Below are 56,449 nucleotides of genomic sequence, written 5' to 3' on the forward strand. Positions count from 1 at the left end.
CGAGCCGGTGCTGGCCCCGGGCGACCCGCGTCTGTACGGCACCAACCCGGGCGTCGCCGGCGGCATTGCCACCAAGGTCAAGAGCAAGCTCACCTGAGGTCGCCGCGCCGGGCCGTCCCCGCAGGGACGGCCCGGCGGCACCCGTACGCGCAGGAGGTGCGCTGTGACCGAACTCGTCGTGCGTCCGTTGGCGGACGCCTTCATGCAGGTGGGTGTGTACGTCGCCGTCATGGTGGCGCTATTCGGCTGGCTGCGCTGGCGGTACGGGGACCGGATCACCGACGGGCTGACCCACCGCCCCCGGCTCGGCCCGCTGGTCGGCGCGCTGCTCGGGGTCAGCCCCGGCTGCGGCGGCGCGATCGTGCTGATGCCGCTCTACGCCCGGGGCAAGGTCTCCTTCGGCACGGTGGTGGCCGCGCTGGCCGCCACCATGGGGGACTCGTCCTGGGTGGTGCTGGCCTGGAATCCACTCTTCGCCTTCAAGATCCACATGTTGCTCTTCGCGGTGGGGCTGGTCACCGGGTACGTCGTCGACGCGCTCGGCATCGACCCGGCCCGCCGGCGCGCCCGCCCCGGCATCCCGGCCGTGGTCGCGGCCGTCGGGACGCCGGCCACCGGCGCCGTCCCCGCCGTGGTCGGCCGCGCCGTGCCGGCCGCGGCCACCAGCGCCGCCGTGGCCGCCCCGGTCGGTTCGGCCCTGGCCGGGCCGGTCGACGCGGTTCCGGCCCAGTCGGTGGGCCCGGGCGGCTCCGCCGGTCCGCGATCCCGCGGCACGGTCGCCGGGCGGGCCGGGCTGCTCGACGGGCGGCGCCGGCCCGACCCGGCCACGGCGTTCTGGGGGCTGACCACGCCGGCGTTCGCGGTGTCGGTGCCGGTGGTGTTCCAGATGGTCGACCCCACCGTGCTGACCCGGGCGCTCGGCGGGGTCGACCCGTACCTGGCGCTGGGGGTGCTCGGCACGCTGGTCGCGGTGCTGATCTTCACCGCCGGCCGGGGGCGGCTGGCCGACGACAGCCTGGAGACGGCGTACCCGCAGTCGCTGCGCGAGACGTTGCGGCACAGCGCGCACGAGGCGTCCTTCGTCACCGTCTGGGTTGCCGTGGCGTATCTCGGCTGGCAGGTGGTCACCACCGTCACCGGGTTCGACGGCTCGCAACTGGCGCTGACCGGCCTGCTCGGCGTGCTCGTCGGCGCGGCCATCGGACTGATCCCCGGGTGTGCCGTCCAGATCGTCTTCACCGGGCTCTACGTCAGCGGCGGGCTGCCGCTGCCGACCCTGGTGGCGAACGCCATCAGCCAGGACGGGGACGCGCTGATCCCGCTCGCCGCGCTGCGCCGGCACTCGGCCGCGTTGGCCACCGTGACCACCACCATCCCCGCGGCGGCGGTCGGTGCCGCCCTGCTCGTCCTGCTCTGACCCGGTCGAGGCGGGCGCCGACCCGCCCCGACCAGCCGTACGAAGGAGGCAACCGTGTCACCCCGCTCCGTCCGCACGGCCCGGCGCAAGCTCGCCGTCCTCCTCGCCCTGACCGCCGTCGCGCTGCTGTCCGGCCTGCCCGCCCCGACCGTCGCCGCACTGGCGCTGACCGGCCTCGCCGTCCCGGTGGCCGTCGCCCTCGCCGGTGGGCGACCCCGCGACCTGCTCCCGTCCCGCCCCGCCCGGCGGGGTGGCCTGGGTCACACCCAGGAACAAGGGGAACGCTTTGTGACTTGAGCCTGACACGCTCAACTCAACGCGATAGCAGGTGTTCGATGGCAACTCTTCCGGTACTTCCGCTGACCGACGCCGTCCTGCTGCCCGGCATGGTCATCCCGGTGACCCTCGACCCGACCACCCAGGCCGCGGTCGACGCGGCCCGCGCCACCGGCGACAAGCAGCTTCTCGCTGTGCCCCGCATCGACGGCGAGTACGGCTCCGTCGGCACGATCGCCACCATCGAGAAGGTGGGCCGGCTGCCCGACGGCGAGCCCGCCGCCGTGATCCGCGGCCTCGCCCGGGCCCGGATCGGATCCGGCGTGCCCGGACCCGGCGCCGCCCTCTGGGTCGAGGCGACCGAACTCGACGAACCCGCCCCGGCCGGCCGGGCCCGGGAACTCGCCCGCGAGTACCGCGCGCTGATGACCTCGGTCCTCCAGCAGCGCGGCGCCTGGCAGGTCATCGATGCCATGGAGCGGATGACCGACGTCTCCGAGCTGGCCGACGCGGCCGGCTACGCGCCCTGGCTCACCCTGGCGCAGAAGACCGAACTGCTCGCCGCCCCGGACGTCGTCGCCCGGCTGGAACTGCTCGTCGGCTGGGTGAAGGACCACCTCGCCGAGCAGGAGGTCACCGAGCGGATCAACAGCGACGTCCGCGAGGGGCTGGAGAAGTCCCAGCGGGAGTTCCTGCTCCGCCAGCAGCTCGCCGCCATCCGCAAGGAGCTGGGCGAGGACGAGCCCGACGGCTCCGCCGACTACCGGGCCCGGGTCGAGACCGCCGAGCTGCCCGAGAAGGTACGCGAGGCGGCGCTGCGCGAGGTCGGCAAGCTGGAACGGGCCAGTGACGCCTCCCCGGAGGCGGGCTGGATCCGTACCTGGCTGGACACGGTGCTGGAGATGCCGTGGACCACGCGTACCCAGGACAACACCGACCTGGCCGCGGCCCGCGCCGTGCTCGACGCCGACCACGCCGGCCTGGCCGACGTGAAGGACCGCATCCTGGAATACCTGGCGGTGCGCAACCGGCGGGCCGAGCGCAACCTCGGCGTGGTCGGCGGTCGCGGCTCCGGCGCGGTCCTCGCCCTCGCCGGCCCGCCCGGCGTCGGCAAGACCAGCCTCGGCGAGTCGATCGCCCGGGCGCTCGGGCGCAACTTCGTCCGGGTGTCGCTCGGCGGCGTCCGCGACGAGGCCGAGATCCGCGGTCACCGGCGCACCTACGTCGGCGCGCTGCCCGGCCGGATCGTCCGCGCGCTGCGGGAGGCCGGCTCGATGAACCCGGTCGTGCTCCTCGACGAGGTCGACAAGCTGGCCGCCGGCTACGCGGGCGACCCCGCCGCCGCGCTGCTGGAGGTGCTCGACCCGGCGCAGAACCACACCTTCCGGGACCACTACCTGGAGGTCGACCTCGACCTGTCCGACGTGCTCTTCCTGGCCACCGCCAACGTGGTGGAGACCATCCCCGGCCCGCTGCTGGACCGGATGGAGCTGGTCACCCTGGACGGCTACACCGAGGACGAGAAGGTGGCCATCGCCCGGGACCACCTGCTGCCCCGGCAGCGGGAGCGGGCCGGCCTGACCGCCGACGAGGTCACCGTGGCCGACGAGGCCCTCGCCCGGATCGCCGGGGAGCACACCCGCGAGGCCGGCGTGCGGCAGCTCGAACGCGCGCTGGCGAAGATCCTGCGCAAGGTCGCCGTCGAGCTGGCAGGCGACCCGGCCCCGGTCCGGGTGGACACCGGCAACCTGGCCCGCTACCTGGGCCGGCCGAAGTTCACCCCGGAGTCGGCCGAGCGCACGGCGGTGCCCGGCGTGGCCACCGGCCTGGCGGTCACCGGCGCCGGCGGGGACGTGCTCTTCATCGAGGCGACCAGCATGGAGGGCGAGCCGGGGCTGACCCTCACCGGCCAGCTCGGCGACGTGATGAAGGAATCCGCGCACATCGCCTGGTCGTACCTGCGCTCCAATGGGCGCCGGTACGGGCTGGACCCGAACGCCCTCGCCGGGCGGCGGATCCACCTGCACGTGCCGGCGGGCGCGGTGCCCAAGGACGGCCCCAGCGCCGGCATCACCATGGTCACCGCGCTGGCGTCCCTGGTGACCGGCCGGCCGGTGCGGCCCGAGTTCGGGATGACCGGCGAGGTGACCCTCTCCGGCCGGGTGCTGCCCATCGGCGGCGTGAAGCAGAAGCTGCTCGCCGCCCACCGGGCCGGCCTGACCGAGGTGATCATCCCGGCCCGCAACGAGCCGGACCTGGACGACCTGCCCACCGAGGTCCGCGAGGCGCTGACCGTGCACACCCTCGCTGACGTCGCCGACGTGCTCGCCCTGGCGCTGCGCCCGGCCGACGCCGACACCCTCACCGGTCCGGCGCTCGCCGCCGCCTGACCGGCGCCGCCCGAGGCGGCGGAACACGACGAGGCCCCCGGTCCGACCGACCGGGGGCCTCGGCGTACCTCAGGGCCGGTCGCGGCGGCGCTCGCCGCCGAAGTCCCGGTCGCGGCGCTCGCCGCCGAAGTCCCGGCGCTCGCGCCGGTCACCGCCGTCGAAGCGGCGCTCGCCGCCGCCCTCGCCGCCGTCCCGATCCCGCCGTACGGTGGCCTTGCGGCCCTTGATGGTGCTGCCGCGCAGGCCCGCGATCACGTCGTCGGCGACGCCGACCGGGATCTCCACCAGCGAGAACCGGTCCGCGATCTCGATCGAACCGATGTCCCGACCGTTCAGCCCGGTCTCCCCGGTGATCGCCCCCACCAGGTCCTGCGGCCGGACGCCGGCGCGCCGGCCCAGCCCGATGAAGACCTGCGTGGTGCCGCCGGTGCGCGGCCGGGCGCCGCCACGCCGCTCACCCCGGCCCCCGGTCTCCGGCCGGCCCTCCCGCGGGGCCCGGACCGCGACCTGCGGGATCTCCTCCTCGTCCTCGCTGGTCGGCCCGGCCGCCTCGTGGGCCAGCTTCACCGCCGCCAGCGCGACCTCCATCAGGTCGAACTCGTCGCTGAGCGTCTCGACGATCACCCGGAACGGGTCCAGGTCGTCCTCGAGCAGCGACTCGCGCAGCGCGGCCTGGGTCAGCTCCAGCCGGCGGGTGCGCAGGTCGGCCACCGTCGGGATCTTGTCGATGGTGATCCGCTGCCCGGTGACCCGCTCGATGGTCTTGAGCATCCGGTGCTCGCGCGGCTCGGCGAGGGTGATCGCCACGCCCTCCCGCCCGGCCCGGCCCACCCGGCCGATCCGGTGCACGTACGACTCCGGCGCCGACGGCACGTCGTAGTTGACCACGTGGGTGAGCTGCTCCACGTCCAGGCCGCGGGCGGCCACGTCGGTGGCGACCAGCAGGTCGGCGGTGCTCGACCGCAGTCGACCCATCACCCGGTCGCGCTGCTCCTGGCTCATCCCGCCGTGCAGCGCCTCGGCCCGGTAGCCCCGGCCGTTCATCGTCTCGGTGAGCCGGTCCACCTCCTCGCGGCTGCGGCAGAAGACGATCGCCGCGGTGGGGGACTCCACGTCGAGCACCCGGCCCAGCGCGGCCGGCTTGTGCCCCCGGGCGACGATGTACGCGCTCTGCCGCACCCGGGGCGCCTCGCCGGCGACCGGCTTCTCCCTTCCGATCTGGATGCGTACCGGGTCGGTCAGGTGCTGGCGGGCCATCCCGTCGATCCGGGACGGCATGGTGGCTGAGAAGAGCACCGTCTGCCGCTGCGCCGGGGCGTGCTCCAGGATCGCCTCGATGTCCTCGGCGAAGCCCATGTCGAGCATCTCGTCTGCCTCGTCCAGCACCACCGTGGCCAGCTCACCCAGGCGCAGGGTGCCCCGGGCGATGTGGTCCAGGGCCCGACCCGGGGTGGCCACCACCACGTCCACGCCGGCGTCCAGCGCCCGCAGCTGCCGGCCGATCGGCTGGCCGCCGTAGATCGGCAGCACCCGGGTGCCCAGGTCCTTGCCGTAGCGGTGGAACGCCTCCGACACCTGCACCGCCAGCTCCCGGGTGGGCACCAGCACCAGCGACACCGGGTCGCCGCCGCCGCGCCCGTCCGGCATCCGCTGCAGCAGCGGCAGCGCGAACGCGGCCGTCTTGCCCGTGCCGGTCGCCGCCTGACCGAGCAGGTCCTGACCGGCCAGCAGCGGCGGGATCGCCTCCCGCTGGATCGGGGTCGGCTCCTCGTAGCCGAGGGCCGAGAGCGCGCCGAGCAGTTCGGCGCGCAGCCCGAGATCCGCGAAGGCGGTCGCCTCGTCGGTGCTGTCAGGGTTGGTCGGGTCGGTCGGTGCGGGTGCGGAACTCATGGGCAAAGCTTTTCATCACCGGCCCCGGTCCGCTCCGGCGACCGGCACAACCGTCGTGCGGGCCACTCAAAGGATGGTCAGCACCACGGTGACCCCGACGACCGTGTCGAGGACGGCGCACCATTCGGCGTACCCGCGCGGCACCACCCGCCCGGCCCGGTGGTGCGCGACGTCCCAGGCGGCGTGCCCGAGCCAGCCGGCGGCCACCAGCCAGCGCGCCGGGCCGTCATCCGCGACCGCCGCGAGCCCGGCCAGCGCGGTCCAGCCGGCCAGGCCGGCCAGCTGCACCGGCAGCAGGCCCGGGGTGCGCCACTGCCGGCGGGCGGTGCCGATCAGCAGGTAACCGGCCGGCAGCACGAGCAGCAGCACCGGCGGCGGCACCGTGGGGGAGACCCAGTTGTCGACCGTCATCAGCAGCGCCAGCCAGGTCGGCCAGCGGCGCGCCAGCGCCGCGGCCACCGGGTGCCGGGGCCCCGGCGCCGGGTGCTCGTGCCGGTGCCGCACCGCCACCAGCGCCATCGCCGGGACCATGAGCAGGTGCCCGCCGAGCATCAGCGCGTCCGCGCCGACCAGCCCGGCGGCGAAGGGCACGAGGAGCAGCAGGAACGGCAGGTACATGGCGGCGACCATCTCGGCGGTGGCGCGCGCCGGGTGGCCCCGGTGCCACATCCACGCGGCCATTCCGATCGACATGTCGGTCGCCATCACCAGGGCGGCGACCTCGGGCCGGGCCAGCGTGCCGGCGAGGCCCAGCGCCGCGCCGGCCGTCCGCCAGAGCGGACCGAGCAGCAGCATCCCGAGCACCATGGCGACGGTCATCTCGGCCAGGTGCCGCAGCAGGCGGCGGCCGGGGCGGTCCGCGGGGGTCGGCGGGGACGAGGGTACGGCGAGTGTCTCGGACATGCCTCGACCCTGCCGCCGATTGGCGCTCGGGCGACAGGCGCGACCGGCACGGAAAACCCGTGCGGGGCGCACGGCCCGACCGTGACGTTCCGCAGGGGTGGCCGGGGCCGGCGACGCCCCAGGGCCTGTCTCCTGGATCTTCGCCGGCCTGTGACGGACCCAGGCGACGCCCGGCGGCGTTGGCGGTTCGTCCGGGTACGACACCGGTATCCGAACGAACCGCCGCCTTGCCGGATCGCCGCCTGGGCCTCGTCTCGGCTCGACGAGATCCGGGAGACACGCCCTAGGATCGGCGGACATGACGGTCGGCGCGGCGGTGACGGACCGGCGGCTGCGCCGGGCCCGCGTCGTGACCCTCGGGTCGCTGGCCACCAGCCTCTGGACCAGTCTGCTGCTGCCCGGGATCGGCCTGGCCCGCGAGCCCGACCCGGTCCGGCTGGCGTGCGGCGCGGTGGGCGTGGTCGCGTTCGCCCTCGCGCAGGGCGCGGTGCTGCACGCGGCGGTCACCCCCTGGCTGCACCAGCGGCGGCGCCGCCGGTCCGAGGTCGCGTTCGCCGTCGTCGCGGCGCTCAGCGTGCCGCTGGTCGGCCCGGTGGCGGCCGGCGCCTGGCCGACCTGGGCCTGGCTCGGCGCCTCGCTGATCGGCATGACGCCGCTGCTGCTGCGGCCGGCCGCCGCGCTGGCCGCCGCCGCGGCCACCGTGGCGGTCGCGATCGGCGTGGCCGCCTGGACCGGCGGCGCGCTCGGCACCGCGCTGCTCGTCACCGGCCTGGTCGGCGGCGGGACCGCCGCCGTCAACCGGGTGCAGGTCTGGTTCTGGGACCTGCTCGTCGAAGCCCGGCAGGGGCAGGCGGCCCGGGCCCGGCTCGCCGCCGCCGAGGAGCGGCTGCGCTTCGCCCGGGACGTGCACGACCTGCTCGGGCACGACCTGACGGTCATCGCGCTCAAGGCCGAACTGGCCGCCCGACTCGCCCCGGTCGACGCCGGCCGGGCCGGCCGGGAGGCCGCCGAGGTGCAGCGGCTCGCCGGCACGGCGCTGCACCGGGTCCGCGCGGCGGTGCACGGCTACCGAACGGTCGACCTCGCCGAACAGCTCGCCGCGGTGGCCGAGGTGCTGCGCTCCTGCGGGGTGCGGTGCGACGTCGTGCCGCCGCCGGCCGACCTGCCGGCGGGCGCCGCCGCCGAGCTGGCCGCGGTGCTGCGCGAGGCGGGCACCAACGTGCTGCGGCACAGCCGGGCCGGTTGGTGCCGGATCGAGATCACCCGGGAGGGCGACGTGGCCACGATGACGGTGCGCAACGACGGAATCGGCGCGGACGCCGGGCCGGACCGGCACAGCCACGGGCTGCGCGGCCTGACCGAGCGGCTGGCGGCGGTCGGCGGCGGGCTGCGTACCGACCGGGCGGGCGGCGTCTTCACCCTCCGGGCGACCGTGCCGGTGACCGCGTGATCCGGGTCCTGCTCGCCGACGACGAGGAGCTGATCCGGCAGGCCCTCGCCGCCCTGCTCGGCCTGGAGGACGACCTCGAGGTGGTGGCGCAGGCCGCCGACGGGCGGAGCGCGCTCGACGCGGCGCGGGCGCACCGGCCGGACGTCGCCGTGGTCGACCTGGAGATGCCGGCGCCGGGCGGGATCGAGCTGGCGGCGGAACTGGGCCGCGCCCTGCCCTCGTGCGCGGTGGTGATCCTCACCGGCCACGGCCGCCCCGGCCACCTGCGGCAGGCGCTCACCGCCGGGGCCCGCGGCTTCCTGCCCAAGGGCGCCCCGGGCGGCGCGCTCGCCGACGTGATCCGCCGGGTCCACGCCGGCTCCCGGTACGTCGACCCGGCGCTGGCCGCCGACGCGCTCACCCTGCCGCCCTGCCCGCTGACCCCACGGGAGCTGGAGACGCTGCGGCTGGCCGAGTACGGCGCCCCGGTCGCGGTGATCGCCCGGCGTACCGGGCTGGCCGCCGGGACGGTCCGCAACCACCTGTCCGCGAGCGTGCAGAAGCTCGGCGCGGCGGACCGGGCCGAGGCGGTGCGGATCGCCCGCGAAGCCGGCTGGCTCTAGGCCGCGACCGCCGCCCGCGCCTCGTCGAACAGCGCCGGCCCGGCGTACGCCACCGGCGGCGCCGCCTCCGCCGGTCGCAGCCCGGCCAGCTGCTCGGCGCTGAGCGCGTAGACCACCCGGCCCAGCCCGGAGCGTTCGATGGCGGTGGCGCACATCCCGCACGGCTGGCAGCTGGTGTACATCGTGGCGGGGCCCGCCTCGTCGGCGGCCAGCCGCCGGGCCGCCCAGCGGGCCAGCTTCAGCTCCGGGTGCGCGGTGATGTCGTCGTCGGTCCGCTCGGTGTTGACCTCCTCGGCCAGCACCCGCCCGTCGGCGGCGACCAGTAGCGACCCGAACGGGCCGTCCCCGGCCGCCCGGGCCGTGCCGGCCAGCTCGATCGCGCGGCGCAGGTGTCGTTCGTCGGTCTCCGTCAGCACGCCCACCCCACCCCGTTTCCCCGGCCGCGGGTGATCACACACCCACTAGCCTGGCGGGCGTGCGTACGGTCGAACTGCTCTGCTCCCCACCGCTGGAGGGTACGGTGCGTGCCGCCTGGGACCGGCTCGCCGCCGCCGGACTGCCCAGCCTGGCCCGCAACACCCACCACACCAACCGGCCGCACCTGACCATCGCCTCGGTGGACGCGTTCCCGCCCGGCGCCGCCGAACGCCTCGCCGACCTCTTCGACGCCGCGCTGCCCCTGCCGGTCCGGCTCGACCGGGTCGAGGTGCTCGACGGCAGCGCCCCGCTGGTCTGGCTGGTCCGCCCCACCCGCGAGCTGACCGCCCTGCACGCCGCCGTCTGGGACGTGCTCGTCGGCGCCGACGGGCAGCACCCGTGGCACGCCCCGGGGCGGTGGATCCCCCACCTGAGTCTCGCGCTGCGCTTCCGCGACAACGACCGGCGGCTGGCCCGGGCCCTGGCCTGCGTCGACCGGCCGGCGGGGGAGTTCGTGGCCGCTCGCAGCTACGACGGCGACAGCCGGACGGTCAGCCCGCTGGGAAGGGTCTCTCCGGCGAACTGACGCCGGTCGGTGGTTGCCCCCGGCGCTCCCGCCGGCCTGGACCCGTCGGCGGCGCCCGCTGCCACCCGTTCGACAACCCCACCGACCCGGCCGGCTTCGCCGTGGCCGGACGGCCCGCACGGTGCGCTGAGCCGACATCGGGCGACCGCCCGCCGACCGGCGGGCGGCCCCTCGGCCGGTGCGCGTACCCCTTCGGCGACGGCGCGGACGGCGGGCCGGGCCCGCAGTCGCCGATGACCGAGCGTGGTGATCGACGTCACCCGCCGTGCGGTCCGCGAGGGTCCGGCCCGATCGACCCGACGGGGGAGGATCACCACAGGGACGGGCTGAAGGGCCCGCGACGGTGCAGGAAGGATCAGCATGAACGACCGCGGAACCGTGGACATGTGGTTCGACCCGGTCTGCCCCTGGGCATGGGTGACCTCCCGCTGGCTGCTGGAGGTGGAGCGGGTCCGCCCGGTCGACGTCCGGTTCAACGTGATGAGCCTCGCGGTGCTCAACGAGGGCAACGACGACGTGCCCGAGCCGTACCGGGACCGACCCGACGAGTACTTCGAACTGCGCCGTCGCTCCTGGGGGCCGGTGCGGATCTGCGTCGCCGCCGCCCAGGCCCACGGACAGGGCGTGCTCCGCGACCTCTACACCGCCTTCGGCACCCGGATCCACCCGGGCGGGCAGCCGCTCGGCGACGCGCTCAACCGGGCGGCGCTGGCCGACGCCGGCCTCGACCCGGCCCTCGCCGCCGCGGCGGAGAGCACCACGCACGACGACGCGGTCCGGGCCAGCCACGACGCGGGGATGAAGCCGGTCGGCACGGACGTCGGCACCCCGGTCATCCACGCCCCGGGCCCGGTGGCCGGGGAGACCGTGGCGTTCTTCGGCCCGGTGGTCACGCCGGCGCCGCGCGGCGAGGCGGCCGGTCGCCTCTGGGACGGGGTGCTCCTCGTCGCCGGCACGTCCGGCTTCTACGAGCTCAAGCGCAGCCGCGACCTCGGCCCGTCCTTCGACTGACCGACCGGGTGGGGCGCCGGGCCATCGCCGCCCGGCGCCCCGACCCCCATCGATCTTCAAGCCGGCCTCAAGTACGCCCCCGCACGCTGTCCCTCGTCATCGCGGCTGAACACGGACGCGGTAGTAGTCGACCGGCAGTGAGGGACGTACTGCGATGTTGAGTTCGAGGGCCTGCACGTGCCCGGACGGTGTCCGGTGACGCGGCGCGTCGTCATCACCGGGATAGGCGTACGCGCCCCCGGTGGCAACGGCACCAAGGAATTCTGGGACCTGTTGACCGCGGGCCGGACGGCGACCCGGCGGATCTCCTTCTTCGACCCGTCGCCGTACCGGTCCCAGGTCGCCGGGGAGGCCGACTTCGACCCGGCCCGGGAGGGGCTGACGCCCCGTGAGGTCCGGCGGATGGACCGGGCGTCGCAGTTTGCCGTGGTCTGCGCCCGGGAGGCGGTCGCCGACAGCGGCCTGGACTTCGGCGCGCTGGACCCGCACCGGGTCGGGGTGAGCCTGGGCAGCGCGGTCGCCGCGGCCACCAGCCTGGAGCGGGAGTACCTGGTGCTCTCCGACAGCGGACGGCGGTGGGAGGTCGACGCCGACTACGTCTCGCCGCACATGTTCGACTACCTGATTCCCAGTGTCATGCCGGCGGAGGTGGCCTGGACGGTGGCGGCCGAGGGGCCGGTGGCGATGATCTCCAACGGCTGCACCTCCGGCCTGGACTCGGTGGGCCACGCCGTCCAGCTGATCCGGGAGGGCAGCGCGGACGTGATGCTGGCCGGCGCCTCGGACGCGCCGGTCACGCCGATCGTCGCGGCCTGCTTCGACGCCATCAAGGCCACCACCTCCCGCAACGACGACCCGGAGCACGCGTCCCGGCCCTTCGACGGCTCTCGCAACGGGTTCGTCCTCGCTGAGGGGTCGGCGATGTTCGTGCTCGAGGAGTACGCGAGCGCCCGCCGCCGCGGCGCGCACGTCTACGCCGAGGTCTCCGGGTACGCCACCCGGTGCAACGCGTACCACATGACGGGGCTCAAGGCCGACGGCCGGGAGATGGCCGAGGCGATCCGGGTGGCGCTGGACGAGTCGCGGCTGGACCCCACCGCGATCGACTACGTCAACGCGCACGGCTCGGGCACCCGGCAGAACGACCGGCACGAGACGGCCGCCTACAAGCGCAGCCTCGGCCAGCACGCGTACGAGGTGCCGGTCAGCTCGATCAAGTCGATGGTCGGGCACTCGCTCGGCGCCATCGGTTCCGTCGAGATCGCCGCCTCGCTCCTGGCGATCGAGCACGGTGTCGTACCGCCCACGGCCAACCTGCACGAGGCCGACCCGGAGTGCGACCTCGACTACGTGCCGCTGGTCGCCCGGGAACAGGACGTCGACACCGTGCTGACGGTCGGCAGCGGTTTCGGCGGTTTCCAGAGTGCGATGGTGCTGCGACGGCCGGAGGTGCGGGCATGACGGGCACGGTGGTGGTCACCGGCATGAGCGTGGCGACCCCGGTCGGGCTGGGGCTCGAACGATTCTGGGCCAACGTCCTCGCCGGCCGGAACGGGATCAGCCGGATCACCCGCTTCGACGTCGCCGCGTATCCGGCCGCGCTGGCCGGGCAGATCCTCGACTTCCGGCCGGAGGAGCACCTGCCGAGCCGGCTGCTGCCGCAGACCGACGTCTCCACCCGGCTCGCCCTGGCCACCGCCGACTGGGCGATCGCGGACGCGAAGGTCGACCCGGCCACGCTGACCGACTACGACATGGGCGTGGTCACCTCGAACGCCTCCGGCGGCTTCGAGTTCACCCACCGCGAGTTCCACAAGCTCTGGTCGCAGGGACCGCAGGCGGTCAGCGTCTACGAGTCGTTCGCCTGGTTCTACGCGGTGAACACCGGTCAGATCTCCATCCGCAACAGGATGCGCGGCCCGAGCAGCGCCCTGGTGGCCGAGCAGGCCGGTGGCCTCGACGCGGTGGGGCACGCGCGGCGGACCGTACGCCGCGGCACCTCGCTCGTGGTCACCGGCGGGGTGGATTCGGCGCTCGACCCGTGGGGCTGGACGTCTCAGGTGTCCAGCGGCCGGGTCAGCGCCGCCACCGAACCGGACCGGGCCTACCTGCCCTTCGACGGGCGGGCCGCCGGTTACGTTCCCGGCGAGGGCGGCGCGATCATGGTGCTGGAGGACCTCGCGGCGGCGCGCGAACGCGGCGTGCCGCAGCGGTACGGGGAGATCGCCGGCTACGCCTCCACCTTCGACCCGCCCCCCGGGTCGCCGCGCCCGCCCGCCCTGCGCCGAGCCGCCGAGCTCGCCCTCGCCGACGCGGGGATCGCCCCGGACGCCGTCGACGTGGTGTTCGCCGACGCCGCGGGCGTGCCCGAGCTGGACCGGGTGGAGGCCGAGGCGATCAGCGGTCTGTTCGGCCCGCGCGGCGTGCCGGTGACCGCGCCCAAGGCGATGTTCGGCCGGCTCTACGCCGGGGGTGGCCCCACCGACCTGGTCGCCGCCCTGCTCGCCATCCGTGACGGGGTGATCCCGCCGACCACCGGCACCACCCAGGTGCCCGAGCGGTACGCCCTCGACCTGGTCCTGGACCAGCCCCGACCGGCCCCGGTCTCCACCGCCCTCGTGCTCGCCCGGGGCCGGTGGGGGTTCAACTCCGCCGTCGTCGTCCGCGCCGCCGGATGACCGGCCCGCTTTCGCACACCCCGACCACAAAGGAGCCATCCATGAGCACGATGACCATCGACGACGTGCGCCGCATCCTCGTCGCCTGCGCCGGCGAGACGGACGCGGCGGCCTTCGACGGCGACATCGACGGCGTCGAATTCGAGGAGCTGGGGTACGACTCGCTGGCGCTGATGGAGACCGCCGCGCGGATCGAGCAGGAGTACGGGGTGCGCATCCCCGACGAGCGGATCGCCGACCTGCGTACCCCCCGCGAGCTGGTCGACCTCGTCAACGGCGCCGCGGCCGGGACGTCATGACCCCGGCCGTCGGAGAGCCGATGAGCCCGTCCCGGCCGCACCGGACCGTCCACACCCACGTCGTGGCCGCGCCCCCGGAGGTGGTTTACGAGCTGGTCGCCGACGTACGCCGGTGGCCCGTGATCTTCGAGCCGACCGTGCACGTACGGCACCTGGAGCGCACCCCGGGTGTCGAACGGTTCGAGCTCTGGGCGCAGGTCAACGGCCGGGTGAACACCTGGGCGTCCCGGCGCGACCTCGATCCGGCCGGCCTGCGGGTCACCTTCCGGCAGGAGCGCAGCCAGGCGCTGTTGACCTCGATGGGCGGCGACTGGACGTTCCGGCCGGTAGGCGGCGGGCGGACCGAGGTCGTGCTGACCCACCGGTTCACCGTCGACGGCGGCGAGGAGCAGCTGGCGTGGATGAACCAGGCACTGGACACCAACAGCGCCCGGGAACTGGCCGCGCTGGCCCGCGTCGCCGAACTCGGGCACCCGGTGGACGACCTGGTCTTCTCCTTCACCGACCGGGTCGTGCTGCCCGGTGTCAGCGCCGCCGACGTGTACGCCTTCGTGCGGCGCAGCGACCTGTGGCCGCAGCGGCTGCCGCACGTCGGCCGGGTGTCGCTGAGCGAACCGCAGCCGGACGTGCAGGACATGGAGATGGACACGGTGACCGCCGAGGGCCGGTCACACACCACCCGCTCGATCCGGCTCTGCCTGCCCGGTCAGATCGTCTACAAGCAGGTCGTCCCGCCGGGAATGCTCCTCGGGCACGCCGGGTCGTGGGAGTTCGCCGACGGTCCGGGCGGCGCGGAGGTCCACGCCCGACACAGCGTGGCGGTCGACCCGGCGGCGATCGACGCCGTCCTCGGCGCCGGCAGCACCCCGGCGGACGCCCGCCGCCACCTGCGGGACGTGCTCGGCCGCAACAGCCGGGCCACGCTCGAGCACGCCGGCCGGTACGCGCGGGAGCAGCCGGCCCCGCACACCGGGGCGGGTGTGTCCCGGTGAGCGTTCCCTCGGTGGTCCCCGCTGCGGCGACCGGTGACGTGGACGGCGCGCTGACCGAGGTGGCCGACGGCGTCTTCGCGTACACCCAGCTGCCCGGCGGCTGGTGCGTCAGCAACGCCGGCGTCGTCGTCGGGTCCGACGGTGTCCTGGTGATCGACACCCTGGCCACCGAGCGACGCGCCCGGCGCCTGCGGGCGGCCGTCGACGGGATCGGTGGGGGACCCGGACGCCTGGTGGTCAACACCCACCACCACGGCGACCACAACTTCGGCAACCACGTCTTCGGCCCGGGCGCCACCGTCGTCGCGCACGAACTGGCCCGTACCGAGATGGCCGACACCGGGCTCGCCCTGACCGGCCTCTGGCCCGACGTCGACTGGGGCGACGTGCGGGTCACCCTGCCCGCGGTGACGTTCGCCGACCGGCTCACCGTGCACGTCGGTGACCGGCGCGCCGAGCTGGTCCACGTCGGGCCGGCGCACACCACCAACGACGTGGTGGTGTGGCTGCCCGACGAGCGCGTCCTGTTCGCCGGGGACGTGGTCCTTTCCGGGGCCGCCCCGTTCAACCTCATGGGCTCGGTCTCCGGGGCGCTCACCGCACTCGAACGGCTCCGAAAGCTGGAGCCACGCACCGTGGTCTGCGGACACGGGCCCGTGACGGGGCCGCAGGCCATCGAGGACAACATCGCCTACCTGCGCTGGGTCCGGGACCTGGCCGCGACGGCGCACGCGGAGGGCCTCACCCCGTTGGCGGCCGCGCGGTCGGCGGACCTCGCGCCGTTCGACCACCTGCTCGACGGCGAGCGCATCGTGGGCAACCTGCACCGCGCGTACGCCGAGATCGCCGGTGGCCCGCCGGGCCGGCCGCTGGACGTCGTCGCGATCTTCGGCGAGATGGTCGCCTACAACGACGGCCGGTTGCCGACCTGCCGGGCCTGACCCGGCGCCCACGCCACCCCGCACCCCTCACGTTAGGAACGGTCGCTGTGTCCATGACAACCGCGCCGCGCGCCCGCCGGGTGTTCGCGGCAGCCGTAGCCGTCGCCGGTCTGCTCACCCTCGCCGCCCAACTGCCGGACGGCGGATCGTCCCCCGCCCCCGCGGCGGCGCCCGCCCGCGCCGACCACCACCACGCCGTCGGGGAGCCGGCCCGGACGACGGTCGCGCCGCCGCCACTGGACCCCCGGACCGTGCCGGTCGCGTTCGTCGCCGGCCCGCAGCGGTCCGGCGCGAAGGGGGACACTCCGCTGGACGTCTGCCTGGTCCTCGGCCGGGAGAAGGAGCGGACGGTGAAGCTGCCGCCCGCCGCGGCCGAGCGGCTCTACCGCGCCACCCGCTCGTACCCCGGCCCGTGCGCCGACTACGGCCCGCCGAAGCGGCTCGGCGACGGGACGGTGCGGATCTACTCCCAGCTCGCCGGTGACCGGCCGGTGAGCCTCGGCTTCGTCCTCGACCGTCGGGCGCTCGGCGGCCTGCCGACCGAGCCGACCGACGGCGCGCACTGCTACGACGTCGACGGCGACGGTACGACCGACCCGGCCACCGAGTGCGTCCACGAGCACGAGTACCTGCTCGACCTGCCGCAGCGCTTCCGGGACGTGGTCGGCGGCCCGTTCCAGTGGGCCATGCTGAACTGGGACCCGCGCGGGCACGCCCCGGCCGAGATCTACGGCACCCCCCACTTCGACCTGCATTTCTACCTTCAGGACCGGGCGGAGACGGCGGCCATCGGCACCGGGCCGTGCGGTGGCGGGAACCTCGTCGACTGCGCGGACTACGCCGAGGCGCGGCTGCCCGTGCCGGCCCGCTACCTGCCCGCCGACTACCTCGACATCGACGCCGTGGTGCCGGGCATGGGCAACCACCTCGGTGACCCGACGGCCCCCGAGTTCAACGGCCAGCCGTTCACCCACACCTTCATGTACGGCGCCTACGGCGGTGACATCACCTTCTACGAGCCGATGATCACAAGGGCCTGGCTGGCGGACCTCGCCGCCGGGCGGGTGGAGCCGACCTGCCGGCCGCTCAAGCTCCCCGCGGCCTGGAAGGAGGCCGGTTGGTACCCGACCAGCTACTGCATGTCGTACCGGGCCAACCGGCAGGAGATCACCGTCTCGCTGACCGACTTCGTGTCGCGGCCCGCCTCCTGACCCCTCCATTCTGCGGACGACCGGGAGATTCCGATGCGCTCAACTGATTCCACCATCAGCGACAACGGAGTCCGCCCGGTCGATCCGGCGGCCTACCGGGAGGCGATGGCCCGCTTCCCGACCGGGGTGACGATCGTGACCACGCACGACGAGGACGGCACCCCGTACGGCTTCACGGCGAGCTCGTTCTGCTCGGTGTCCCTCGACCCGCCCCTGGTGCTGGTCTGCCTGGACCGGTCGGCCAACTCGTTCCCCGTCTTCCAGCGCAGCCGCCACTTCGCGGTGAGCTTCCTGCGTGCCCACCACGTGGACCTGGCCAAGCGGTTCGCCAGCAAGAGCCCGGACAAGTTCGGCGCCGGCGGCTTCGTCCGCACCGACGGCGGGGCGACCGTGCTGCGCGAGGCGCTCGCCGCCGTCGAGTGCGTCATCGACAGCCGCCACGTGGCCGGGGACCACGTGATCCTGGTCGGCGGTGTCCAGCGGGTCCTCCTCCCCGGCGAGGGGTCGCCGGTCGTCTACTTCGACCGCGGCTTCCGCGCGCTCTGCGGCGGCGACTGCCCGCACCCGGCGGAGCCCGGCGCCGGCCGTCCGGCCGACGGGGCGAGCCGGCCCTGACCTCATCCGCACCGAACTTTCTTCCGGAAGGCGCCTGCCATGACGTTCACCTCGGCGATCAAACCCGTCACCGTCGACGACGAGACGTTGCGGGCCCACCTGCGCGACGGGGAGGCGCCCGCGCTGCTGATGACCGTGGCCCACCTGACCGGCGACCTGTCCGTGCTCCGCGACGACCTGCGCCCCAACGGCTGGCTCTTCCTGCCGCAGGGCGGGTTCTCCGCCGAGCAGCAGGCGCATGCCCGGGAGCTGGCGTTCGCGGCGTTGCGCCGCCTGCGCGACGGCGCCCCCGTGCCGCCGCTCGACCCGGCGGCCCTGCGGCACATCACCAGCTGGGCGATGGGCCGGGACACCAGCGACCTGCTACCCCTGCTCGCCCAGGAGGTCGTCCTGCCCGGGGAGGACCCGAAGGCGCCGCAGTGGCACGGCGACGAGCTGTCACCCGGGCACGACGTCGAGGTCGCCATCGTCGGCGCCGGCATGAGCGGCCTGCTCGCCGCGTACCGGCTCAGCCAGGTCGGTGTGCCGGTCACCATCTACGAGAAGAACAGCGACGTCGGCGGCACCTGGTTCGAGAACCACTACCCCGGTTGCCGGGTCGACGTGCCGAGCCATCTCTACAGCTACTCCTTCGCGCCCCGGCTCGACTGGACGGACCACTTCGCCACCCACGAGGCGGTGCTGGACTACTTCCGGGACTTCGCGAAGCAGACCGGGGTGCACGAGCGCATCCGGTTCGACACCGAGGTGCGCGGCGCCGAGTGGGACGAGGCGACCGGCCGCTGGCGGCTCCACCTCGACACCCCCGACGGTCCGCGTACCACCGAATGCGCCGTGCTGGTCACCGCAGTGGGGCAACTGAACAGGCCGAACGTGCCCGACCTTCCGGGGCGGACCGACTTCACCGGCCCGGCCTTCCACTCCGCGCGCTGGGACCACTCGGTGGACCTCACCGGTCAGCGGGTCGCGGTGATCGGCACCGGCGCCAGCGCCTTCCAGTTCATCCCCGAGGTGGCCGCGCAGGCCCGGGAACTGGTCGTCTTCCAGCGCAACGCGCCATGGTTGCGGCCCACGCCGCACTACCACCACGCGGTGCCCGAAGGCGCCCGCTGGCTCTACGAGCACCTGCCGTACTACGCCGCCTGGCAACGGTTCTGGCTGCTGGCGCCGGGGTTGCACGGGGTGCTGGAGGGTTGGGTCGTCGACCCGGACTACCCGCCCACCGAGCGGGCGATCTCCGCGGTCAACGAGGAGTTGCGGGCCACCCTGGCGACGTACCTGGAGGGCCAGCTCGCCGACCGACCGGACCTGCGCGACCGGGTCATCCCCCGCTACCCCGTCGGCGCGAAGCGGGTGCTGCGGGACAACGGCGCCTGGCTGTCGACGCTCAAGCAGGACCACGTGCGCCTGGTCACCGACCCGATCGAGCGGCTGACGCCGCGGGGCGTCCGCACGGCGGACGGCACGGAGCACTCCGTCGACGTCCTCATCTACGGCACCGGCTTCCAGGCGTCGCAGTTCCTCGCCCCGATGCGGGTCACCGGCCGGGACGGTCGGGACCTGCACGAGACGTGGAACGGCGACGCCCGGGCCTACCTCGGTCTGACCGTGCCCGGGTTTCCCAACCTGTTCAGCCTCTACGGACCGAACACCAACCTGTCGGGGCAGGGCGGCAGCATCATCTACTTCTCCGAGTGCGGCGTGACCTACCTGGTCGACGCGGTCCGTCAGCTGCTCGCCGGCGGACACCGCGCCGTGGAGGTCCGGCCGGAGGTCTTCGAGCGGCACAACGCCTGGGTCGACGAAGCCAACGCGCTGCGGGCCTGGGGCTGGTCGAAGGTGAGCAGCTGGTTCGTCAACCGGGCCGGGCGCTCCGCCCAGAACTGGCCCTTCCCGGCCCAGGAGTACTGGCGTCGCACCCGCCGGTTCGACCCGTCGGAGTACCTGATCCGCTGACCGCCCCGGCGCGGCGGCGGCCGGTCGGCCGCCGCCGCGGGGTCAGCGGTGACCGACCGGCGGGCGGGACGGGTAACGCTCGCCGGCGGCTGCGCCGGGCGGGGCCGACGCGTCGATCGCGGCGAGGTCGGCGGGGGAGAGCCGGACGCCCAGGGCGGCGACGTTCTCCTCCAGGTACCGGCGGCGCTTGGTGCCCGGGATCGGCACGACGTCCGGCCCCTGCGCCAGCACCCAGGCCAGCGCGAGCTGACCCGGGGTCACCTCCCGCTCGGCGGCCAGCTTTCGCACCCGGCCCACCAGGGCGAGGTTGTGGTCGAGGTTGTCGCCCTGGAAGCGCGGGGTCCCGCGCCGGTAGTCGTCCTGCTCGAGCTGGTCGAGGCTCGCGATCGACCCGGTCAGCATGCCCCGGCCCAGCGGGCTGTACGCGACCAGACCGATGTTCAACTTTCGCAGCGTCGGCAGCAGGTCCGCCTCCGGCTCCCGGCTGAACAGCGAGTACTCGTACTGGCCCGCGGTGACGGGGTGCACGGCGTGGGCGCGGCGCACCACGTCGGCCGGCGCCTCCGAGATTCCGAGGTGCCGCACCTTGCCCGCCGCCACCAGCTCGGCCAGCGCCCCCCAGGTCTCCTCGACCGGCACCGTCGGGTCCACCCGGTGCTGGTAGTACAGGTCGATGTGGTCGACCCCCAGCCGGCGCAGCGACGCGTCGCAGGCCCGCCGCACGTACTCGGGGCGGCTGTTCAGCCCGAAGTAGCCGTCGTCCGGGCGGCGCTCCACCCCGAACTTGGTGGCCACCACCACCTCGTCCCGCCGCCCGGCGATGGCCTTCCCGAGCAGCTCCTCGTTGGTGAACGGTCCGTACATGTCGGAGGTGTCCAGCATGGTCACGCCGAGGTCCAGGGCCCGGCGGATGGTGGCGACCGACTCGGCGTCGTCGCGGCCGCCGTAGAACTCGCTCATGCCCATGCAGCCGAGGCCGAGCGCGGAGGTGACGAGGCGCTCGCCGAGCGTCCTGCTCTGCATCAGGGTCTTCCCTTCGGTTCCGGTGACCGTCACGGTCGTGACGGCTGGCTGGAGATCACGTAGCGGCGCAGCCGCAGTTCGGCGCCCTGGCCGAACAGCCGGCTGCCGGGCAGGCTGCGCCCGTCGACGAACGCCTGCGGACGCGGCGCGCCGGCGACCGGGTCGAAGTAGTGGGCGTCCGCGGTGGTGAGTCGGACCAGTCCGCTGGCGCTGCGACCCGGGAGCGCGCCGTCGAGGATGGTGAACATGCCCATCCCTCCGGCGAGCTGCCGGGGGGCGACGGTTGTCGGTTCGCCGCCGTGGTCGAGCATCAGGTGCTCGCGGGACGGCAGGGGATGGCCGATGCGGTCCACGGAGAAGACCTCCGCCCCGTCGAGGAACCAGCGCACCGTGCCGGCCGCCCGGTCGTAGGAGATCACCGCGTGGTGCTCGTCGTCGACGGTCCGGTCGGCCACCGGCACGGTGTGCAGGAAGGCGGCGTAGTCGCCGAGCTGACCGCGCGCGTGCGGCAGGCGCTCGTAGAACACGTACACCCGCTTGTTGGTGAGGAAGAAGTCGAAGACCATCGCGGTCTCGTGGTCGAGGACCGGCATCGCGACGGAGGCCAGCCGCAGGTCGTCCTCGGGGTCCCTGACCTGGTCACCAAAGGGGTGGCCGGACGTGCCGTAGGTGCGCCCCGAGAGCCACGTCTCGAACGACAGCACCCGCCCCGGTGCGGCGTCGAAGCCCGGCACGCCCGTACCGGCCAGGTGCTGCGGGTAGGCCAGCCACTTGACATGGTCCAGCGCGCCGGGCACCACCGGCCCGTGCTGCGCCTCCTGCCCGAGGGTGCGGACGAAGGCCGGCTCCGCGGTGGTCGGGTGCACGCCGGAGGAAACCGCCCGCAGGCCGTCGGCGGAGGTGGTGACCTCCGCGTCGTCGCCGACGTGCGGGCCGAAACCGTAGAGGCTCCACCGGGCGTCCGGCCCGGTGCAGTGGAACCCGTCCCGGAAGTCGTCCCAGACGATCCGGTACGGCTCCTCGCCGACAATCTGGACGCCGGCGTTGGACACGGTGGTCACGGATGTGCTCCTAACCCCGGTCGGCGCGCGACCGGTGGGACCGAGGGAGGGGTGGAAGCCCGGACGACCGACCGGGCGTCGCGGTCAGGCGGCCAGGCCCGCACGGAGGGCGGCCACCTGGTCGGCGAGGATCCGCCGGGAGACGGCCGCCTCGGCGACCGCGATCGAGGCGTGGAAGGTGCCGGGGTAGTAACGAAGCTCCGTGCGGACCCCCGCCTGGATGAGCCGGTGCGCGTAGTCGATCGCCTCGTCGCGCAGCGGGTCGAACTCGCAGGCCACCACGAAGGCCGGGGGAAGTTCGGACAGGTCGGTGGCTCGGGCGGGCGCGGCCAGCGCCGGCACGTCGGCCGCGCCGGCCCGCCCGCGCAGGTAGTGACCCCAGCTCACGAGGGCGTTGGCCCGGTCCCACATCGGGGTGTCGGTGAAGGCCCGCGCCGACACGGTGTCGAGCCGGTCGTCCAGGGCGGGGAAGAGCAGGCACTGGTGCCGCAGGGCCGGGCCGCCACGGTCGCGTACGGCCAGGCAGAGCGCGGCGGCGAGGCCGCCGCCGGCGCTCTCCCCGCCGACGCCGATCCGGTCGGCGTCGACACCCAGCTCGGTGGCCTCCTTGGCCACCCACTCCAGTACCGCGTGACAGTCGTCCAGTGCGGCCGGGAACGGGTGTTCCGGGGCCAGCCGGTAGTCGACCGAGACGACGAGCGCCCCCACCTGGTCGGCGATCCGGACACAGGTGTGGTGCACGCCGTCCACGCCACCGATGACGAAGCCGCCCCAGTGCAGGTAGAGCAGCGCCGGGACCGGCCCGGCGACGGCGGGGCGGTAGAGCCGTACGGGCACGTCGGGGGCGCCCGGGGGACCGGGCGCCCGGGTGTCCGTGACCCGCACCGGCGCCGCCGGCAGGTACGGCTGCTGGTGGGCCGCGATGGCGCGGGCGGCCGCCCGCGCCGTCCCGAGGTCGGCGTAGTCGACTCTCGGCAACCGGCTGGCCGGCTCGGCCAGCTCGGGATCGAAGGCGTACACGTCCTACCGCCTCTCGGGTCGGTTCCGGAAGTGCCGTCCACCGGCACCCGGGTGGGGCCGGTGGACGGCGTGGGGTGCGTGGTCGCTCAGAAGGTGACGACGACCTTGCCCCGGGTGTGCTTGCCGACGAAGTCGGCCACCGCCTGCTGCGCCTCGGTGAACGGGTAGGTCGCGCCGACCTCCACCGCGAGCCCGCCGTCGGCCGCCCGGCCGACGAGGCGCTGCAGCAGCCCCTCGCTCGCCTCGATGTGCGCGTAGACGGCCGTGACGTCCCGCTCGAAGGCGGGCGGGCCGCCGGCCGGCGACACCAGGCGCCCACCCGGCCGGGCCGCCGCCGCCGTGGCGGCGAGCCCCGGCCCGGCGTTGATCAGGTCGACCACGACGTCCACCCCGCCGGGCTGCGCCCGGAGGGTCTCCTCCACGGTGTCCGCGGCGGTGTAGTCGATCGCCTCCGCGGCGCCGAGACCGCGGACGTAGTCGACCTCGTCCGGCCGGGCGGTGGCCAGCACCCGGACGCCGGCCTGCGCGGCGAGCTGCACGACGAACGAACCCACCCCGCCGGTGGCGCCGACGACGAGCATCGTGGAATCCGGTGCCGGATCGGCCAGTTCGAGGATGTTCGCCGCGGTCATCGCGGCGACCGGCAGCGCCGCGGCGGCGACCGGGCTGAGCGCCTGCGGTCGGGCCACCACCTCGGGCCCGTCCAGCGCCAGCGCGTACTCCGCGACGGCGCCGCCGACCGGGTGGGTGAAGGCGACCACCTCGTCGCCGGGGCGGAAACGGGTCACCCCGTCGCCGACCGCCTCGACGGTTCCGGCCGCGTCCAGGCCGAGCACGAACGGGTGCTGGACCGGCATGAATTCCTTCATGGCGCCGGTGGCGAGCTTGACGTCGAGCGGGTTGAGCGCCGCCGCCCGCAACCGGATCAGGATCTGGCCCGGTGCGGGGTCGGGCTTCGGCAGCTCGGCGACCACGAGCTGGTCGACGGGTCCGTAGGACTGTGCGATGAGGGCCTTCATGTCGATCGGCTTCCTTCCGAGGTGCCGGTGGCACCGGTGGTTGTCGCCCGCACCGGCGGGGCGGGCGGGTGCGGCGGCGCGGCGCGCCGCCAGGTGAGTACGCGTCGCTGCGCGCGTCCCGAGATCAGCGACGTGCCGTGCAGGACGAGCAGTTCGCCCTCCAGGGCCGCCTCGCGGACGAGCTCGGTGCCGACCATGTGCGGGTGGGCGCTGACCAGGACGGTGTGGCGGATCTCGCCGCCCACCAGCCGCCAGCTGCCGGCGTACCCCATGAACGTCTCGTCCCGCCCGGCCACCGCGGACGGGGGACCGGCGGGGCGACGGTCGGTGCGCATCATGCTGACCGACATGTGCCCGTCAGCGGTGTAGACGAGGACACCGGCCGGCGCCGCGCCCAGCGGGCCCGGCGACCGGCGTCCCTCGTCGTCCAGGTCGAAGTAGGAGACGAGATGCCACACGCCCGCCAACCTCCCCACCGGGACCGGCGTCGCGGGCCGGGAGGCGGTGTCGGCCCCGGTCATCGAGCCGGACCGCGCTGCACCGTGTAACGACGGACCGACAGCTCCGCCCCCTGACCGAAGAGCCGACTGCCCGGGCGGCTCGCCTCGTCGACGAAGCGCTGGGGGGTCGGCTCGCCGGCCACCGGATCGACGTAGAAGCCGGGGTCACCCACCAGCCGGACCAGGCCGACGGGGGAGCGCCCGGGCAGGGCGCCGTCGAGCAGGGTGAGCATCCCCATGCCGAAGTTCAGCTGACGGGGCACGACCAGGGCCTCGGTGCCGCCGTGGTCGAGCATCAGGTGCTCCCGGCCGGGCAGGTGGTGACCGATCCGGTCGACCCGGAACACCTCCCGCCCGTCGAGGAGCCAGCGGGCGACGCCCGCGTCCCGGTCGTACGAGAGGACGAGCTCGTGCTCGTCCTCCGGTGACCGGTCGGCCACCGGCACGCCGTACGAGAACGCCGCGTAGCGGCCCAGCTCGGCGCGGGCGAACGGGAGGCGTTCGTAGAAGGCGTACACCCGCCGGTTGGTCAGCAGGAAGTCGAAGATGACGTACGTCTCCGGATCGACGGCGTTGATCCCGGTCGAGGCGAGCCGGAGGTCGTCCTCCGGGTCGGTGACCTGGTCACCGAAGGGGTGCCCGGTGGTGCCGTGGGTGCGTCCGGACACCACGGCCGTGCCGGTGAGGACCTGTCCGGCCGGTACCTCGAAGCCCGGGGTGCCGTCCGCCGTCCGGTGGGTCGTGTAGACGAGCCACTTGACGTGGTCGAGGACGCCGGGGACCGCGCCCGGCGTGGTGTCCTGGGCGACGGTGCGGGTGAAGACCGGGCGCCCGTCGGGCCCTCCGGAGACCACCCGCAGCCCCTCGGCCGAGGTGTGCACCGTGCCGTCGTCGGCGACGTGCGGGCCGGCGGTGGTGTGGAACCACCGCGCGTCCGGCCCGGTGGTGCGGAATCCGTCGTGAAACTCGTCGTGGAAGAGGCGGCCAGGCGGAACCTCCGCGATGGACCGGGCCGGTGCCACGTCTGTCATGGGTGCTCCCTCATGCCGGGGGGTCCGTCGACGGTGATCCGTGCGACGTGCGGGCGGCGGGGTCAGACGGCGGAGCCGAGCAGCCGGGCGCCGACCGTGGCCAGCCGGTGCCCCTGGTAGTTGGCGGCGGCGAGCACCTGCTCGCCCGGCAGGCCGCCGCCGCCGGCGTGGCCCGTGCCGTACGGGTTGCCGTGGGCGGCGTAGACGCTCGGGTCGGTGTAGCCGGGCGGGACGATCAGGCAGCCCCAGTGGTACATCGTGTTGTAGAGCGCGAGCAGGGTCGACTCGTTGCCGCCCTGCATGTTGCCCGCGCTGGTGAAGGCCGTCGCGGCCTTCCCGGACAGTTCACCGGCGGCCCAGAGCTGACCGGTGCCGTCGAGGAACTGCTTGAGCTGCGCGGAGACGTTGCCGTAACGGGTCGGGGTGCCGAAGGCGTAGGCGTCCGCCCAGCGCAGGTCGTCGTGGGTGGCGACCTCGACGTCGGCGGTGGCGGTGAGGTGTGCCCGCCACGCCGGGTTGCTGTCGATCGCGGCGTCCGGGGCCAGCTCCGGCACCCGACGGAGGCGTACCTCCGCACCGGCCTTGACGGCGCCCTCGGCGAGGGCCTGCGCGAGGGCGTGCACGTTGCCGGTGGAGGAGTAGTAGATGACGGCGACCTTCGTGGTCATGGGCGTCCTTCCGCTGTCGACGCGAGGGGAGAGGACGGCGGGGAGCACGCGAAGCTAAGCGGAACCCCCTCCGTTTGTGCCGAGAGTAACCGTCGTGGCGCGTGCGTGCAACGACCCTCGTCCTGTCGTCCGGTCCGTCGCCCGATCGGACGTCCTCCGATCGGCCGTGGTCGGGTCCTGCGGGTGGTTTCCCCCCCAGCACCGGCACAATGGAGCAACCCGCGCCCCGGGTGGCACCGGTCGGCGCCGACCGAGGGAGGGGGCCAAGGTGGCCGAGCAACCTCCGGCCGAGCGGACACCCGTGGCGCTCAGCCTGCCGATCGCCGGTCGACCGGTCGAGCGCGCCGACGCCGCGCGGAACCGGCGCAAGATCCTGACGGCGGCGGCGGGGATCGTGTCCCGGGCCGGCATCCCCGCCCTGTCGCTCGACGAGGTGGCCCGGGTGGCCGGGGTGGGCGTGGGCACGGTCTACCGCCGGTTCGGTGACCGGGCCGGGCTGATCTTCGCCCTGCTGGACGAGGAGGAGCGGCAGTTCCAGTCCGCCTTCATGCAGGGCCCGCCGCCGCTGGGCCCCGGCGGCCCGCCCGCCGAGCGCGTCCGCGCGTTCCTGCACGCGCTCGTCGACCGGGTCGAGGCACAGCGGGAACTGCTGGTCGCCGCCGAGACCAGCTCGCCGACGGCCCGGTTCACCAGTGGCCCGTACACCATCTACCACATCCACCTGGTCACGCTGCTCGGCCTCGCCCGGCCCGGGGTGGACGCCCACTTCGTGGCCGCGGCGCTGCTGGCCCCCCTCTCCGCCACGTTCCTGACCTTCCAGCGGCGGGAGCGCGGGTTCGCGGTCGACGCGATAAAGGCCGGCCTCGACGACCTTCTGGGGCTGGGCCTGTAGTCGGTGCTCCAGCCGGGGTCGAGTCGTCTTCGACCGGCCCCGGCGATGGTCACCAGCGGGACACGGCACGGCGGCGGGACCAACCGCCCCCGCCGACCGCGCCGTCGGATGTCCCGCCCGGACCGAGGAGGCATCCACCATGCGCGAGCAGAGTTCACCGGCCACGCGTCTCACGCCCACCGCGGTGGCGGACCTCGCCGCGGTGGCGGCGCGCTGCGCCGCCGCGTCCGAGGCCGACCGCCGGCTCGACCCGGACGTCGTGCACGCCCTGATCGACGCCGGCTTCGCGCGTCACTTCGCGCCGACCCGACACGGCGGCAACGCCGGCACCTTCACCGACCTGACCCGCGCCGTCGTCCGGATCGGCGAGGCCTGCACGGCGACGGCCTGGTGCGCCTCCCTGGTGGCGAACCTGGGCCGGATGGCCGGGCTGCTCCCGGCCGAGGGCCAGGCGGAGTTGTGGGCGGACGGTCCCGACGCGGTGGTGGTGGGGTCGCTGAGCCCGACCGGCCGTGCCGAGCCGGTCTCCGGTGGTTGGCGGCTCTCCGGGCGGTGGGCCTACATCAGTGCCGTGGGTTTCGCGGACTGGGCGCTGCTCTGCGGCCAGGTCCCCTCCGACGGCCCGCCGGCGGCGCGGGTGTTCGCCGTGCCGCGCGCCGCCTACGAAGTCACCGACACCTGGTTCAACGTGGGGATGGCCGCGACCGGGAGCAACACCGTCGTCGTGCGGGACGTCCTCGTCCCGGACGCCAGGTCCTTCGACCGCGCGCACCTGTTCACCGGCGCCGCGGCCGCCTCCACCGAGCCCTGTCACGTGGTGCCGCTGCCGGCGGTCAACGGGCTGTCGTTCGTCGCCCCCGTGCTCGGCGCGGCGCGCGGGATGGAACGGGCCTGGACCGGACACGTCGCCGAGAAGATCCGCTCCGCCGCCGCCGGGCCCGCCCCGGCGCCGCCCCGGCGCGTCGAGCAGGACGTCACCCTCGCCCGGACCGCCGGCGAGATCGACGCCGCGGAACTGCTGCTGGAACGGGCGGCCGCCGCCGCCGACCAGGGCGCCGGCATCACCCCGCTGGAGACCAGCCGCAACCTGCGGGACTGCTCGCTCGCCATGGACCTGCTCGTCGAGGCGGTCAACCGGCTGTTCCGGGCGGCCGGCACGTCCGGGCACGCGACCAGCAGCCCGATGCAGCGCGCCTGGCGTGACGTCAACACCGCCAGCAGTCACGTGGCGCTGCAGTTTCCGCCCGCCGCCAGCGCCTACGCGGACCAGGTGTTCAAGATCTGAGCCCTGCGCCCGCCGATCGGCTTCCGTCGCGAGGAGAACCCATGTCCCGCACCACAGCTGTTTCCACCGACACCGACTGGCTGCTGTGCCGGGGTTGCCGTACCCCGGTCTACGGCAAGCGCCTGATCCGCAACCACCGGGTCTGCCCCGAATGCGGCCTGCACCTGCCGCTCACCGCCGAGCAGCGGCTCGGGATGCTGGCCGACGAGGGGCGCTACGAGCCGCTGGCCGTCACGGTGACCAGCAGTGACCCGCTGCGCTTCGTCGACCGGGTGCCCTACGCCGACCGGCTCGCCGACGCCCGCGCCCGTACCGGACTGAACGAGGCGGTGCTCTGCGCCCGGGCCACGGTGCAGGGTGTCCCGGCGATCATGGCGGTGATGGACTTCCGCTTCCTCGGCGGCAGCCTCGGCAGCGCCGTCGGCGAGCTGATCACCATCGCCGCCGAGACGGCGCTGGCCGAGCACACGCCGCTGATCATCGTGACGGCCTCGGGCGGCGCGCGGATGCAGGAGGGGGCGCTGTCGCTCATGCAGATGGCCAAGACCAGCGCCGCGCTGGGCGCCCTGGACCGGGCCGGTGTGCTGACCGTCTCGGTGATCACCGACCCGACGTACGGCGGGGTGGCCGCCTCCTTCGCGACGCTCGCCGACGTGATCGTCGCCGAGCCGGGGGCCCGGCTGGGCTTCGCCGGTCGCCGGGTCATCGAGCAGACCATCCGCCAGGTCCTGCCCGAGGGGTTCCAGACGGCCGAGTTCCTGCTGGCCCGCGGGATGATCGACATGATCGTCGAGCGGGGGCGACTGCGCCAGGAACTGGGCCGGCTGCTGCGCGCGGCCACCTTCACCGGCGTACGCTCCGGCGGCCCCGCGCCGGCGGACCCGGTCGTCCGTGACCACCGTGCGCTGCCCGAGCCGGACCCGTGGCGGCACGTCTCCCAGGCGCGGGACCTCAGCCGGCCGACGACGCTGGACTACCTGTCCCTCGCCTTCACCGACTTCCAGGAGCTGCACGGGGACCGGATCTCCGGCGACTGTCCAGCGGTGGTGGGTGGAACCGCGTGGCTGGACGGCCGGCCGGTGCTGGTGCTCGGCCAGCAGAAGGGGCACGACCCGGCCGAGCTGATGCGCCGCAACTTCGGCATGCCGGTGCCGGCCGGCTACCGGAAGGCGGCCCGGCTGATGCGTCTGGCCGAGAAGCTGGACCTGCCGATCGTCACGCTCGTGGACACCCCCGGCGCCTATCCGGGAGTGGACGCCGAGGAGCAGGGCCAGGCGGTGGCGATCGCCGAGAACCTGCGCCTGATGGCCTTCCTGTCGGTGCCGGTGGTGACGGTGATCATCGGGGAGGGTGGCAGCGGTGGCGCGCTCGGCCTCGCGGTGGCCAACCGGGTGCTGATGTTCTCGAGCAGCGTCTACTCGGTGATCAGCCCGGAGGGCTGCGCCGCGATCGTCTGGAAGGACCCCGCCGCGGCCCCGCGTGCCGCCGCGGCGCTCGGGCTGGACGCCCGGGAGCTGCTGCGCCTCGGTGTGGTCGACGGCGTACTGGTCGAGCCGGAGGGCGGCACGGGGGCGGACCCGCTGCGTGCGGCCGAGCTGCTCGGCGCAGCCCTGCGGGCGAGCCTGCACGAGCTGGGCGCGCTCGCCCCCGACCAGCTCGGCGCCGATCGGCGGGCCCGCTTCCGCCAGTTCGGTTCGGCCGTGACCGTGGAGGCGGAGCTGTTGACGATCAGCGGAGAGGTGCATTGAGCATGTTCAAGAAGATCCTGATCGCCAACCGGGGCGAGATCGCCCTGCGGATCGCCCGTTGCTGCCGGGAGCTCGGGATCCCGACGGTCGCCGTGCACTCCACCCGGGACCGTGACTCGGCCGTCGTCCAGCTCGCCGACCAGGCGGTGCAGATCGGTCCGGCGCCGCCCACCCGCAGCTACCTGAACGCGGCCGCCGTGCTCCAGGCCGCCGAGCAGTCTGGCGCCGACGCCATCCATCCCGGGTACGGGTTCCTCTCCGAGTCACCGGACTTCGCCGACGCGTGCGAATCGCTCGGCGTCACTCTGATCGGTCCGCCCGCCTCCGTGATGGCGGAGCTAGGCGACAAGACCTCGGCCCGGGCCCTGATGACCCGCGCCGGCCTGCCGCTGCTGCCGGGGAGCGTCCACCCGCTGAGCCCCGAGGCGGCCGAGGAACTGGCGGCGACGATCGGATTCCCCGTCATCGTCAAGGCCGCCGCGGGCGGTGGCGGCCGCGGCATGCAGGTCGTCCACGACCGGGACAGCTTCCTCGACGAGTACCGCAGGACCCAGGCCACGGCTCAGATGCTCTTCGGCGACGGCCGGGTGTATGTCGAGAAGTACCTCCGCGACGCCCGGCACGTGGAGATCCAGGTGCTCTGCGACCGGTACGGTCACGCCGTGCACCTGGGGGAGCGGGACTGCACCGTGCAGCGACGCCACCAGAAACTGGTGGAGGAGACGCCGGCGCCGGAGCTGCCCGTCGACCTCACCGAGCGGATGGGAAGGTCCGCCGTCGACGGCGCGCTCGCGGCCGGTTACGTCGGCGCCGGCACCTTCGAGTTCCTGGTCGACCCCGACGGCAGCTACTACTTCATGGAGGTCAACTGCCGCATCCAGGTGGAGCACCCGGTGACGGAGATGGTGACCGGCATCGACCTGGTGCGGGAGCAGATCAAGATCGCCGCGGGTGAGCCGCTCGCGTTCACGCAGGACGACGTCCGGCCCCGCGGGGTGGCGATCGAGTGCCGGATCAACGCGGAGGACCCGGCGCGGGACTTCGCCCCGGCGCCCGGCCTGGTGACGGAGTTCGTGCCACCCGGCGGCCCGTTCGTCCGGGTCGATTCCCATGTGCACGCCGGCTACGAGGTGCCGCCGAACTACGACTCGCTCCTGGCCAAGCTGGTGGTCTGGGCACCCCGCCGCGACGAGGCCATCGCGCGCATGCTGCGGTCCCTGGCCGAGTTCCGCATCTCCGGGCCCCGCGTGCACACCACGGTGGACTTCCTGCGTCAGGTGCTCGACGATCCCCGGTTCCGGACCGCCACGCACACCACGGCCCTTGTCGACCAGCTGACGGACCGACGGTAACGGCGGCGCCGGACCCGGTCCGGCGCCGCCGTCTCGTGGCGCGGCTCTCGGCGCCGGCCCCGCTCGGGGCCGGCGCCGATCGCGTCAGGGCAGCGTGATCGACTGCGAGTGCCGGAAGAAGTTCGTCGGATCCCAGCGGGCCTTCACCTGCTGCAACCGGGGGTAGTTCTCCTTGTAGTAGAGGGTCGACCACGGTACGCCGGAGCGGTTGATCTCGGGGTCGCGGATGTCCATGTCCGGCGAGTTGATGTAGCAACCGTCGGTCTGGTCGTTCGGCACCGGGTAACCGCCGGTGGCGGCGAACGTCTGGCCGTAGATGTCGCGGAGCCAGCCCACGTGCTGGGCGTCCTCCGCCGGGTTGATCCAGAAGTTCTCGTAGAGGGCCAGGAACGCCGAGTTGCGGTGCGGGTACGCGGTGGCGGTGGTGGGCACCGTGTTGACCTTGCCGCCGGCGACCCCGGTGAGCTGGAGGGTCGCGTTGGGGTTCGCGTAGTCCTGGCGGGTCAGGTTCCGCCAGAGGGCCGCGATCTGGGTGTCGGTGAAGCTGCGGCGCAGGTACGCCGACTTCACCGCGCTGCGCATCGTCGGGTCCAGCATGGTGGCCGGGTTGCTGGTGCCGATGAGCCGGGTGGCCGCCAGCCACCGCAGCCGCCGGGGCGGGTACGGGGCGGTGATGCCGGTGTCCCGGGTGACGGCGGCGAGGTAGTCGGCGAGCAGCTTCTCGGCGTCGGGCACGGCCGCGTCGATCTGGGTCAGCAGCCCCATGCCCCCGGCGGACCGGTGCGGGATGAACGCCACCCCGGACAGCGCGGTGTACGGGGAGGTGGCGCCGCTGTTCTGCGCGTACCAGGTGCCGAAGTTGCGCACGAGGGTGGTGAACCTGGCCTGGTCGAGGGCCACCCAGGGCACCGGCACGTTGCTGACGAGCACCTCGCGCGGCGGACGGGGCAGCTGCTGACCGGGGATGGTGCCGGAGGCGTTCGGCGAGCGGAACCAGTAGCGGGTGATGATGCCGAAGTTGCCGCCTCCGCCGCCCGCGCACGCCCACCACAGGTCCCGGTTCGGGTCGGTGGAGGCGCGGGAGGCGACCACGAGCCGGGCGATGCGGTTCGCGTCGACGACGACCATCTCGACCGCCTCGATGTGGTCGGCGACCACCCCGTGGCTGCGGGAGAGCAGTCCGTAGCCGCCGCCGGTGGCGTGGCCGCCGATGCCCACGGTCGGGCAGACGCCGGCGGGCAGGGTGACGTTCCAGCCCTTCTGCAGCGTCTCGTACACGGCGATGAGCAGGGCCCCGGGCTCCACCGCGAAGGCCTGGCGGTTCTGGTCGTAGGAGATCCGGTTCATCGCCGACATGTCGATGACGACCTTGCTGGCGGAGTGGTAGACGAAGTCCGCGTAGCAGTGCCCGCCGCTGCGCACGGAGACCCGCTTGCCGGCGTCGACCGCCTCCTGCACCGCCTGCAGCACCTGGGCCGACGAGGTGACCAGCCGTACGGCGTCGGGCGTCGCGACCCACCGCTGGTTGTTGCCGACGACGAGGTCGGGGTAGCGCGGGTCGCCCGGGGTGACCGTCAGCGCGGGCGTCGTGGTGGTCGTGGCGGCCTGCGCGGGTGCTCCCGTGGCCATACCCGCCACGGCGGTACCCGCGACCGCGGCGGTCCCGCTGAGCAGGCTTCTCCTGCTGATGTGTGCCATGCCGTTCCTTCCCATTCGCATTCTCGGGTGCGCGGACGTGTCCGGCGGGACCGGAAGATCGCGACGGGCGGACCGTTCGGGAAGAGGCGCTGAGTTCGCGCGTGATTTCGGCCCGTCGACCCGGATCGGGTCGAGAACGAGTGCCGAATTCCACCCCCGTGGATGCTCGCCCGGTCCCGTGTGCATCGGGTGCTGTCGGAACACTGAGCCGCAATCAATACGGTATTCGCGACGTCAATTCCGAAACAGCGTCGGAAGGTTCAATGTGATCACCCGAATGGGGGAGTCCTGTTGGCTTTCCGTCACCACTTCGTTGATCTGGTGAATAGCTGACGATGAAAGCGAATTCCGGTGTCCGAATCCTCCCCTTCTTTACGTATGTCGGGACGCGATATCTGATGGATACAGACATCGATGTGACAGTGCGCTTCGTCACAGTTAGGCAATCACCCCGCCCGGGGCCGAGAAATCGCGCCTCTTCCTGCGGAAACAGTCCCCTGCCGGGCCCTCGGTGATCGGGAAACAGATGGTCCTGAGGAGTGGCGAGCATGTGTAAACTGGCGCCCAGTAGCGGGAAGTGGAGGGACCTCCACTTTGCTGGTCCGAGGGGGTGGCCATGGCCGTGACAAGGGGGATCGGCCGCACGTCCCGACTTCTCACCGGCGTGGGGGCGGTGCGGATCAGACCGCTTTCCGGCTGTTCTTCCGGTCTATCGAGAGCGACGGCAGAAGCACCGTGAGCGACGGGGGAGTACCTATGAGGTTCAACGTTCTGGGCCCACTGGAAATCATCACGGATGACGACAGGTCGATCGATGTGAGCCCGTCGAAGACCGGGCAGGTGCTGGCGTTGCTGATCGCCCGGTGCCCCGATGCGGTGGCGGTCGACACCCTCATTAGGGAATTGTGGGGCGAGAAGCCGCCGCGCAGCGCGGTCACCACCCTTCAGACGTACATCTACCACGGCCGGCGGATGTTGGCGCGCGAGTTGTCACCGCTCGGTCAGGACCTGGTGTCGACCAGGGCGCCCGGTTATGCCATGCGGATCGCGGCGCAGGACGTGGACGTGAATGTCTTCGAACGACTCGTGCAACGGGCGCGTGAATTGTTGGTTGACGACGAGCCGGAGGCGGCGCTGCGTGAACTCCGCACGGCACTCGACCTCTGGCGGGGTCCGGCGTTCGCCGGTCTGGCGGTCGGGGAGGTGCTGGCCGCGCACATCGCCCACCTCGACGAGCTGCGACTCCAGGCGACCCACCTGCGGATCACCGCGGAGCGCCGGCTCGGCCGCCATCTGGAGCTCGTGGCGGAACTGCGTGCCCTCGTCGCCGCCCATCCGCTCAACGAGTCCTTCCACGCTCAGTTGATCGAAGTGCTCTACGAGTCGGGCCGCCGGGCGGAGGCGTTGCAGGCATATCAGAACCTGCGCGGCATCCTTGCCCGTGAGCTCGGGGTCGAGCCGACCGTCCAGGTGCAACGCTTGCAGCTGACCGTCCTGCAGGGGGAGGACAGCCGGCTCGCCGGACTGGCCTCCCGGTGACCAGCCGGCCCCGCCCGGTCGTCCGCGATGGCGACGACCGGGCGGAGCGGGCCGGTCAGGAGCCCTCGGTGACGTTGATGAGGAAGAGCGGGTCGTCGTACTCCACCGGCTCGCCGTTGTCGTGCAGCACCGCGCTGACTGTGCCGTGCACCGTGGACTCGACCGGGATCATCAGCTTCATCACCTCCACGATCGCCAGCTGCTGGCCCGGGGCCACCGTGTCGCCCACCGAGACGAACGGCGGGGCGCCGGGTGACGGCGCGTGGAACAGGATCCCGACCGCCGGTGAGCGGACCTGGTGGCCGTCCGGCTCGACGGCGAGGGGTGTGGAGCCACTGCCAGCCGCCACCGCCACGGCCACGGGAGCGTTGGTGGCGGCGTGGGCGGTCGCCGGTTCCACCGGCCATTCGGCCTCGACCGTCACGCCGCCGGCTCGCACGCGCAGGGCGCTCGGGGTACGGCCGAAACCCGTCAGCAGTTCCAGTGTGCTGCTGCGGACCAGTTCCAGCGCGGCCTGGATGTCCCGCATCGCCCGGGGGTCGTGGTCGTCGGGCGTCTCTTCCGGTGGCCGGTGCGGCGCCCGGGTGGTGTCACTCGTCATGACGGTGCCTCTCCTCGAAACCGTGCCGGGTCCGGCTGCTCGATCCGTGTCCGGCCGGTGTCCCGTGACCTGTCAGTAGTTGCCGAGCCCGCCGCAGACGTTCATCGCCTGCGCGGTCACCGCGGCGGCGCCGTCGCTCATCAGGTACGACACCATTGCGGCGACCTCCTCCACCTCGACGTAGCGGCCGATCGGGACCCGTCCGGTGATCCGGGCGTGGGTCTCGGCCTCGTCGACGCCCCAGATGTCCGCGTAGTGCTCCCGCACCCGTTCGGCCATGGGGGTCTCCACGAACCCGGGGCACACCGCGTTCACGGTGATGCCGGTCTTCGCCAGCTCCAGGCCGAGGGCCTTGCTGAAACCCACCACGCCGTGCTTCGAGGCCGAGTAGGGGGCGGCGTGGACCACACCCTGCTTGCCGCCGGTGGAGGCGATGTTGATGACGCGACCCCGGCCCCGCGCCAACATGCCGCCGGTGGTGAGGACCTGCTTGGTCATCAGGAACACGCTGTTGAGGTTGGTGTTGATGACGTCGAACCAGAGCTCGTCGTCGATCTCGGCAGTGGCGCCGCCGCCCGGGCGTCCGGCGTTGTTGACCAGGACGTCGATCGGCCCGTACCGCTCCACCGCCGCGCCCACGAACCGCGTGACGTCCTCCGCGGACCGCACGTCGCAGCTACGGCCGTCGACGTCGAGCCCCTCCGACTGGAGGCTCTTGACGGTGTCCGCGACCGCCGACTCACGGCGGGAACAGATGTAGACGTGTGCCCCGCTGCGAGCGATCGACCGGGCGACCGCCAGCCCAATTCCGCTGGTGGCCCCAGACACGATCGCCACTCGCTGGCTCTGCTCCGACATTGGCTTCCCTTCACCGCACGGCCGACTGTGACGCCGCCGAGGATCACCGTCCGTCCTCGAACACCGGTCGAGGGTGCCTGGAGAGCCGGGTGTCGCGGCCGGGCCGGGGACTGCGCGTCCGGCCTTCGAGCCGGATTCGAGTCCGGACGGTCATCGTGGTGCCGCCGGGGCCCGCCCTCCGGTGCCCCCGTCCAGGCCAGCCATCCCGGAGGTCACCCATGCCGACGTCCACCTCGTTCACCGAGCTGTACACGGAGGTCCAGCAGTTCTACGCGCGGCAGATGCGCCAGCTCGACGAACGCAAGTTGGAGGCCTACGCCGAGACGTTCACCGAGGACGCGGAGTTCGGTCACACGCCCGGACGAGAACCCGCCCGGACCCGGGCCGGCATCGCCGCCGACCTGCACGAGTTCCACAAGCGGTTCGAGAACGACCCGGTGCAGCGCCGGCACTGGTTCAACATGATCGACCTCGAACCGCAGGACGACGGGAGCATCAGCTCGACCTGCTACGCGCTGGTGATCACGACGCGCCCGGGTGGTAAGCCGGACATCGCGCCGAGCTGCGTCGTCCGGGACGTGATCGTGCGCGGCGAGGACGGCGGTCTGCTGCTGCGCTCCCGCAAGGTCGAGCACGACCAGCTCTTCTGAGCCGGCCACGTGCCGGTCGCCCGTCGACGCACTCAGCCCGGGCGGGGCGGCCGTGCCGCCCGGGCGACGGCGCCGTACGTGCCGTCGCCCAGGCGGCCTGACCGGTCAGGCCCCGGCGGGCTGGGGGATGAGCACGACCTGCGATGCGGTCGACATCCACGTGGGTCGGATCTCGAGGCGGGAGAACCGCCAGCCGTCGGCGGTGCGGACGAAGCCGAAGCGGTAGTCGCCGGCGAGGACCCGGACGGCGGGCGGGTCGTTCTCGACGAAGACGGCGGTCAGGTTCGCCTGCCCCGACGCCCGGTCGCCGTCCTGCTCGACGAGCAGGTGCGCCATCGAGTGCTGGAGTCGGTGGTAGTGGGCGTGGTGCTGCTGCGCCTGCTCGACCAGACGGGTACGGCCCTCGTCGGTGCCGCCCGGCGTCACGGCGACCGCTTCCGGCGTGAACAGCGCGTCCGCGTCGCCGAGGCAGCGGCCGTCCAGCCACCTGCCGAGCCGGGCCACCAGTTCGGAGATCTCGCGGTGGTCGGTGAGTGCCCGGAGCTCACGCCGGAGCGCGACGAGTTCCTCGTCGGGCGTCGGTGCCGTCCGGATCGTGCCGGTGGAGTCCTGCGTCATGTTCACCTCGAGAGTCCTGGATGTCGAGCCGTCGCGGCGGCCGGGTCGGATGCGTCGGCGCGCCCCGGATCACGGCACCGGTCGACGCCTGCCGCGGGCGCGGATGGCCGGGCCCACGGGCCGGTGGACATCTTCCGTTCTAGCCGAGTCGGGACCGGCTGTGGCGCGATGCAGGATTCCAGACCGGACTCGAATCCGACTCGAAGCGCGCCCGCCTCCGGGCAGGGCCGGCCGGGCGGGTGCGGCGCGACGTCGGCGCGCACCCGCCCGGGGACTCATCCGTGGAAGCGGACGTAGTCGAAGACGGCGGTCACCGGGGGCTCCGCGCCGCCGTGCGCGACCAGGCCGATCCGTGGAGTCGCGTCCGCCGGGAACGTCCACACCCCGCCCCACGTCCAGCTCGTCCCGTCCCGGCTGGAGCCGGCCCGGAACTCGTGCTCGCCGGTGGCCGGGTCGACCCGGTGGGCCAGCCGCAGCCAGGTGGTGGTGGCCGGGGTGCCGACGATGTTCCCGCCGTAGACGGGCTGGCCGGCGAAGGGCAGCTCGTAGCCGTACTCGACCTGGCGGGTGTTCCAGATCGCCACCTGGGCCAGCCGGGCGAACCGGTCGTCGTCGACGTACGCGACCAGGCCGGCCTGCTGGTAGTTGCGGACCGTCTCCTCGCCCAGGTCGAGGGTCACCTTCGTCTCGACCACGTAGTCGCCGGTCGGCGCGTCGCGCAGCAGCACCCCGGCGGTGTTGCCGGTGCCGGTCAGGTCCGCCGACTGCACCGGCCAACGCAGCGCGCCACCGGAGACGGTCGCCGCCGGATCCTCGCGGACCCACCGCCAGGCCGGGTCGAGGCCGTCGGCGAACTCGTCGGAGTACGCCGGCAGCACCCCGCCGACGCGGGGCTCCGGCACCGCCCGTGGGGCGGGCCGGTGCAGCCTGGCGACGCTGACGTTGTCGAACTCCGCCGCGCCGCCGGTCGCGGTGACGGTGAGCCGGCCGACCGTCGGCCGGGTCAGCCGCAGCGACACCACGGCGAGCTGGTCACCGAGCCGGGCCGGGCTCAGCTCGGCGACGAGCTGCCGGCCGCGCACCTCGACGGCGAGGTTGTGCGGGTCGGCGGGGTCGAGAGCGGCGGGCAGGGGCACGCTCGCCGTCGCGCCGCCCGCCTCCCGGGCGACGAGCCGACCGGCGGCGGCGTCGAGGCGTACCTCGACCCGGCCGACGGTCAGTCCGGCCGCCGCCGCGCCGGTGAGCCGCAGGTCGGCCTCCGCGCGCAGGTCGCCGCCGGTCACCGTGCGGCTGGTCAGCGCGCCGGTGCCGGTGAGGTGGCCGTCGGTGACCCGCCACGCGCCGCTGCCGGTCCAGCCGCTCAGAGCCGGGGAGTCGAAGCGGGCGTCGAGTCGGGCGGTGGTCACCGGCGCCCGGCGGTCGCCGTCGGACGGGCCGGCGCCGGCGTTGACCTGCGGCCAGCCGTCGATCCAGTCGAGGCGGTCGATCAGCATCGGCCGCTCGTTGATGCCGAACGGCTCGTCCAGGTACGGGTCGGCCCGGTCGATGGCGTGGTAGACGATCCAGTCCTGCCCGGACAGGTCGGTGAGGAACCCGTTGTGCCCGGTGCCGATCCAGCGGTTGCCGTTCTGGGTGAGCACCGGCGTGCCGCCGGCCCGGGAGGCGGTCAGCGGGATGCCGTCGCGGTCGACGAACGGCCCGCGCGGGCTCGTCGCGCGGCCCACCTGGACGGAGTAGCCGGTGGCCGGGCCGGCGCAGCAGTTGGCGGTGGAGGCGAAGAGGTAGTACCAGCCGTCGTGGCGCAGCACGTAGCTGCCCTCGAACTTGTTGTCGATGGCGACCAGGGTGGGCGCGCCGACCGCGCGCAGCCCGTCGGCGGAGAGCTCGGTGACCGAGATGCCGCCGTAGTAGCTGCCGTAGTAGAGGTAGTGCTTCCCGTCGACGTCGGTGAACTGCGACGGGTCGATGGTCCAGAGCCAGCCACCGCCGCCGCCGGGACGGGGCGCCACCACGGGCTGGTCGGCGAAGGTCCAGGGGCCGGTCGGGGTGGGGGCGGTCGCCGCGCCGACGGCGAAGTCGCCGCCGTCGGGGGAGACGGTGGTGTCGGTGACGGTCACGTACATGACCCACCGGTCGCCGACGCGGCGCACGTCGGGGGCCCAGAAGCCGGCGCCGGCCGTGGCGTACGGCGGGCGTTGGTCGGGGCCGAAGGCGTCGCCGAGGTAGGTCCAGTCGACCAGGTCGGCGGAGCGAACGGTGGGCACCCGGTGGAACCGCTTCTCGCCCTCGCGCAGCGGGTCGGTGGTGCCGTAGGCGTACCAGAAGCCGTCGTCGCCGCGGACGACGACGGGGTCGGCGAAGGTGTCGGCGAACCCGGCGGAGAGCGGGTTGCGGTAGCGGTCGGGGGTGTCGGCTCCGGCGGTGGCGGGCGCGGAGGCGACCGCCAGGAGCAGACCGAGTACGGCGGCGAGCGCGCCGCCGCGGCGGAGTTGACCCATCAGACCTGCCTCGGTTGGGGTGAATGGTGGTCGGTGCGTCATTCCGTCCAGTTCTACAACGATGAATACAACGATGTAAAGGTGTCGGCACGGGTCGGTGCCCACCGAACCGTCGCCGTGGCACCATCGGCGGATGACCGCTGCGCCCACCGACGGCCGCCGCCTCGCCGACCTGGCCGCCCTGCTCGCCGACGACACCCGGGCAAGCATCTGCCTGGCACTGCTCGACGGGCGGGCGTGGACGGCCGGCGAGCTGGCGCGCGGTGCCGGGGTGGCCCCCTCGACCGCCAGCGAACACCTCACCCGGCTGGTCCGGGGCGGCCTGTTGGTGGAGGAGCGCCAGGGGCGGCACCGCTACCTGCGGCTGGCGGGCCCGGCCGTGGCCCAGCTGATCGAGGACCTGGCCGGGCACGGGTCGCCGGCGCCGCGCCCGGCCGGATCGCTGCGTGTGGCCACCGCCGACGCCGCCCTGGCCCACGCCCGGACCTGCTACGACCACCTCGCCGGACGGCTCGGCGTCCGGCTGCGCGACGCCCTGCTGACCCGCGGTCTGCTCGACGGCGCGGACGGTCTCGCGGTCACCCCGACCGGCCGGGACTGGCTGGCCGACCTCGGCGTCGCGCCGCTGCGCGGCGGCCGGCGGCCCCTGGTGCGGGACTGCCTGGACTGGACGGAACGCCGTCCCCACCTGGCCGGCGCGCTCGGCGCCGCGCTGTGCCGCCGCTTCGCGGAACTGGGCTGGACGACGCGCGGCACCGGGCGCAGCGTGCGGGTGACCCCGGCCGGCGTCGCGGCGCTGCCCGAGGTGCTGGGGATCGACGCCGGCGAGCTGGTGCCGCCCCGCCGCGACGGTGGCGGCGGACGCGCCTGACCAGCGCAGCCGGCCCGAGCCGCGCGGTCGCCGCGCCCAACCCGGCGCAGCCGGCCCGACCCGCGCGGTCGTCGCACGCGAACCGGGGCAGCCCCGACGCGCCTGACCCGGACGAGGCCGGCATCACCGCCCCCGCAGCGCGGTGCAGACCGACGCCTCGATCAACCCGGGCAACGCGGGAGGGCCGCTGGGGGAGTGCGCCGAGGCCGGCAGAGTTCGGTCGGCGCCGAAGCGATCCGCCCCTAGCGTCGGGCGGATGAGCGACCCGATACCCCTGATCCCGCCCGGACCCGACACCCCGGCCTGCGGCCCGCCGACCCTCGACGGCGGCGTCTGGTCGGTGACCCGCCACGCGGACGTGCGTGGTGTGCTCACCGATCCGGACTTCCGGGTGCCAGAGGCGGCGCCGGGACCGCCCGGCAGCCTCGCCTGGCTGCGCGGCACCGTCGCCCGGTTCAGCGGGCCGGACCGGCATCCCGCCCGGCGGGCCGCCGCCGTCGCCGCGCTCGCCGACTGCGCGCCGGACGGGCTGCGGCGTGACGCCGCCCGGCTGACCGCCGAGGAACTCGACCGCGACCCGCTCACCGGGCCGGCGCGGCTGGCCCGGGGCGTACCGCTGCGGGTGCTGGCGGCCCGGCTCGGCCTGGCCGATCCGGCGGCGGCGGTGCCGGCGGTGACCGTGGTGGCCGCCGCCTACCAGCCCGGCGCCGGGCCGGCCGCGGTGCGCCGCGCGGACCGCGCGGTGGCGGCGCTGGTGGCGATGTCCCCGGCGGGGCCGCCCGAGGCGCTGGCCAACCGGATCGGGCTGCTCGTGCAGGCATGCGACGCCACCGCCGCATTGATCGGCGCCGCCGCCCGGTACGCCCCGGCGTTGCCCCCGTCGGTGCCCACCGCGGCGCTGCTGGCCGAGGTGCTGCGCCTCGACCCACCGGTACGCGCCACCCGCCGGATCGCCGCCCGCCCGGCCCGGGTGGGTGGGCAGCCGGTCCCGTCCGGCGCGGAGCTGGTGCTGCGCTTCGACGCGGCGAACCGGGACCCGGCGGTGGTCACCGCGCCGGACCGGTTCGCGCCGGGCCGGTCGGTGCTGACCTTCGGCGCCGGCCCGCACGGCTGCCCGGGTGAACGGCACGCGCTGGCCCTGGCCACCGGGGTGGTGGACGTGCTGCGCGAACGCCGGGCCGGCCCGGCGCCCCGACCGGAGCACGCACCCCGCGTCCCGCGCACCCGCCCGGCGGTGCCCCGGTGAGCGACCGCCACGCCGCCTTCCGCGCCCTGCACCGCCCCGGCCGGCCGCTGGTGCTGCCCAACGCCTGGGATCACGCCTCCGGCGCCGCCCTGGCCGCCGCCGGCCATCCGGCGGTGGGCACCACCAGCCTCGGCGTGGCCGTGGCCGCCGGCCGGCCGGACGGGCTGGCGGCCACCGCCGAGGAGACCCTCCGCCTCGCCGAGCTGCTGGTCCGGTTGCCGGTGCCGGTGACCGTGGACGTCGAGGCCGGCTTCAGCGACGACCCGTCGGCCGTCGCCGGGTACGCCGCCGAGCTGGCGGCCCTCGGCGTGGTCGGGATCAACCTGGAGGACGGGCGGCCCGACGGCAGCCTCGCCGATCCGGCCCTGGTGGTGGCGAAGATCGAGGCGGTCCGCGCGCGGGTGCCCGGGCTCTTCGTCAACGCCCGCACCGACGCCTGGTGGCTCGGCCGGCCCGACCCGCTGGAGCAGGCGCTGCCGCGGGCGCGAGCCTACCGGCGGGCCGGGGCGGACGGCGTCTTCGTCCCGGGAGTCGGCGACCCGGACGTCGTCCGGCGGCTGGCGGACGCGGTCGACGCGCCGCTGAACGTCCTGGCCCAGCCGGGCGGGCCGTCGCCGGCGGCGCTCGGCCGCCTCGGGGTGGCCCGGGTCAGCACCGGCTCGCTGCTGTTCCGGGCGGCGCTGGCCGCCGTGGTCCGCACCGCCGACGCCGTCCGGACGGGGATGGTGGAGCCGGATCCGGCGCTGCCGTCGTACGCGGACGTGCAGCGGATGACAGCGACCGGTCGTCGCCCTTAGGGGTGGATGGGAGGATTGCTCGCACTTTCCCTGTTCCGGGTGCTTACGGTGTGTTTCAGGTTCATCCGCACCGTGTCGTACCGGGAGAGGACCCGACCATGCGCGTGCCCAGCCGAAGTTCCGGCCCCCAACCCGGCCCGTCCGTCTCCTCGCCCGCCCCGGCGCGCCGGTCGCCCGCGCTGGGCCGAGCCCGCGCGGTGCCGACCGCCCCGCCGGACCTCGACGCATACCGCGAGGCCGTGGCGGAGCTGCTGGTGGAGGTGGGGGCGCTCGCCGACGCGACGTCCAGCGCGGCCCGCCAGGTGCTCCTCGACCAGCGGTTGCGGGAGCCGGCGATCGCCGCGGTGCTCGACGCGACCCCGCAGGGGTTCATCGGCGCCCGCGAGACACTGCTGCTGGAGATCGCCCGGTACCAGCCCAACGAGCGGACGTCGGCGAGCGACCTCACCGCGCTGGTCCGGATCTACCTGCTCTCCCGCATCGACGTGATGTGGTGGCGCGACACCACCACCTTCCTCACCGACGACCAGGTCGACACCCATCCGGACCTGGTCGACCTGGAGTGGCTGCGCCGGCGTGGGCTGCTCGCCTTCCGTTACCAGGAGCAGCCGGCCACCGTGCTCGGCCGGGGCGTACGGGCGGTGCGCCGCAAGCTCCGCCCGGACGCCACCCCGCGCACCGCCGGGGTGAAGTTCCGGCGCACCCGGCGCGAGGTGGTGGCGCTCCTCAACGACCTGGCCCGCGAGCTGGCCCGGGCCACCCCGCCGGCCACCCCGCCGCTCTGGGTGACCAGCCTGGTGCGCAGCGCCGAGCACCAGTACCAGCTGCGCCGTCTCGGGTACGCCGCGATGGTGCCCAGCGGGCACTGCCTCGGCTGGGCGGTGGACGTGGAGATGGCCTGGTTCACGCGCTTCGGCGTCCGGGACACCCTCGCTGAGATCCTGCTCGCCCGGCAGGCCGCCGGTGAGATCAACGTGGTCGACGAGGGGCAGGCCTGGCACGTGTGCCTGGCACCGGGCGCCCGCGCCCGGCTGCGCTCGGCCTACGAGGCGGAGATGGGGGCCTGAGGCGATGTGCGGCATCGCGCTCAGCGCCGGCCCCGAGGCCGACCCGGCGATCTTCCGCCGGATGCTCGCCGTCCTCAGCCCCCGGGGCGAGGTCACCGAGACCCGGCAGGAGGCCGGCCTGCTCGCCGGCGTACGGCGGCTGCGCATCGTCGACCGGGACCGGGCCGTGCAGCCGTTCACCTCCGCCGACGGCCGGTACGTCCTCTGCTACAACGGCGAGGTCTTCAACCACCACGAGCTGCGCGCCGAGCTGACCCGGGCCGGACACCCGTTCCGCACCACGAGCGACACCGAGGTGGTGCTCGCCGCGTTCCTGCGCTGGGGTGAGCGGGCGGTGCACCGGCTGCGCGGCGAGTGGGCCTTCGCCGTCGCCGAACGCGCCACCGGCCGGGTCTACCTGGCCCGGGACCCGCTCGGCGTCAAGCCGCTCTACTGGGCCCGCACGCCCGGCTGCCTGCACGTCGCCTCGGAGGTCAAGGCGCTGGTCGGGCTGCGCGCCCCGGTCGACGAGGTGCCGCCCGGGCACCACGGCTGGGCCGACCCGGACGGGCGGGTGGAGCTGGCGGCGTACCTCGACCTGCTCGCCCTCGGCGCGGGACTGCCCGAGGTGGACGACCCGGACGAGGCCGCCCTGCTCGTCCGGGCCGCGATCAGCGACAGCATCCGGATGCGGGTGGACACCGACCTCACCGTCGGGGTGGTGCTCTCCGGCGGCCTGGACAGCTCGCTGGCGCTGCTGCACGTCCGCGAGCTGCACCCGGACTGCGTGGCGGTGACCGTCGGGGTGCCGGACAGCCCCGACGTGGCGTACGCGCGGCGGCTCGCCGCCGACCTCGGTGTGCCGCACGAGGTGGTCCAGCTGCGCCCGCGCGACATCCGGCTGGCCGACGTCCGGGAGGCGATCCGGATCTCCGAGCTGACCGAGTACGGCGACATCATCAACGCGGTGGTCACCGTGCCGATCTTCCGGCGACTGCACGAGATGGGGATCAAGGTGGTGCTCACCGGCGACGGCTCCGACGAGCTGTTCGGCGGCTACCCGATGTACCACCAGGTCGGCCCCGACCGGGCCCGCCGGCTCTTCCTCCACAAGATCCGCAACCTCTGCCGTACGGAGTTGCAGCGGGTCGACCGGGCCAGCATGGGCCACGGGGTGGAGGCCCGGGTGCCCTTCCTCGACCTCAGCGTGGTGGAGCTGGCGATGCGGTTGCCGCTGGCGGTCAAGATGCGCGACGGGCAGGAGAAGTGGATCGTCCGGCGGGCGTTCGCCGACGTGCTGCCCGACTACATCCGGCGGCGGCCGAAGAACCCGATGTCGTACTCCTCGGGTCTGCACGAGCGGGCCCGGCTCTACAAGCCGTTCTTCTCCCGGCTGCACCGCCGGTTCGGCTACGACCTGCTGGAGCCGGTCCGCCGCGACTTCGACAGCGTGCTCACCCGCTGCGGCAACGACCTGGACCGGGCCATCGCCGACGGGCTGGCCCGACCCGACTACACCGTGCTGGAGCACGCCCGGGACCTGGTCGGGGCGGCGAGGTGGAACGCCGCCCCGCTGGTCCGCCGGCTGGTCGGGCCGCGTCCCACCCGCGGGGCGCCGGTCGGCTGAGACCCGGCCGAGCGTGCCCGTGATCGTCTCCGTTTGCGGCGTGTCGCGGTGTCGGAGAACGGCGATACCGCGACACGCCGCAAACGGAGTGGATCAGGCGTCTCGCGGTATCCGAACTCGCAGCGGTCGTCGCGCCGCGGGCGGGCAGCCGACGGCGGCCTACCGGAACCGCCTGTGACCCAGGTGATTCCGGCAGGCCGCCGGAGGGAGCGCGCCGGTCAGCCGGCGGGCGGGAAGGGATCGTCCTTGTAGGTGTACTCGGTCTCGATCTTCCCGTCGGCGGTGTGCACGACGAGCTGGCTGGGCTCGTTGGCGTGCGCCACCTTGCGGCCCTCCTCGACCGCGCGGTGCTTGGTGTCGTACGAGCCGAGGCTCCGGCTGCCCTGCTCCACCTTCCAGGAGCCGTCGTTCGGCACCACGTGGTATTCGTTGCGCTTCATGGGCGCTCTCCTCTCGTCCGTCCGGATCCAGGTACCCGGATGCCCGAAACGGAAAACCGGTGTCGCCTTCGGTCGGTGGACAACCCCCGGGGTCTCCCATAGCGTTCCGGAGATATGCGGAGGACTCTCCTGGGCGCCGGGCTCGCCCTGTTGCTCGCCACCACCGGCTGCGCCGGCACCGACGACACGCCGCCCGCGCCGGCCGGCGACCGGGTGCCGGCCGCTTCCCGGCAGGACGCCGACGAGGTCGGGCGCACCCTGGCCAGCCTGCGCCGGGTCGACAAACTGCCGTTGTACGAGATGACCTACGTCGGCCGGTACGACGCGACGGTCGGCACCGACGCGGAGCCCGAGGCGAGCCCCTTCGGCTGCTCGCTCTTCGCCGCCAGCGGCGACCCGGCCCGGCCGCTGTTCGCCCGCAACTTCGACTGGGCGGCCAACCCGGCGATGGTGCTGCGTACCGACCCGCCGGACGGCTACGCCTCGGTGTCCCTGGTGGACCTGTCGTACCTCGGGATCGGCGCCGATCCGACCGGCGACCGGCGGCTGCTGGACGCGCCGCTGCTGCCCTTCGACGGCATGAACGAGCGCGGGCTCGCGGTCGGCCTGGCCGCCGACGACCACGCGACGGTCACGCCGGTGCCGGGCCGCCCCACGGTCGGCTCGGTGCGCATCCTGCGACTGGTGCTCGACCGGGCCGCCACGGTCGACGAGGCGGTGGCCGTCTTCGGCCGGTACAACCTGGACTTCGACGGCGGGCCGCCGCTGCACTACCTGCTCGCCGACGCGACCGGCCGCTCGGCCGTGGTCGAGTTCGTGGACGGGACGATGCGGGTCCAGCGCGGCGAGGGCCGCTGGCAGGCGCTGACCAACGTGCCGGTGGTCGGGGTGTCCGAGAAGGAGCGGCGCGCCGACCGCCGGTACGGGGCCATCGCGGCCGCGTTGGAGAGCTCCGGCGCCCGGGTGGACGCCCCGGCGGCGCTGCGGATCCTCGACCAGGTGCGGCAGGGCCACACCCGCTGGTCGGTGACGTACGGGCTGCGCAGCGGCGACGTGCACCTGGTCACCGCGACGGGCAAGGAGCGGCGCTACCAGCTGCCGATGGACTGAACCCGCCGTACGCGCAAGGGCCCGGCCCCCGACGGGGACCGGGCCCTTCCGACGTGGCCCTACCAGCTCAGGTAGCCGGCCTGGGTCTGCACGTTCAGCTCGCGGAACCGGACCAGGTTCGCCGTCCACGTCCGCCAGTCGTTCAGCTCCAGCACGTCCAGGCCCTTCTGGATGTCGCTGGAGTAGATGTGCCCGTTGTAGTAGTACGTCGACCAGGCGCCACCGGTGGTGAGCTGGGTGGCCGAGAGCGGACCGCGCTCCCAGAACCCGATCTCCTTCGGCTTGGTCGAGTCGGTGAAGTCCCAGACCGAGATGCCGCCCTGGTACCACGCCTGGACCATGATGTCGCGGCCGAACACCGGGATCAGCGAGCCGTTGTGCGCCACGCAGTTCTCGGTGTCCGCGTTGGCCCGCGGGATCTTGTAGTAGCTGCGGAAGACCATCGTCCGGGCGTCGCCGCGACCGGTGATGTCGTAGATGGCGTCCGCGCCACGGTTCGGCCCGACGACCTCGTTGCAGGTGGCCGCGCCGCCGCCGCCCAGCTCGTCGGTGAAGACGACCTTGGTGCCGGCGTTGTTGAACGTCGCCGAGTGCCAGAAGGCGAAGTTCACCGTGTCACGCACCCGGTTGATGACCCGGGGCGCCTCCCGGTTCGAGATGTCCATCAGGATGCCGTCGCCCATGCAGGCGCCGGCGGCGATGTCCTTCGACGGGTACGCGGTGATGTCGTGGCAGCCGCTGGTCGCCGACTTCTGACCCGGGATGCCCTCGTACCCGCCGTCCGGGAAGAGGTTCGGCATGGCCACCACGGCCGCGTCGGTCGGCTTCTTCAGCGGCACCTTGACGATCGAGATGGAATCGTGCGGGGGCTGGCAGTCCGGCAGCTCCACCAAGGGGCGGTACGACGAGACGTACAGGTAGACGGACTTCTTGTCCTTGGCCGGCACCAGCGTGTGGGTGTGCGAGCCGCAGTCGGTCTCGACCGCCTTGATGTAGCGCGGGTTGGCCTTGTCGCTGATGTCGAAGACCTTGATGCCTTCCCAAGACTCCGGTTTGGTCTCGGTCAGGCGCTCACTCGTGCAGGAGTCGTTGCTGCGGCCCTGGTCGGTGGAGAGGAAGAGCAGGTCGCCGTAGACCGAGATGTCGTTCTGCGACCCCGGGCAGAGCACCTGGGACACGATCTTCGGTGCGCTGGGACGGGCGATGTCGTAGATGACGAAGCCCTCGTAGTTGCCGACGAAGGCGTACCGGCCCTGGAAGGCCATGTCGCTGTTGAAGGCCGCCGACGTGTTGAACGGGGCCTGCTTCGGCAGGTTGGCGATCTGTCGCAGGTTGGGGCTGCTGGAGATCTCGTCCACGCCGAGCGTGGGGGTGGCCGTGGCGGCCTGTGCGGTGGTGGCCGTGGCGACCGCCTCCGCGTCGGGCGTCACGGCGGCGTTGCCGGCCGGCGCGGTGGCCACGCTCGCCACCAGGAGGCCGGCCGCAGCCAGGCTCACGATCCTCAGCTGGCGTCGTCGGGGGAGGGAAAATCTGATCATCGGCAGAGCCCTTCGACAGGGGTTGATGATTGTGGACACCTTACCTTCCGGCGATGGGCGTCGATGTGATCTGCGTCACATGAAAGCGTCGTCGTCAATGGATACTATCGCTGCGACCTCGACCGGAGGGGGAGTCGCATGACCGCCCGACGTGGACGGACCCTGCTCGTCGTCACAGTCGCGGCCGTGGTGCTGGTGGCGCTCGGGCTCGCGCTGCGGCCCACCGACCGTCCCGCCCCGGTGGCCGTCGGATCGACCGGAGTCGCGTCGCCGACCCCGGCCCCGGCTGACGGCCCCTCCGTCATCGTCCCCGGCCGCCCCGGCGAGTCCGCCGTCGCCCGCCCGGCCGCGGAGGTCCGCGACACCGCCTCGCCCAGCTACAACTCCCTGGACGTCTGGTTCGTGCGGATGATGATCCCGCACCACGAGCAGGCCCTGGCGATGGCGGAGCTGGCCGAGGGCCGGGCCGCCAGCCCGCAGATCCGGGCGGTGGCCGACCGGATCAGGGGCGCGCAGCGGCCGGAGATCGGCATGATGCGCGGCTGGTTGAGCGCCCGCGGCCTGCCGGCCGAGGTGCCCGGCCACGACCACGGCACCATGCGCGGCATGCAGTCGCCGGAGGCGATCCGGCGGCTCGCGGACGCCCGGGGCGCCGACTTCGACCGGCTGTTCGTGCAGCTGATGACCGCGCACCACCAGGGTGCCGTCACCATGGCGACCGACCTGCTGAAGGTCGGCGTCGACCAGCAGCTCGACGAGTTCGCCAACTCCGTCGCCACCGAGCAGTCCGTCGAGATCGACCGCATGCGCGAGCTGGTCCGGCCACCCGCCTGACCCGTTCCGGCGCCGGGCGACCCCGGCCGCGACCGGCCGTCCGCGGGCGCATCGACGGCGACCTGCCCCGTACGCTGGGTGACCGTGAACCGCACCGTCTTCGGCCGCCCGCTGCGCTCGCTCGCCTTCGACGTCCTCGTCTCCGGCGTGGTGGCGCTCCTGGCCGTGGCCGCCGTGGTGAGCCAGCCCGGCGGCGTGCCCGCCACGCTGGTCGGTTGCGCCATGGCGGTCGCCCTGCTGTGGCGTCGGGTCCACCCGTCGGCCGTGGCGGCCGTGGTGGCCGGGCTGGCCATGGTGCAGGTGATCGCCGGCTGGGGGCCGCTGGCCTACGACATAGGCGTGCTGATCGCCCTCTACAGCGTCGTGAAGTACGCCGAGCGGCTACGCGACGGCGTGCTGGCCGGGATCGTCGCGGCGATCGGGGTGGTGCTGGCCGCCTCGCAGACCGTCGGCAACGCCGCCTGGTGGGCCACCGCCATCTACTTCGCGCTGGTCACCGGCGGGGTGTGGCTCGCCGCCCTGAACGTGCGGACCCGCCGCCTGTACGTGCTCAGCCTGGAGGAGCGCGCCGCCACGCTGGAGCGCGAGCGGGAGGCCGAGGCCCGCGCCGCGGTGGCGGGGGAGCGGGCCCGGATCGCCCGCGAGCTGCACGACGTGGTGGCGCACAGCATGGCCGTGATGATCGTCCAGGCCGACGGGGCCCGGTACATGCTCGACCAGGACCCGGAGACCGCCCGCGCCGCGGTCAAGGTGGTCGCGGACACCGGCCGGCAGGCGCTGGAGGAGATGCGCCGGCTGGTGGACGTCCTGCGGGAGCCCAGCCCGGCGGAGCCGCCGGCTACGGCGGAGCCGCCGGACGACGACGCCGTCGCCGCCGACCCGGAGCACCGGCGGGCGGCGGTCGCCGAACTGCCCGCGCTGCTGGACCGGTTCCGCGACGCCGGGCTGCGGGTCCGGCACACGGTCACCGGCGAACCGGCCGCGCTGCCCCCGGGCCTGGACCTCACCGTCTACCGGGTGGTGCAGGAGGCGCTGACCAACGCGCTCAAGCACGCCGGGGTCGGCGCGAGCGTCACGGTCACCCTGGAGCACGTCCCGGACGCCGTCGTGGTCCGGGTGGTCGACGACGGGCACGGCCGGCCGCCGGTCGGTCCCGCGCCGTCCGGCGGGCACGGCCTGGTCGGCATGCGCGAGCGGGTCGGCGTGTACGACGGCAGCCTCGTCGCCGGCCCCCGGCTGGCCGGGGGCTGGCGGGTCGAGGCGCGGCTGCCGCTACCGTCGACAGCCGGGACGGAGGTGGCGGCATGACGGTCCGCGTGGTGATCGTGGACGACCAGGCGCTGGTGCGCGCGGGGTTCCGGATGGTGCTGGACTCCCAGCCGGACCTGGAGGTGGTCGGCGAGGCCATTGACGGCGCGGACGCGCTGCGGCTGCTCGCCCGCACCGAGGCGGACGTGGTGGTGATGGACGTCCGGATGCCCACCATGGACGGGGTGGAGGCGACCCGCCGGATCTGCCGGGACCGCCCGGCTGGCCCGCCCCGGGTGCTGGTGCTCACCACCTTCGACACCGAGGCCGACGCGTTCGCCGCGCTGCGCGCCGGGGCGAGCGGCTTCCTGCTCAAGAACGTGCCCCCGGAGGAGCTGCTCGCCGCGATCCGGGTGGTCGCCGCCGGTGACTCGGTGGTCGCGCCGTCGATCACCCGCCGGCTGCTGGACCGGTTCGCCGACCGGTTGGGTCCGGGGCCCTCCGAGGACCCCCGGCTGGCCCAGCTCACCGACCGGGAGCGGGAGATCCTGCTGCTCGTCGCGCAGGGACTGTCCAACGCCGAGATCGCCGGCCGGGTGCACGTCGCCGAGGCGACCGTGAAGACCCACGTCGGGCGGATCCTGGCCAAGCTCCAGCTCCGCGACCGGGTCCAGGCGGTGGTGCTGGCGTACGAGAGCGGGCTGGTCACGCCGGGAGGCTGACCGGCGCTACGACCTGGGTCGTACGGGTCCACCCGGTCGGGGGCGACCCGGGGCGTACCGACCTCGACCGTGCGGGCGGACGCCACCGCGGGCGGCGGTCCATAGCGTCGGAGACGTCCTGGTCACCGACTGCACGGGGAGTCTCCGCATGTCCCTCGCCCCACCCGTCCCGGCCCGTACCGGTGTCGCGGTCACCGCCCGCGGCCTGCGCAAGGAGTACGGGCGCGGCGCCGCCCGCGTCGTCGCCCTCGACGGCGTCGACGTCGACTTCGCCGCCGGCCGGTTGACCGCCATCATGGGCCCGTCCGGCTCGGGCAAGTCGACGCTGATGCACTGCCTGGCCGGCCTCGACAGTCCCACGGCGGGCACCGTCCGGCTCGGCGACACCGAGACCGCCCGCCTCGACGACAAGCGGCTCACCCTGCTGCGCCGGGACCGGATCGGCTTCGTCTTCCAGAAGTTCAACCTGCTGCCGGCGCTGACCGCCGAGGAGAACATCCTCCTGCCGCTGGCCATCGCGGGCCGGCGGGCGGATCCGGCCTGGCTGCGGCAGGTGGTGGCGGCGGTCGGCCTGGCCGACCGGCTCGGGCACCGGCCGGCCGAACTCTCCGGCGGGCAGCAGCAGCGGGTGGCCGTGGCCCGGGCGCTGGTCACCCGCCCCTGGGTGGTCTTCGCCGACGAGCCGACCGGCAACCTGGACTTCCGCTCGGGCGCCGAGGTGCTGGGGCTGCTCCGGGAGGCCGTGGACACCCTCGGCCAGACCGTGGTCATGGTGACCCACGATCCGGTGGCCGCCGCGTACGCCGACCGGGTGGTCTTCCTCTCCGACGGCCGGCTGGTCCGCGAACTGGCCGCGCCGACCGCCGAGCGGATCCTGGACGCGCTCGCCGGCCTCGACCCGGTCGCCCCGGCGCGGGGGCGGTGACCGCGATGATCCGGTTGACCCTGCGCTCGTTGCGCGCCGACGCGCTGCGGCTGCTGCTCTCCTCCCTGGCGATCGTGCTCGGCGTGGCCTTCGTCGCCGGCACCCTGATGCTCACCGACGGCATGCGGGCCGGCGCGTACGACCGGGCCGGCGCCTTCGACCGGCACACCGACCTCGGCGTGTACGCCGGCACGGACCCCCTCCCGCCGGCCCTGGTCGACCGGGTGCGCGCGGTCGACGGGGTGGCCGCCGCCGAGGGGGAGCTGACCGGTTCCGGTGGGGTGGTCGGCTCCGACGGCCGCCCGGTGCTCGGCTACGGGGTGCTCGCCTCGATCCCCACCGACCCGGCCCTGCGCTCGTACGACCTGACCGCCGGCCGGCTGCCGGACCGCCCCGGCGAGGTCGTCCTCGACGCGTCCACCGTGCGTGAGGAGGGCTTCGCCCTCGGCGCGCCGGTCGAGGTGGGCGGCTCCACCGGGGCCGCCCGCGCGTACACCCTGGTCGGCGCCGTCGACGTCGCCGGCACCGCCCGCGACGTCGGCGGACCGTTCATCGGCCTGGTGGGCGCCGACGCCCTGGCGGTGACCGGGGAGCGGGGGTACGGCCGGATCATGGTGGCCGTCGCCCCGGGCACGTCCCGCGAGGCGGTGGCCGAGCGGCTGGCCGGGGTGGCCGCCACCGGCGCCACCGTGAAGTCCCGTCAGCAGATCCTCGACGACGCGGTCGACGACGCGGTCCGCGACCTCAAGCAGTTCGGCATGATCCTGCTGACCTTCGCCGGGGTCGCGGTGGTGGTGGCCGGCTTCGTCATCGCCAACACCTTCGCCATCGTGCTCGCCCAGCAGACCCGGCGTACCGCCCTGCTCCGGCTGGTCGGCGCCACCCGGGGGCAGGTCTTCCGGGCCACCCTGCTGGAGTCGGCGGTGCTCGGGCTGACCGCCTCGGCACTGGGGGTGCTGGCCGGCGCCGGCCTGGCCGCCGGCCTGGCGGCGGGGCTGTCCACGCTGGACCTGCCGTTCACCGGCGAGGTCATGCTGACCCGCTCGACGGTGCTGCTCTGCGTGGCGCTGGGCACCGCGATCACCGTGGCCGCCGCCTGCGTACCCGCCTGGCAGGGCACCCGGGTCGCCCCGGTGGCCGCGCTGACCGACGCCGCCGTGCAGGTGACCCGCCGCGCCGGCCGGGTCCGGCTGACGATCGGCGCGCTGGTCTTCGCCGCCGGGGTCGCCGCGCTCGCGGTGGCCGCCACCGTCGGCCAGATCGCGCTGGTCGCCCTCGGCGGGATGCTGACCTTCTTCGGCATCGTGCTCTACGGCCCGGTGCTGGTGCCCGCCCTGGTCCGGCTCTTCGGCGCGCCCGCCCGGCTGCTTCTCGGCGCCACCGCCGGGCTGGCCGTGGCCAACGCCGTCCGCAATCCGCGCCGGGTCTCGGCGACCGCCACCGCGCTGGTGATCGGGATCGGTCTGGTGTCGGCGTTCGTGGTCGGCGCCGGCAGCGTGAAGGTCGGCATCGAACGCGCCGTGGACGCCCAGATCGGCGTCGACTACCTGGTCACCGGCGTCGGCAGCGACCTGCCGGCGGCCCTCGCCGACGAGCTGGCCGCCCGGCCGGAGCTGGGGGTGGTGCACGAGCGGCGCAGCCGGGTCGTCGACGGGGTGGAGATCCGCGCCGCGCATCCGGCGCTGGTCGGCCGTACCCTGACCGGCGCGGTGGCCGGCGACGACGGCGACCTCGGCCCGGGCGCGGTGCTGGTGCACCGGCAGCTCGCCGAGGCGCGCGGCTGGACCGTCGGCGCCCCGGTGACGCTCGCCGGCCGGTCCTTCCGGGTGGCCGCGGTGGTGACCGCCGACGAGGCCGCCCAGGCCGCCCCCGGGGTGGCCGAGGGACACCTGGTCGACATGGTCGACGCCGACTTCGCCCGGCTCTTCCCGACCCAGCGCGGCTTCCTCGCCGAGGTGGACCCCGCCGCCGGGGTCTCCGCCGAGCGGGCCCGGGCGGCGGTCGAGACCGTCGTCGCGCGTTACCCGACGGTCAACCTGATGGACCAGGCCGCCTACAAGAAGATGCTCACCGGCACGGTCGACATGCTGCTGGCCTTCGTCACCGCGCTGCTCGGCCTGGCGGTGGTGATCGCCCTGGTCGGCGTGGCGAACACGCTGAGCCTCTCGGTGGTGGAGCGGACCCGGGAGAACGCCGTGCTGCGGGCGGTCGGCCTCACCCGGGGCCGGATGCGGGCCATGCTGGCCGTCGAGGCGGTGCTGATGGCGCTGGTCGGGGCGGTGCTCGGGATGGCGCTGGGCGCCGGGGTCAGCGCCGGGGCGATGGCCTTCGTGGCGAAGATCGGCGGGGAGTTCACCCTGGTGCTGCCCTGGGGGCGGCTCGGGCTGATGCTCGCGGTGGCGGTGCTGGCCGCCCTGCTCGCCTCCGTGCTGCCGGCCCGCCGGGCGTTGGGCCGGCCGGTGGTCGAGGCGCTCGGCGCGGAGTGAACCGGTGGTGGCCGGTCCCGGGCGGGACCGGCCACGGCCGCGCGGATCAGAGCCGCTCCACCACCGCGCCCCGACAGCGGTCCCGGGTGTCGAAGACGTACCGGGCGTGCCGGGCCACCAGGTCGTAGTCGAAGCTGTCGTGGTCGGTCACCACGACCACGGCGTCGGCCTCGGCGACCTCCCGCTCGGTCAGGTCGACCACGGTCACGCCGCCGGGGATGTGCTGCGGCTCGGCGTACGGCTCGACCGCGCGCACGTCGGCGCCGAGGTCGTTGAGCCGCCGGGCCACGTCCACGGCGGGGGAGTCGCGCATGTCGCCGGTGTTCTTCTTGTACGCCAGGCCCAGCAGCAGCAGCCGGGCCCCGTTGACCGAGCGGCCCACCCGGTTCAGCCCGGCCATCACCCGCTGGGCCACGTGCTCGGGCATCTGGTGGTTGATGTCGTCGGCCAGCTCGATGAACCGGAACTGCCGACCCATCGTCCGCTTCACCTGCCAGGACAGGTAGCACGGGTCGATCGGCAGGCAGTGCCCGCCCACACCCGGGCCGGGCCGGAACGGCATGAAGCCGAACGGCTTGGAGGAGGCGGCGTCGATCGCCTGCCAGACGTCGATCCCCAGGTGGTGGGAGGCGATCGCCAGCTCGTTGATCAGCGCGATGTTGACCTGCCGGAAGGTGTTCTCGATCAGCTTGGTCAGCTCGGCGACCCGGGTCGAGTCCACCGGCACGGTCCGCTCCACCAGTTGCCGGTAGAAGTCGTCGACCCGGCGCAACGAGGCGCCGTCGACGCCGGAGACCACCTTGGGGGTGTTCTCCAGCCGCCAGGTGCGGTTGCCCGGGTCGATCCGCTCCGGGCTGTAGCCGAGGTGGAAGTCGCCGGGGCTGCGCAGGCCGCTGGCCGACTCCAGCAGCGGCCGGAGCACGTCCTCGGTGGTGCCGGGGTAGGTGGTCGACTCCAGGACCACCGTGCAGCCGGCCCGGACGTACGGGCCGATGCCGTGGCCGGCCTGCTCGACGTAGCTGAGGTCGGGAGCGCCGTCGCGCAGCGGGGTCGGGACGGTGATCACACAGATGTCGAAGCCCTCGGCGTCGGTGTACTCCGTGCTCGGCCGGTAGCGGCCGCTGCCCAGCGCCCGGCCGAGCCGTTCGGCGGTGATGTCCTCGACGAACGACTCGCCGGTGGCGAGCCGCTTGACCCGGTCGGCGTCGACGTCGAGGCCGACCACGTCCAGCCCCGCCTCGACGGCACGCATCGCCAGTGGCAGACCGACGTACCCCTGACCGATGACGACCAGCTTCTCAACGCGCACGTTCGCTCCCGTGGCAGTAAGTGACTCCTGTCCGGGAGCTTAGGGCCTGTATGAGGTTTAAAGTCCGATTTTGCGACTAATGGCGATGGCGGTGCCGAATCCGGTCAGCTGCCCGCCAGCGGCGGGTTCCCGTCCGGAGGCGCCGTGGTGGTCGGCACCGGATCGGGCGGTGACGTGGTGGTCGGCACCGGATCGGGCGGTGCCGTGGTGGTCGGCGGGCCGGCCGGCGTGGTTGTCGGCACCGAGGTCGGCTGCGGCTCCGCCGATCCGCTCGGCCCCGGCGACGGCGTGACCGTGACGGTGGCCGAGGGCCGGTTGCGCGGGTTCCAGGTGCGGTTCGGCCGGCTCGGCTGACCCGTGGTGGTCTCCTCGGGGATCGCCGACGGTTCCCCCTCTTCGCTGGGCGCCACGGCCGGCGAGGTGCTCTTGATGTTGGTCGCCCCGTCACCGGTCTCCTTGGCCGCGCCGAGCGCCGCGCCCAGCGCGGTGAGTGCCACCAGCACCGCCGCGAGCGCGCCGACCAGCGAGCCGCGCCGACCGCGGCCCCGCGTCGGC

General features: G+C 74.1%; 51 protein-coding genes and 1 pseudogene (2 of these 52 running past the window's edge). 33 read left to right on the top strand and 19 right to left on the bottom strand.

All coding sequences use genetic code 11. The features are described 5' to 3' along the window. From ACTMS9_RS26855 to lon, 4 genes are all read left to right on the top strand, one after another. Window positions 1-97, top strand: partial view of a manganese catalase family protein gene (locus ACTMS9_RS26855; protein WP_358006137.1) — the final stretch only. 773 nt of this gene lie to the left of the window's left edge; the window shows 97 of its 870 coding nt (coding positions 774-870); its start codon lies off the left edge, out of view; it ends in the stop codon at window positions 95-97. Window positions 98-163: 66 nt separating this feature from the next. Further along, the gene (locus tag ACTMS9_RS26860; RefSeq protein WP_441148722.1) at window positions 164-1,417 is read left to right on the top strand and encodes a putative manganese transporter; all 1,254 of its coding nucleotides are present in this window, start codon (window positions 164-166) and stop codon (window positions 1,415-1,417) included. A gap of 54 nt (window positions 1,418-1,471) precedes the next feature. Further along, window positions 1,472-1,714, top strand: coding sequence for a hypothetical protein (locus ACTMS9_RS26865; protein ID WP_441148721.1), 243 nt, complete (start codon window positions 1,472-1,474; stop codon window positions 1,712-1,714). 38 nt (window positions 1,715-1,752) lie between these two features. Then, window positions 1,753-4,083 carry an endopeptidase La gene (gene lon, locus ACTMS9_RS26870; RefSeq protein WP_441148719.1) on the top strand — a complete coding sequence of 777 codons (2,331 nt, stop codon included), beginning with the start codon at window positions 1,753-1,755 and terminating at the stop codon, window positions 4,081-4,083. Window positions 4,084-4,218: 135 nt separating this feature from the next. Here the strand turns inward: lon and ACTMS9_RS26875 are convergent. Further along, a pseudogene (locus tag ACTMS9_RS26875) lies at window positions 4,219-5,973 on the bottom strand (DEAD/DEAH box helicase); the annotation flags it as partial. 66 nt (window positions 5,974-6,039) lie between these two features. Next, window positions 6,040-6,876, bottom strand: a complete 837-nt coding sequence (locus tag ACTMS9_RS26880) for a hypothetical protein (RefSeq protein ID WP_441166298.1) — start codon at window positions 6,874-6,876, stop codon at window positions 6,040-6,042. 298 nt (window positions 6,877-7,174) lie between these two features. On the opposite strand from ACTMS9_RS26880, the gene ACTMS9_RS26885 reads away from it, so the two are divergent. Continuing rightward, complete coding sequence (locus tag ACTMS9_RS26885) at window positions 7,175-8,326, top strand: sensor histidine kinase (RefSeq protein ID WP_441166299.1); 1,152 nt, start codon at window positions 7,175-7,177, stop codon at window positions 8,324-8,326. Next, window positions 8,323-8,928 (top strand): response regulator transcription factor, encoded by a 606-nt coding sequence (locus ACTMS9_RS26890; protein ID WP_441148716.1) that lies wholly within the window; start codon window positions 8,323-8,325, stop codon window positions 8,926-8,928. The genes ACTMS9_RS26885 and ACTMS9_RS26890 overlap by 4 nt, the downstream gene beginning before the upstream one ends. Here the strand turns inward: ACTMS9_RS26890 and ACTMS9_RS26895 are convergent. Beyond that, entirely contained in the window at window positions 8,925-9,344 is a 420-nt protein-coding gene (locus ACTMS9_RS26895; RefSeq protein WP_441166300.1) for a nucleoside deaminase, read from the bottom strand. The genes ACTMS9_RS26890 and ACTMS9_RS26895 overlap by 4 nt on opposite strands. 59 nt (window positions 9,345-9,403) lie before the next feature. Between ACTMS9_RS26895 and ACTMS9_RS26900 the strand changes: the two genes are divergently transcribed. From ACTMS9_RS26900 to ACTMS9_RS26945, 10 genes are all read left to right on the top strand, one after another. Continuing rightward, a complete protein-coding gene (locus ACTMS9_RS26900; protein WP_441148714.1) occupies window positions 9,404-9,931 on the top strand; it encodes a 2'-5' RNA ligase family protein in 528 nt (175 codons plus the stop codon). 360 nt (window positions 9,932-10,291) lie between these two features. After that, complete coding sequence (locus ACTMS9_RS26905) at window positions 10,292-10,942, top strand: mycothiol-dependent nitroreductase Rv2466c family protein (protein WP_154936510.1); 651 nt, start codon at window positions 10,292-10,294, stop codon at window positions 10,940-10,942. A gap of 195 nt (window positions 10,943-11,137) precedes the next feature. Further along, window positions 11,138-12,403: a beta-ketoacyl-[acyl-carrier-protein] synthase family protein gene (locus tag ACTMS9_RS26910; RefSeq protein WP_357916390.1), complete on the top strand. Its 1,266-nt coding sequence runs from the start codon at window positions 11,138-11,140 to the stop codon at window positions 12,401-12,403. Further along, window positions 12,400-13,620: a ketosynthase chain-length factor gene (locus ACTMS9_RS26915; protein WP_441166301.1), complete on the top strand. Its 1,221-nt coding sequence runs from the start codon at window positions 12,400-12,402 to the stop codon at window positions 13,618-13,620. The genes ACTMS9_RS26910 and ACTMS9_RS26915 overlap by 4 nt, the downstream gene beginning before the upstream one ends. Window positions 13,621-13,661: 41 nt before the next feature. After that, window positions 13,662-13,919: an acyl carrier protein gene (locus tag ACTMS9_RS26920; protein WP_441148712.1), complete on the top strand. Its 258-nt coding sequence runs from the start codon at window positions 13,662-13,664 to the stop codon at window positions 13,917-13,919. 20 nt (window positions 13,920-13,939) lie between these two features. Further along, window positions 13,940-14,911 carry an aromatase/cyclase gene (locus ACTMS9_RS26925; protein WP_441166302.1) on the top strand — a complete coding sequence of 324 codons (972 nt, stop codon included), beginning with the start codon at window positions 13,940-13,942 and terminating at the stop codon, window positions 14,909-14,911. Continuing rightward, the gene (locus ACTMS9_RS26930; protein WP_441148710.1) at window positions 14,908-15,852 is read left to right on the top strand and encodes an MBL fold metallo-hydrolase; all 945 of its coding nucleotides are present in this window, start codon (window positions 14,908-14,910) and stop codon (window positions 15,850-15,852) included. The genes ACTMS9_RS26925 and ACTMS9_RS26930 overlap by 4 nt, the downstream gene beginning before the upstream one ends. A 53-nt stretch (window positions 15,853-15,905) precedes the next feature. Beyond that, window positions 15,906-17,063 carry a hypothetical protein gene (locus ACTMS9_RS26935; protein ID WP_441166303.1) on the top strand — a complete coding sequence of 386 codons (1,158 nt, stop codon included), beginning with the start codon at window positions 15,906-15,908 and terminating at the stop codon, window positions 17,061-17,063. Between the two features lie 33 nt (window positions 17,064-17,096). Further along, a complete protein-coding gene (locus tag ACTMS9_RS26940; protein WP_350799874.1) occupies window positions 17,097-17,678 on the top strand; it encodes a flavin reductase family protein in 582 nt (193 codons plus the stop codon). A gap of 39 nt (window positions 17,679-17,717) precedes the next feature. Then, window positions 17,718-19,634: a flavin-containing monooxygenase gene (locus tag ACTMS9_RS26945; protein ID WP_441166304.1), complete on the top strand. Its 1,917-nt coding sequence runs from the start codon at window positions 17,718-17,720 to the stop codon at window positions 19,632-19,634. 42 nt (window positions 19,635-19,676) lie between these two features. Here ACTMS9_RS26945 and ACTMS9_RS26950 read toward each other — a convergent pair whose 3' ends face one another. From ACTMS9_RS26950 to wrbA, 7 genes are all read right to left on the bottom strand, one after another. Then, the gene (locus ACTMS9_RS26950; protein ID WP_441166305.1) at window positions 19,677-20,657 is read right to left on the bottom strand and encodes an aldo/keto reductase; all 981 of its coding nucleotides are present in this window, start codon (window positions 20,655-20,657) and stop codon (window positions 19,677-19,679) included. Window positions 20,658-20,686: 29 nt separating this feature from the next. Continuing rightward, complete coding sequence (locus ACTMS9_RS26955) at window positions 20,687-21,718, bottom strand: DUF6081 family protein (protein WP_441166306.1); 1,032 nt, start codon at window positions 21,716-21,718, stop codon at window positions 20,687-20,689. Between the two features lie 84 nt (window positions 21,719-21,802). Further along, entirely contained in the window at window positions 21,803-22,738 is a 936-nt protein-coding gene (locus ACTMS9_RS26960; protein ID WP_441166307.1) for an alpha/beta hydrolase, read from the bottom strand. An 86-nt stretch (window positions 22,739-22,824) separates the two neighbouring features. Then, the gene (locus ACTMS9_RS26965) at window positions 22,825-23,757 is read right to left on the bottom strand and encodes an NADP-dependent oxidoreductase (RefSeq protein WP_441148703.1); all 933 of its coding nucleotides are present in this window, start codon (window positions 23,755-23,757) and stop codon (window positions 22,825-22,827) included. Continuing rightward, complete coding sequence (locus tag ACTMS9_RS26970) at window positions 23,754-24,215, bottom strand: lipocalin-like domain-containing protein (protein WP_441166308.1); 462 nt, start codon at window positions 24,213-24,215, stop codon at window positions 23,754-23,756. The genes ACTMS9_RS26965 and ACTMS9_RS26970 overlap by 4 nt, the downstream gene beginning before the upstream one ends. A gap of 59 nt (window positions 24,216-24,274) precedes the next feature. After that, a complete protein-coding gene (locus ACTMS9_RS26975) occupies window positions 24,275-25,288 on the bottom strand; it encodes a DUF6081 family protein (RefSeq protein ID WP_441148701.1) in 1,014 nt (337 codons plus the stop codon). Window positions 25,289-25,350: 62 nt separating this feature from the next. Continuing rightward, the gene (gene wrbA / locus ACTMS9_RS26980) at window positions 25,351-25,956 is read right to left on the bottom strand and encodes an NAD(P)H:quinone oxidoreductase (RefSeq protein ID WP_441148699.1); all 606 of its coding nucleotides are present in this window, start codon (window positions 25,954-25,956) and stop codon (window positions 25,351-25,353) included. A 268-nt stretch (window positions 25,957-26,224) separates the two neighbouring features. Between wrbA and ACTMS9_RS26985 the strand changes: the two genes are divergently transcribed. The 4 genes from ACTMS9_RS26985 to ACTMS9_RS27000 all read left to right on the top strand — a co-directional run bounded on the left by ACTMS9_RS26985 (window position 26,225) and on the right by ACTMS9_RS27000 (window position 31,233). Beyond that, entirely contained in the window at window positions 26,225-26,848 is a 624-nt protein-coding gene (locus tag ACTMS9_RS26985; protein WP_441148698.1) for a TetR/AcrR family transcriptional regulator, read from the top strand. 139 nt (window positions 26,849-26,987) lie between these two features. Beyond that, complete coding sequence (locus ACTMS9_RS26990) at window positions 26,988-28,133, top strand: hydrolase (RefSeq protein ID WP_441148697.1); 1,146 nt, start codon at window positions 26,988-26,990, stop codon at window positions 28,131-28,133. Next, window positions 28,130-29,881: an acetyl-CoA carboxylase, carboxyltransferase subunit beta gene (accD, locus tag ACTMS9_RS26995; RefSeq protein ID WP_441166333.1), complete on the top strand. Its 1,752-nt coding sequence runs from the start codon at window positions 28,130-28,132 to the stop codon at window positions 29,879-29,881. The genes ACTMS9_RS26990 and accD overlap by 4 nt, the downstream gene beginning before the upstream one ends. A gap of 2 nt (window positions 29,882-29,883) precedes the next feature. Further along, window positions 29,884-31,233 carry an acetyl-CoA carboxylase biotin carboxylase subunit gene (locus tag ACTMS9_RS27000; protein WP_441148696.1) on the top strand — a complete coding sequence of 450 codons (1,350 nt, stop codon included), beginning with the start codon at window positions 29,884-29,886 and terminating at the stop codon, window positions 31,231-31,233. Window positions 31,234-31,317: 84 nt separating this feature from the next. On the opposite strand, the gene ACTMS9_RS27005 is transcribed toward ACTMS9_RS27000, so the two are convergent. Beyond that, window positions 31,318-32,931 (bottom strand): FAD-binding oxidoreductase, encoded by a 1,614-nt coding sequence (locus tag ACTMS9_RS27005; protein ID WP_441148695.1) that lies wholly within the window; start codon window positions 32,929-32,931, stop codon window positions 31,318-31,320. 735 nt (window positions 32,932-33,666) lie between these two features. On the opposite strand from ACTMS9_RS27005, the gene ACTMS9_RS27010 reads away from it, so the two are divergent. Continuing rightward, window positions 33,667-34,470 carry an AfsR/SARP family transcriptional regulator gene (locus ACTMS9_RS27010; protein ID WP_441166309.1) on the top strand — a complete coding sequence of 268 codons (804 nt, stop codon included), beginning with the start codon at window positions 33,667-33,669 and terminating at the stop codon, window positions 34,468-34,470. A gap of 55 nt (window positions 34,471-34,525) precedes the next feature. Here ACTMS9_RS27010 and ACTMS9_RS27015 read toward each other — a convergent pair whose 3' ends face one another. Next, entirely contained in the window at window positions 34,526-35,071 is a 546-nt protein-coding gene (locus tag ACTMS9_RS27015; protein ID WP_441148694.1) for an acetyl-CoA carboxylase biotin carboxyl carrier protein, read from the bottom strand. Window positions 35,072-35,143: 72 nt separating this feature from the next. Beyond that, on the bottom strand, window positions 35,144-35,929 hold the full coding sequence (locus ACTMS9_RS27020) for an SDR family NAD(P)-dependent oxidoreductase (RefSeq protein ID WP_441148693.1): 786 nt from the start codon (window positions 35,927-35,929) through the stop codon (window positions 35,144-35,146). A 218-nt stretch (window positions 35,930-36,147) separates the two neighbouring features. Here ACTMS9_RS27020 and ACTMS9_RS27025 point away from each other — a divergent pair, with 218 nt between their 5' ends. Then, window positions 36,148-36,579, top strand: a complete 432-nt coding sequence (locus ACTMS9_RS27025) for a nuclear transport factor 2 family protein (protein WP_441166310.1) — start codon at window positions 36,148-36,150, stop codon at window positions 36,577-36,579. A gap of 105 nt (window positions 36,580-36,684) precedes the next feature. Here the strand turns inward: ACTMS9_RS27025 and ACTMS9_RS27030 are convergent, their stop codons facing one another. Both ACTMS9_RS27030 and ACTMS9_RS27035 read right to left on the bottom strand, forming a co-directional pair. Then, on the bottom strand, window positions 36,685-37,197 hold the full coding sequence (locus ACTMS9_RS27030) for a nuclear transport factor 2 family protein (protein ID WP_441148767.1): 513 nt from the start codon (window positions 37,195-37,197) through the stop codon (window positions 36,685-36,687). Window positions 37,198-37,472: 275 nt separating this feature from the next. Further along, window positions 37,473-39,695 carry a family 43 glycosylhydrolase gene (locus ACTMS9_RS27035; RefSeq protein WP_441166311.1) on the bottom strand — a complete coding sequence of 741 codons (2,223 nt, stop codon included), beginning with the start codon at window positions 39,693-39,695 and terminating at the stop codon, window positions 37,473-37,475. 133 nt (window positions 39,696-39,828) lie between these two features. On the opposite strand from ACTMS9_RS27035, the gene ACTMS9_RS27040 reads away from it, so the two are divergent. From ACTMS9_RS27040 to ACTMS9_RS27060, 5 genes are all read left to right on the top strand, one after another. Continuing rightward, the gene (locus ACTMS9_RS27040) at window positions 39,829-40,566 is read left to right on the top strand and encodes an ArsR/SmtB family transcription factor (RefSeq protein WP_441166312.1); all 738 of its coding nucleotides are present in this window, start codon (window positions 39,829-39,831) and stop codon (window positions 40,564-40,566) included. 256 nt (window positions 40,567-40,822) lie between these two features. Continuing rightward, window positions 40,823-41,812 (top strand): cytochrome P450, encoded by a 990-nt coding sequence (locus ACTMS9_RS27045; protein ID WP_441166313.1) that lies wholly within the window; start codon window positions 40,823-40,825, stop codon window positions 41,810-41,812. Continuing rightward, on the top strand, window positions 41,809-42,609 hold the full coding sequence (locus ACTMS9_RS27050; RefSeq protein WP_441148689.1) for an isocitrate lyase/PEP mutase family protein: 801 nt from the start codon (window positions 41,809-41,811) through the stop codon (window positions 42,607-42,609). The genes ACTMS9_RS27045 and ACTMS9_RS27050 overlap by 4 nt, the downstream gene beginning before the upstream one ends. A gap of 98 nt (window positions 42,610-42,707) precedes the next feature. Further along, window positions 42,708-43,676, top strand: a complete 969-nt coding sequence (locus ACTMS9_RS27055) for a hypothetical protein (protein WP_441166314.1) — start codon at window positions 42,708-42,710, stop codon at window positions 43,674-43,676. 4 nt (window positions 43,677-43,680) lie between these two features. After that, window positions 43,681-45,282 (top strand): asparagine synthetase B family protein, encoded by a 1,602-nt coding sequence (locus tag ACTMS9_RS27060; protein WP_441166315.1) that lies wholly within the window; start codon window positions 43,681-43,683, stop codon window positions 45,280-45,282. Window positions 45,283-45,500: 218 nt separating this feature from the next. Here ACTMS9_RS27060 and ACTMS9_RS27065 read toward each other — a convergent pair whose 3' ends face one another. Continuing rightward, on the bottom strand, window positions 45,501-45,722 hold the full coding sequence (locus ACTMS9_RS27065) for a DUF2188 domain-containing protein (RefSeq protein ID WP_280836726.1): 222 nt from the start codon (window positions 45,720-45,722) through the stop codon (window positions 45,501-45,503). 114 nt (window positions 45,723-45,836) lie between these two features. Here ACTMS9_RS27065 and ACTMS9_RS27070 point away from each other — a divergent pair, with 114 nt between their 5' ends. Further along, a complete protein-coding gene (locus ACTMS9_RS27070) occupies window positions 45,837-46,832 on the top strand; it encodes a linear amide C-N hydrolase (protein ID WP_441166316.1) in 996 nt (331 codons plus the stop codon). A 59-nt stretch (window positions 46,833-46,891) separates the two neighbouring features. Here ACTMS9_RS27070 and ACTMS9_RS27075 read toward each other — a convergent pair whose 3' ends face one another. Beyond that, a complete protein-coding gene (locus ACTMS9_RS27075) occupies window positions 46,892-48,370 on the bottom strand; it encodes an LVIVD repeat-containing protein (RefSeq protein ID WP_441148685.1) in 1,479 nt (492 codons plus the stop codon). A gap of 138 nt (window positions 48,371-48,508) precedes the next feature. Here ACTMS9_RS27075 and ACTMS9_RS27080 point away from each other — a divergent pair, with 138 nt between their 5' ends. The 5 genes from ACTMS9_RS27080 (at window position 48,509) to ACTMS9_RS27100 (ending at window position 54,585) form a co-directional block, all read left to right on the top strand. Then, the gene (locus ACTMS9_RS27080; protein WP_441148684.1) at window positions 48,509-49,204 is read left to right on the top strand and encodes a DUF305 domain-containing protein; all 696 of its coding nucleotides are present in this window, start codon (window positions 48,509-48,511) and stop codon (window positions 49,202-49,204) included. Between the two features lie 78 nt (window positions 49,205-49,282). After that, window positions 49,283-50,512, top strand: a complete 1,230-nt coding sequence (locus ACTMS9_RS27085; RefSeq protein WP_441166317.1) for a sensor histidine kinase — start codon at window positions 49,283-49,285, stop codon at window positions 50,510-50,512. Then, window positions 50,509-51,174, top strand: coding sequence for a response regulator (locus ACTMS9_RS27090; RefSeq protein WP_210778742.1), 666 nt, complete (start codon window positions 50,509-50,511; stop codon window positions 51,172-51,174). Before ACTMS9_RS27085 ends, ACTMS9_RS27090 begins: the two co-directional genes overlap by 4 nt. A 148-nt stretch (window positions 51,175-51,322) precedes the next feature. Then, a complete protein-coding gene (locus ACTMS9_RS27095) occupies window positions 51,323-52,099 on the top strand; it encodes an ABC transporter ATP-binding protein (protein ID WP_441166318.1) in 777 nt (258 codons plus the stop codon). A 5-nt stretch (window positions 52,100-52,104) separates the two neighbouring features. After that, entirely contained in the window at window positions 52,105-54,585 is a 2,481-nt protein-coding gene (locus ACTMS9_RS27100) for an ABC transporter permease (RefSeq protein ID WP_441166319.1), read from the top strand. 46 nt (window positions 54,586-54,631) lie between these two features. Here the strand turns inward: ACTMS9_RS27100 and ACTMS9_RS27105 are convergent, their stop codons facing one another. Further along, window positions 54,632-55,894: a nucleotide sugar dehydrogenase gene (locus ACTMS9_RS27105; RefSeq protein WP_441148679.1), complete on the bottom strand. Its 1,263-nt coding sequence runs from the start codon at window positions 55,892-55,894 to the stop codon at window positions 54,632-54,634. Window positions 55,895-55,998: 104 nt separating this feature from the next. Next, on the bottom strand, window positions 55,999-56,449 hold the end of the coding sequence (locus ACTMS9_RS27110; protein ID WP_441166320.1) for a serine/threonine-protein kinase. 935 nt of this gene lie beyond the right edge of the window; 451 of the gene's 1,386 nt are visible here — the last part of the coding sequence; the start codon falls outside the window, past its right edge — the gene reads right to left on this strand; its stop codon occupies window positions 55,999-56,001.

This window comes from Micromonospora sp. L31 (assembly GCF_052068075.1).
In the GTDB taxonomy this organism is placed as follows: Bacteria; Actinomycetota; Actinomycetes; order Mycobacteriales; family Micromonosporaceae; genus Micromonospora; species Micromonospora purpureochromogenes.

Excerpts from the sequence above, each read along its gene's own strand:
- ACTMS9_RS27020 (WP_441148693.1), bottom strand. The coding sequence starts at position 35,929 with ATGTCGGAGCAGAGCCAGCGAGTGGCGATCGTGTCTGGGGCCACCAGC.
- ACTMS9_RS26935 (WP_441166303.1), top strand. The coding sequence starts at position 15,906 with ATGACAACCGCGCCGCGCGCCCGCCGGGTGTTCGCGGCAGCCGTAGCC.
- ACTMS9_RS27100 (WP_441166319.1), top strand. The coding sequence starts at position 52,105 with ATGATCCGGTTGACCCTGCGCTCGTTGCGCGCCGACGCGCTGCGGCTG.
- ACTMS9_RS27060 (WP_441166315.1), top strand. The coding sequence starts at position 43,681 with ATGTGCGGCATCGCGCTCAGCGCCGGCCCCGAGGCCGACCCGGCGATC.
- lon (WP_441148719.1), top strand. The coding sequence starts at position 1,753 with ATGGCAACTCTTCCGGTACTTCCGCTGACCGACGCCGTCCTGCTGCCC.
- ACTMS9_RS26990 (WP_441148697.1), top strand. The coding sequence starts at position 26,988 with ATGCGCGAGCAGAGTTCACCGGCCACGCGTCTCACGCCCACCGCGGTG.
- wrbA (WP_441148699.1), bottom strand. The coding sequence starts at position 25,956 with ATGACCACGAAGGTCGCCGTCATCTACTACTCCTCCACCGGCAACGTG.
- ACTMS9_RS26880 (WP_441166298.1), bottom strand. The coding sequence starts at position 6,876 with ATGTCCGAGACACTCGCCGTACCCTCGTCCCCGCCGACCCCCGCGGAC.
- ACTMS9_RS26940 (WP_350799874.1), top strand. The coding sequence starts at position 17,097 with ATGCGCTCAACTGATTCCACCATCAGCGACAACGGAGTCCGCCCGGTC.
- ACTMS9_RS26925 (WP_441166302.1), top strand. The coding sequence starts at position 13,940 with ATGAGCCCGTCCCGGCCGCACCGGACCGTCCACACCCACGTCGTGGCC.
- ACTMS9_RS27005 (WP_441148695.1), bottom strand. The coding sequence starts at position 32,931 with ATGGCACACATCAGCAGGAGAAGCCTGCTCAGCGGGACCGCCGCGGTC.
- ACTMS9_RS27080 (WP_441148684.1), top strand. The coding sequence starts at position 48,509 with ATGACCGCCCGACGTGGACGGACCCTGCTCGTCGTCACAGTCGCGGCC.
- ACTMS9_RS26905 (WP_154936510.1), top strand. The coding sequence starts at position 10,292 with ATGAACGACCGCGGAACCGTGGACATGTGGTTCGACCCGGTCTGCCCC.
- ACTMS9_RS27000 (WP_441148696.1), top strand. The coding sequence starts at position 29,884 with ATGTTCAAGAAGATCCTGATCGCCAACCGGGGCGAGATCGCCCTGCGG.
- ACTMS9_RS27025 (WP_441166310.1), top strand. The coding sequence starts at position 36,148 with ATGCCGACGTCCACCTCGTTCACCGAGCTGTACACGGAGGTCCAGCAG.
- ACTMS9_RS27035 (WP_441166311.1), bottom strand. The coding sequence starts at position 39,695 with ATGGGTCAACTCCGCCGCGGCGGCGCGCTCGCCGCCGTACTCGGTCTG.
- ACTMS9_RS27065 (WP_280836726.1), bottom strand. The coding sequence starts at position 45,722 with ATGAAGCGCAACGAATACCACGTGGTGCCGAACGACGGCTCCTGGAAG.
- ACTMS9_RS26950 (WP_441166305.1), bottom strand. The coding sequence starts at position 20,657 with ATGCAGAGCAGGACGCTCGGCGAGCGCCTCGTCACCTCCGCGCTCGGC.
- ACTMS9_RS27015 (WP_441148694.1), bottom strand. The coding sequence starts at position 35,071 with ATGACGAGTGACACCACCCGGGCGCCGCACCGGCCACCGGAAGAGACG.
- ACTMS9_RS26945 (WP_441166304.1), top strand. The coding sequence starts at position 17,718 with ATGACGTTCACCTCGGCGATCAAACCCGTCACCGTCGACGACGAGACG.
- ACTMS9_RS26915 (WP_441166301.1), top strand. The coding sequence starts at position 12,400 with ATGACGGGCACGGTGGTGGTCACCGGCATGAGCGTGGCGACCCCGGTC.
- ACTMS9_RS27070 (WP_441166316.1), top strand. The coding sequence starts at position 45,837 with ATGCGGAGGACTCTCCTGGGCGCCGGGCTCGCCCTGTTGCTCGCCACC.
- ACTMS9_RS27055 (WP_441166314.1), top strand. The coding sequence starts at position 42,708 with ATGCGCGTGCCCAGCCGAAGTTCCGGCCCCCAACCCGGCCCGTCCGTC.
- ACTMS9_RS26965 (WP_441148703.1), bottom strand. The coding sequence starts at position 23,757 with ATGAAGGCCCTCATCGCACAGTCCTACGGACCCGTCGACCAGCTCGTG.
- ACTMS9_RS27030 (WP_441148767.1), bottom strand. The coding sequence starts at position 37,197 with ATGACGCAGGACTCCACCGGCACGATCCGGACGGCACCGACGCCCGAC.
- ACTMS9_RS26920 (WP_441148712.1), top strand. The coding sequence starts at position 13,662 with ATGAGCACGATGACCATCGACGACGTGCGCCGCATCCTCGTCGCCTGC.
- ACTMS9_RS26885 (WP_441166299.1), top strand. The coding sequence starts at position 7,175 with ATGACGGTCGGCGCGGCGGTGACGGACCGGCGGCTGCGCCGGGCCCGC.
- ACTMS9_RS27045 (WP_441166313.1), top strand. The coding sequence starts at position 40,823 with ATGAGCGACCCGATACCCCTGATCCCGCCCGGACCCGACACCCCGGCC.
- ACTMS9_RS27095 (WP_441166318.1), top strand. The coding sequence starts at position 51,323 with ATGTCCCTCGCCCCACCCGTCCCGGCCCGTACCGGTGTCGCGGTCACC.
- ACTMS9_RS27040 (WP_441166312.1), top strand. The coding sequence starts at position 39,829 with ATGACCGCTGCGCCCACCGACGGCCGCCGCCTCGCCGACCTGGCCGCC.
- ACTMS9_RS27075 (WP_441148685.1), bottom strand. The coding sequence starts at position 48,370 with ATGATCAGATTTTCCCTCCCCCGACGACGCCAGCTGAGGATCGTGAGC.
- ACTMS9_RS27090 (WP_210778742.1), top strand. The coding sequence starts at position 50,509 with ATGACGGTCCGCGTGGTGATCGTGGACGACCAGGCGCTGGTGCGCGCG.
- ACTMS9_RS26975 (WP_441148701.1), bottom strand. The coding sequence starts at position 25,288 with ATGACAGACGTGGCACCGGCCCGGTCCATCGCGGAGGTTCCGCCTGGC.